The following is a 55,248-nucleotide window of genomic DNA, read 5'->3' as shown; positions in this document are numbered from 1 at the left end:
CTTGAAAGCCCGACATGGCGCGCCAATCGCGACTGGGGGGCCAGGATCGGCTATGACGAGGATGACCTGGCCGATATCAACCGCAAGGCCATTGGCCTGATGGCGGAGCTTCGCGATCGTTATCATTCTGATGCAACACCGTGCCTGATCAGTGGCAATATCGGACCGCGTGGCGATGGGTATGTGCTATCGGACCGGATGACGATCAATCAGGCGCGCGCCTATCACGCCCCGCAGATTGTGACTTTTGCCAAGGCGGGGGTCGACATGGTTTCAGTCGTCACCATCAACTATCCAGAGGAAGCCATCGGCATCGCCCTTGCGTGCCGGGATGTTGATATTCCTTGCGTCATTTCGTTCACTGTTGAAACCGATGGCAACCTTCCCAGCGGCGAGACGATCCGTGATGCGATTGCCATGGTTGATACCGAAACCGGGACCTATCCGGCCTATTACATGATCAACTGTGCCCACCCGGATCATTTCCGCGACCGATTGCACGAAAACGGCAACTGGAAAACGCGCATTTGTGGTCTGCGGGCCAATGCATCGCGCCAAAGCCACGCCGAACTTGATGCCAGCACGCATCTTGATGATGGCGATCCGGAAGAACTGGGCCAGCTTTATCACGATCTGGCTGATCTGCTGCCAAATCTGGCGGTGATTGGCGGCTGTTGCGGCACAGACCATCGCCATGTTGCGGCCATGACCAAACATGCCCTGCCGCGCCTTTTGGCCACGGGCGCATAAGAACCAAACACGAAAACCCAAAAAGAACAGGATACGAGCAATGATTGCAGACCCCGTACTGGAACGGGCGGCACATAATGGTGCCGCCCGTCCGCGCCACCCGCGCCATCCGCACCCGGTCACGAGCTTTGTCAGGGCGACAAAATCGGATGCCGATGCGATGGCCCAGCTGATCAATATCGCCGGTGAAGGTTTGCCGGTCTATTTGTGGCAAGACATGGCAGAAGGCAGCGAGACGGCCTTTGATGTCGGTCGCAGACGAGCACAACGTGAAGAAGGCGGTTTTTCATATCGCAACACCACCCTTGCGGTCCATCATGGTGAAACCGTTGCGGCACTTGTCGATTATGCCCAGCCCGATCAGCCAGAGCCCTTTGACCCGGCGGTTATCCCGGCGATATTCGTACCAATCCTTGAACTTGAAAATCTTGCACCGGGCAGCTGGTACATCAATGTTCTTGCCGTCTTTCCGCCCCACCGCGATCAGGGGATTGGATCGGCATTGCTTGCACGGGCAGAAGCCAATGCCCGACATGCCGGTAAAAAGACCGTCAGCCTGATTGCATCGGATGGCAATCCCGACGCAATTCGCCTTTACCAACGCCAAGGCTTTGTGGCCTGTGCCCAATGCCCGATGGTCAAGGAGGGTTGGGAAAATCGTGGTCAGAACTGGGTGTTATTGATCAAGGAAATCTGAAAAGAACCGTGAAACAACAAAGGCCGGAAGCGATCAGCTTTCGGCCTTTTTCTCCCACGCACCTTGCGGGGATTGCTGCCAGTAGGACAGCTTGTGACCGGCGTCTTTCCAGTCTTTCCAGCGCGTGCGGGCCTCGGCCACCGCATCATGGTCGCGATCATCAAACAGCATGATGACGCGTTCGTAATCCGCGACCTTGTCGCTCATCGCACGGTCGGTCAGAAACAGGAATTGTGCGCCATTGGGGTTTTCATCCTCGGATGTCAGCCAGACGGGCTGCATTTCCGGATCACCATCAGCGGCAGAACCATGGGGCAACCAGCTTGCCGGATCATAGGTCCAGAGAAGCGTGTTGATCGCATCAATGCGCTGATCATTACCGGTCATCACCACAGCACGTTTTTCCCGCTCCAGCGTTTTGGAGAGCAGGGTGGGAAGTGCGCGTTCCAGCGGCAAGCTGGTGAGATGATAGAACCAGATGTCAGCCATACAGCGTTTCTAGCCCGAACATGAAAACGGGGCAAGGTGATCCACACCCTGCCCCGCAAATTACGGCCGATGAAAACCGAAATCAGTTTTCGTAGTTGTCGGCAACAAAGCGATCAAGCAGACGCACGCCAAAGCCCGTACCGCCTTTTGGCACGACTTCCTTATCGGCGGTCGACCATGCCATGGCCGCGATATCAAGATGCGCCCAGGGGCGATCCTTGGTGATAAAGCGTTTGAGGAACTGGGCCGCGGTGATCGAACCGGCCGGACGACCGCCAACGTTTTTCATATCGGCAATGTCGGATTTAAGCTGCTTGTCATAGGCAGGCGACAGCGGCAAGCGCCAGACACCTTCGTCAACCGCAAGACCGGCTGTTGAAATCTGGGCAGCCAGATCGTCATTATTGGAAAACAGACCGGCATTTTCATGACCAAGGGCAATGATGACCGCACCGGTCAGGGTTGCCAGATCAACGATCAGACGTGGATCGTATTTTTCCTGCACATAAGTCAGGGCATCACACAGAACCAGACGGCCTTCGGCATCGGTATTGATGACTTCAATCGTCTGGCCCGACATCGAGGTCACAACGTCACCCGGACGTTGGGCTGTCGAAGACGGCATGTTTTCAACAAGGCCAAGAACTGCAACCACGTTGCATTTCGCCTTGCGGCCCGCCAGTGCCTTCATCAGACCGGAAACAACACCGGCACCGCCCATGTCCCATTTCATGTCTTCCATGCCAGCGGCCGGTTTGATCGAAATACCGCCGGTGTCAAAGGTCACGCCCTTGCCGACAAAGGCAATCGGGGCGTCTTTTTTCTTGCCACCATTCCAGCGCATGACAACCATGGCCGGTTTCTTGGCCGAGCCCATGGCAACGCCCAGAAGCGCGCCCATGCCGAGCTTTTTCATTTCCTTTTCATCAAGGACGTCAATCTCGACACCGAGCTTTTCAAGCGCCATGACTTCCTTGGTGAAGGTTTCCGGATACAGGACATTGGCCGGTTCGGAGACAAGATCACGGGTGAAGAACACACCTTCGACGACCTTTTTGGCGGTATCGAACTGTTTCTTGGCTTCCTTGTGATCGCGGGTCGCGACATCAAGGGATTTCAGAACCGGCTTGTCTTCCTTGGTTTCGGTGGTGCGGTATTTATCAAAACGATAGTCGCGCAGCATCGCACCGGTTGCGAAATCACAGGCAAGGTTTTCCATATCAAACAGGACAGAGACCTCTTTCTCGCCGGTTGACAGCGCGCGTACGGTCACAGAACCGCCAAGCTTCTGGGCGGCGATCACGTCAAATTCGGCTTCCTTGCCAATCCCGAAAATGATCACGCGCGACAGATCAACATTGGCCGGCGCCAGAACCTGAAGGCTTTGCCCTGCCTTGCCCTTGAAGGTCGAGGATTTGATCGCCCTGGTGATCGATCCACCGGTTGCTTCGTCCAGTGCGACGGCACTTGGCATCAGATCGGCACCCTCGGTCGCAAAGGCAATAACGGCACCGCTGGACGGAATGGCGAGATCGGAAAACGTGATCTTCATGGTGAACAGGACTCCTGTCATGTTTCGGGGCGCACAGCTTGAACACTGTGTCTGAACAATACTGCCCCTAATCTAGCGCGATAAATGCGCTTGAAAAGGCTTATCATCGAAAAAACTCCGGGATTTCACTTAACAGCAATGTGTTAGCGTTGCGAATTGGCTTCGATCCAAATTGCCCAATATCAAGTCCGGATGGTCAAAACCCGCTATGATGGCCCATTCCCCTATGCAGGAGCCCCGTCATGTGCGCCAAGCCGGCACCGATTACCATTACCGAGCCGCCAAAATCTCCCCATCCATTCTGGAGTGGTGCATTCCGCCCGCTTTTCCTGCTTGCCGGTCTTTTGGCGATTGTGGCTGTGGTCTGGTGGGTTGCGGGATTTGCCCACGGAATTGTCGTGCCAAGCCTTGGCACGCCGTCATACTGGCATGCCCATGAAATGATATTCGGTTTTGGCGGGGCGGCGATTGGCGGGTTTCTGTTAACGGCAATTGCCAACTGGACCGGACGACCGGCCATTGCCGGGCCGATGTTAATGGGCCTTACATCAACGTGGCTTTTGGGGCGGATTTCAGTCGGTTTTGCCGACAGCCTGCCACCGGTTCTGGTGATCCTTGGCGATCTTGCCTATTTCGCCTTTCTGATTGCGCTGGGCGCACGCGAACTGATTGCGGCGCGCAATTTCAAGAATATGCGGGTTCTGGCCGTGATTGGCGTCATCGCGCTGTTTGACGGGCTGTTTATTGCATCCTGCCTGAATGTCATCGCCCTTGATCCGGCCATTCTTTATCAAACCGCGATCCTGACGATCATTTTGCTGATCAGCCTCATTGGCGGGCGGGTGATCCCGGCCTTTACGCGCAACTGGATGCAGCGCGAACAGATCAATGCGCCGATGCCCGCCATGTTTGGCCGGTTTGACATGGCCTGTATGGCCAGCATTGTTGTCGCCATCCTGAGTACGATTACCGCACTTGGCACGCCATTGTCTGGCGGTGTGCTTCTGGTTGCAGCCGTGCTGCATGCCGTGCGCCTGATCCGCTGGCGCGGGATTTACAGCTGGCGCGAGCCGATTGTTGCCATGCTTCATCTTGGCTATTTCTGGGTGCCGGTGGGGCTTGCTCTTTTGGGGGCATCACATATCTGGCCCGATACGATTGGCAGTCGCGATGCGCTGCATGCGCTGACCGGCGGGGCGATGGCCTGTATGATCATTGCGATTTCCGGGCGGGCGGCCCTTGGCCATACCGGGCGCGAATTGCGCGCAAGCGGGATGCTTAATGCTGCCTTTGGCCTGATCTGGCTTTCAACCGCCTTTCGGATCATCGCCGGGCAAAGCAATGAACACTATGTCACGATCCTTGCGATTGCGACCCTGATGTGGCTGGGCGGCTGGCTGGCATTTCTGATTGGCTATGGCCCGGTTCTGTTGGGCCCGTCGCAAAAGAAAACACGCGGCATTCCGGTGCGCTAGGTCCTTCGTGCTCTAGAAATCAAACAGCGAAAGCGACGGGTTGGATTTGATATATTCGACATCGTCGTTTTCGACATCTCCGGTGCTGTGCCAGCCATGCATTTCGTAAAAGCCATGGGCACGGTTTTTCGGATCTGCACCGGTGGTGAGCGAAATGTCATTACATCCTTGGGCAAACAGCCATTCCTCGGCCGTGCGCAGCAAGGCCGCACCGACACCGCGCCCTTCAAAATCGGGATCGACAAACAGCGCCCAAAGGGTGGCTTCACTCGGGATGGCGATGGCAAAGCCCGCCGCCGATCCGTCCAGATCGGCAAGCCAGATGCCATATCCCTGTTCCAGCCATTTACCAAAGGCCGCCTTGGTGATGCCGCGTTCGGCCAGTTCGGAGGCGGAAAGGTGGTTTTCACGCACGCGGCTTCGAATGGCAAAAATTGCCCCGACATCGCCCAAACGGGCTTTGCGAATTTTCATCCCGGCCACTGCGTGTGCTTTCTTTCCTACCGCGTCAAACTGTGCGGCAATTTAGCGATATGACGCGAGAGTGCCAGCGAAATCGTCAGGTGTTAAGTAATGCCTCCACCGCCGTCATCCCCGCGAAGGCGGGGATCCAGTCGGGCACCACCATGACCTCAGAGCGATGGATTCCGGGTCTGCGCTTTGCTCCGCCCGGAATGACGGCGTGGGCCGGATTGTCAGACCAGCGGTTTATTTACCGAGATAATCCGCATCCGTCACGGGCTCCAACCAATCGACTGGCGAGCCATTGAGTTTTTCCTGAATGGCAATATGGGTCATGGCAGTTTCGGGACCGGCCCCGTGCCAGTGTTTTTCGCCCGGTTCGAACCAGACGATATCGCCCGGACGGATTTCCTCGACCGGGCCGCCTTCGCGCTGAGCACGCCCCACCCCGGCGGTGACAATAATCGTCTGGCCCAGCGGATGGGTGTGCCATGTGGTGCGTGCGCCCGGCTCAAAGGTCACATTGGCTGCGGCAACCCGTGCCGGGTCGGCGGCACTGATGATCGGATCGATCCGCACCCGTCCGGTGAAATATTCCGGTGACCCGATGGTTGAGGCTTGCGATCCGGCGCGTTTGATATCCATGACGTCCCTGCCTTCCTGTAATTATGTTTTTGAAATCAGTTTCACCGGCTGGCGCTTTGGCCCCCATGTTCCGGGGTTTGCCTGAAACACCCCGCCACAATGAGTGCCGCAATTCTTGCAGGCCCCATGGGCATCAAGGTTCCAGTCCGATAGCTGATACCAGTCCCGCCCGATCAGGATACCGCCACAGCCATGGCAATAGGTGCTTGATCCCGCCTTGTCATGGACATTGCCGACATAGGCATAGCGAATGCCGTTTTTGATCGCGATGTCCCGCGCCCGCATCAGGGTCGCGGGCGGTGTTGGCGGCGTATCCATCATTTTCCAGTCCGGGTGAAAGGCACTGAAATGCATCGGCACATCCGGACCAAGTTCGGACTGCACCCAGCCGGTCATTTCATCAAATTCCCCGTCCCCGTCATTCTCGCCGGGAATGACCAGATTGGTCAGTTCAAACCACACCCCGGTTTCGTGTTTGAGGTATCTAAGCGTTTCAAGCACATCCTCAAGATGGGCCGAACAAAGCTGATGATAAAAGCGGTCGGTGAAGCCTTTTAAATCCACATTGGCCGCATCCATATGGCGGAAAAATTCCTCGCGCGCGGCCTCCCCGATATAGCCCGCCGTAACCGCCACCGTGCGCAATCCCAACTCACGACAGGCCTGTGCCACATCCACCGCATATTCAAGGAAAATCACCGGATCGTTATAGGTAAAGGCCACCGAGGAACAGCCATGCGCCTTGGCGGTCTGGGCGATCATTTCCGGTGTGGCCAGCGATGAAAGCTTGTCCATCTGGCGCGCCTTGGAAATCTCGTAATTCTGGCAGAACTTGCAGGTCAGATTACAGCCCGCTGTGCCAAATGACAGGACCGGCGTTCCGGGCAGGAAATGATTGAGCGGCTTTTTCTCGATCGGATCAATGCAAAAGCCCGATGACCGCCCCCAGGTGGTCAGAACCATCTGATCGCCTTCGCGAGCCCGGACAAAACAAAGCCCCCGCTGCCCGTCATTGAGCTTGCAAAAGCGCGGGCAGACATCGCACTGAATGCGCCCATCATCCAGATGGTGCCAGTAACGGGCGGGGACCGTATCGACCTGCGGGGTGGTCATATTCATGGCGCGGGCTTTCTTTTGGCAAAGCTTCCTCTTTGAAAATCTAGTCCTGATCGCTATCTTTTTCAAAGGAAGTCATGCGATTGGAACATGAATGAGCATTATCCGCCCCCCTGCCGTTGCCGGAACCTTCTATCCTGCTGATGCTGATATCCTGCGCAGCGAGATTGACGGGTTGATTGATGCTGCCTTGCATGCCGATGTCACGCAAAACAAAGCCATCCCCAAGGCAATCATTGTTCCCCATGCCGGTTTGATGTTTTCAGGAAGCCTTGCCGCCCTTGGCTTTGCCACGGTGCGCGCCCTTAAGGGGCAGATAAAGCGCATCCTGATCATTGGCCCGGCGCACCGCATGGCATTTCAGGGCATTGCATTGGCCAAGGCCGATGGATTTGCAACCCCACTTGGCTCCATGCGCTGTGACCTTCCGGCACTTCAAGCTGCGTTAGCCCTGCCGCAGGTTCAAATTCTTGATGATGCGCACAGGCTTGAACACGGGCTTGAGATCGAGTTGCCATTTATTCAGCGCCTGTTTGGCGAAACGGCCGATATCGGCATTGTGCCGCTTCTGGTCAGTCGATGCAGCCCGCGTCAGGTCAGTGAGGTCATTGAAAAGCTGTGGGGTGGTCCGGAAACCCTGATTGTCATTTCATCAGACCTGTCGCACTTCCATGATTATGACACCGCCAAACGCATGGATGCCAATACCCGCAAAATGATCGAGAATTTCGATGCGGAAAATATCGGAAGTGATGACGCCTGTGGCGCGCTTCCGGTGGCGGGCATGTTGCTGTCGGCACGAAGCCGCAATATGCGGATCGAAACATTGGGCATGCGTAATTCCGGTGATGTCACCGGCGACAAGTCGCGTGTGGTCGGCTATGGCGCATGGGCGCTTTATCAAAGTGACGAGTTGCCCGATACGAGACCGGACGCCACAGAAGACAATTTCGCCAAGGCGACCGAGGATTTGATCAAGGCTTATGGCCCGGCCATGCTTGATCTGTGCCGCAAATCAATCCTGCACGGGCTTGATACCGGTGCGCCATTGCATGTCTCCACCAGCGAAGTCCCCCCGACCCTTGCCGCACCGGGGGCCTGCTTTGTGACGCTTAAAAAATCCGGGCAATTGCGCGGTTGCATCGGATCAATCATTGCGCACGCCGATCTTGCCACCGATCTTTGTGAGAACGCGTTCAAGGCCGCATTCCGCGATCCGCGCTTTGCCGGGCTTTCACGTGATGAAATCAGTGATGATCTTGAACTGTCGATCTCGGTCCTGTCGCCGCCCCATCCGTTCCCGTTTAAAGACGAGGCTGATCTGATTGCCAGACTGACGCCGTTTGAAGACGGCATCATCCTGTCGGATGGCAACCGGCGGGGCTTGTTCCTGCCACAGGTTTGGGATCAGTTGCCCGATCCCAAGGATTTTGTAGCTCACCTGAAACGCAAGGCCGGATTGCCGATGGATTACTGGTCGGGCAGCCTGCAAGCCCAGCGGTTCATCACCCGTGGCGTTTCAAGCATCAGCGTCTCAGCCAACGGGTTCTGGCAGGCCCGTTGATAGCTGTTCTGTTCTGATCGAAAACCGGACCTTTGATTTGCCCAATGCCCCCTGCCGTTCATAGAACCGGATGGCGTCATTGTTCCAATCAGGTGTTTGCCATTCCATCCAGCCAAGCTTATTTGCATTGGCATATTGCGCCGCAGCTGCCATCAACAAGCGCCCGGTACCACGACCACGACAGGCAGCGGTCAGGTAAAGGCAATCCATATGCAGATATTCACATGCATTCCATGTTGAGAATTCGGCACTGGCCGACAAATAACCAACGATTGCGTCGCCGCAAAGCGCAACGAAAACAATCGCACGCGGCGCGTCACCAAAAATGAATGTCGGGAGGCGATCCGATAGCATTTCGCGATCAAGACGCGCCTTTTCAAACGATACATGATCGGACACTAGCGAAATCAGCGCATTCAGATCACCCGGCTGCACGCGCCGGATAAGGATCGGTTCACTCATGGGTACCGCCTGCATTTCATGGCATCGAAGATACCCCACCGATGTCGCGACCGGTGGGGAAATGATCCTTATTCCTTGCCGGTCACAAGCGTAAAACCTTCGTCCAGCCAGCCGGTGATTCCGCCAATCATAAGCTTGACCGGAAGCCCCAGCGCCGAAAGCCGGCAGGCGGCCTTGTTTGCACCGTTGCAGTGCGGGCCCGCACAGTAAACGACAAAAGTTTTGCCGGTCGGATATTCCGCCATTCGGCGTTCCGTCATTTTGCCATGCGGCAGGTTCAATGCGCCTTCGATATGGCCTTCTTCATAAAGGGCTGACGAACGCACATCGAGAAGGATGAAATCGTCCGCCCCCGATTGCAGGGACGCATGCGTATCCCAACAATCGGTTTCAAATGCCAGCAGCGCATCAAAATGCGCACGGGCAATATGCGATGGGGCTGGCGGGACTTCGTTGATCAGGCTGGTCATGTTCGATGCTCCGTTAAATTGATGAGCCGGATTTTAGACCTTGCCAGCTTTTGCAACAGTGACCAAAATGACATTGTTCAGTAATTTTGCGCCAAAGTAATCACAGATGACACAAAGCCCCCAACATCCAGACAATCCCGCCCCGGATGACCGCCATCATGTTGTGGTTCTGGCCTATGACGGGCTTTGCACATTCGAGTTCGGCATCGCGTTGGAGGCATTTGCCCTGCCCCGTCCGGAATTTGACTTTCCCTGGTATCGCTGTTCCATTGCCGGGATTGATCCGCATATCCGGGCAATGGGCGGATTTTCAGTCGCGGTCGATGCCGGGATCGAGCTTCTGGAGAAGGCCGACACCATCATCATTCCCGGTTGGCGCGGTGCGGATGCGATACCCGACCCGGTTCTGATTTCAGCCATTCAAAGGGCACATGCCCGCGGTTGCAGGATCGTGACGATCTGTTCGGGCGTTTTTGTTCTGGCCCATGCCGGGATATTGCAAAACGGACGCGCGACGACGCATTGGCGCTATGTCGATAAATTCCGGGCGATGTTCGCCGATACTGAAATTGTCGATGATGTGCTGTATGTCGATCATGATCGTATTGTCACGTCGGCAGGCAGCAGTGCGGGTATTGATGCCTGCCTGCATGTCATCCGATCAGATCACGGCGCACAGGTCGCCAATACGGTGGCAAGACGCCTTGTCATGCCACCCCACCGCGATGGCGGCCAGGCACAATACATCGAAGCCCCGATACAGGAACGCCCGGGAAAATCGATTGCCGTTGTGCTGGACTGGGCACGCGAAAACCTTGCAGAGCCGATTGAAATCGGCGACCTTGCCCGTCAATCGGGATTGAGCCAGCGAACGTTCCTGCGCCGTTTTCGCGACGGCACCGGGCTGTCACCGCTTAAATGGCTTCGTCGTGAACGCATTAACCGGTCAATGAAGCTGCTGGAGGAAACCGACCTCGCGCTGGTCGATATTGCCGAACAGTGCGGGTTCCAATCGCTTGAAACATTCAGGATTGCCTTTCGCGATATTACCGGAACCCCGCCTGCCAGCTATCGCAACCGGTTCAAGCTTCGCCAATCAGCCTAGATGCAAAATCCAATCATCGCCCCATCCAGACAAGGGATAAAAGTCATCACCGTGCGAGATCAGCAAACCGATACCCGATATCAGGATTTCATCACTGCCGTTGGTGAATGGGAAGGTGTCTGGGGGCTTTATCATAACGGATGGCTTCTGCATCGATGTGATGAGAGCAAACTGTTTTGCCCGCTTTTCGCCACCCGCGATGCCGCGCAACGCTGGGGGGCCAGCATTCGGACCAACCATGTTGCCGGTGCGATCACACTGGTTGATGTGATTGAGCATCTGATACCTGACTGGCAGTCCCAAAACATCATGGCGGGCATTTGCCCGACACCGGCACTGGGGCCGGTTTTGATCTGGCCCGATAAATTGAGTGCCGATTTGCTTGGCGCACTTAAGGCCGCGATGACGGTTCAGTTCGGCAGGAAATCCTGAAACCGGAATTATTTGCATGTGCAGGCTGGACCTTGGGTCGAAAATTCCCTATCCCCATCAATCAACATATTCACGCAAACGCACGAGACCGCGATGACCATTGCCCTGCCAGCCAAAGCCGACGCCCTTGAAAACGGACTGATCGAAATTGCCCGCAAGGCCGGTGCGGCCATGATGGAAATCTACAAAACCGATTTTGAAGTCCGTTCCAAGGATGATGCAAGTCCGGTCACCGAGGCCGACGAAGCCGCCGAGGCCGTGATCCTTCCGGGTCTGCGCGCGCTGACCCCGGATGTCAAAATCGTGTCCGAGGAATCAGCAGCCAAGGGTGATGTGCCAGATGTGAATGGTGAAACGGAATTTTTCTGGCTGGTTGATCCGCTGGACGGCACCAAGGAATTCATCAAGCGCAATGGCGAATTCACCGTCAACATTGCCCTGATTGCCAAGGGTCAGCCGATTCTGGGCGTGGTCTATGCCCCGGCCATTGAAAAGCTTTACTACGGCGGCCCGGATGGCGCGAAACTGATCGAGGACGATGTTAACCCGACCATCACCAACATCACCGTGCGCGATATGCCAGAAGACGGCGTTGTTGTTGTCGGGTCGCGTTCGCATGGCGATCCCGAAGCCATGAAGGCCTTTCTTGGTGATCTTCCGGTCAAGGAACTGCGCCCGGCGGGCAGCTCGCTTAAGCTTTGCCTTGTCGCCGCAGGCGAAGCCGATCTTTACCCGCGTCTGGGTCCGACCATGGAATGGGATATCGGGGCTGGTCATGCCGTTCTGGCAGCCGCAGGCGGTGTTGTTGAAAATATGGACGGATCGCGATTCCTTTATGGAAAAGACGATTTTCGCAATCCGTTCTTCATCGCGCGCAGCCCGTCCGTACCGGTGAAATATCAAGCCTGATTTACCGCTACGCAAAGACCTGGACGAATTCATCAGCATCATCAGCGGCTTGTCCCTTGTGCATCGCACATATGACAGGCCGCTTTTGTATTGGCGCAGAAAAACCACCGTAAAAACCGCAGTTTCATTGACTTTTCGCGTGTTTTGAAATATACAGAATGTATCGCCACACTGAGTGTAGGTGACGTAAATAGCCGCCGGAATAACGGCGACGCGGTCCAGTTTCACCACCGCGGGGCGAAATCGGGCTAGAGCGTAAATTGGAGCCGCCATTTTATGGCGGCTCTGCGCTGTTCGGGCCCAAACTCCTTCCAGATATGTCATTCTTTTTTGGCTGCCATCACGTAACCGTGCGGCGTTCTTCCTTGTCATGGGCGCGCATCGTCGCTAGGTATCTGAGTAGCTTGTCTTTTCACGGATACTTGCATGTCACCCGCACTGACCATTCGACCCTATTCCGAAGGTGCCCTTAGCCAGGCCGCAGCAAAACTGCGCGCCGGTGAACTTGTGGCCTTTCCGACCGAGACGGTCTATGGACTGGGTGCGGATGCCACCAATGCCGATGCGGTTGCCGGTATCTATGCCGCAAAGCAGCGGCCAAGCTTCAACCCGCTGATCAGCCATTTTCCCGACCGCGACGCGGCGGCAAAGCATGCGGTCTTTGATGCCCGCGCCGACAAACTGGCCGGGGCATTCTGGCCCGGTGCGCTGACACTGGTTCTGCCCCGTCAAAAAGACAGTAATGTCTGCGAACTGGTCACCGCAGGTCTTCCAAGCATTGCCGTACGTGTTCCGGCCCATCCGATGGCGCGTGAATTGTTGCGCGCGGTCGGTCGGCCGATTGCTGCCCCGTCTGCGAACCGTTCCGGGCGCATCAGCCCGACCACAGCAGGCCATGTTGCCCATTCCCTTGGCGATGCGATCAGCATGATCCTTGATGGTGGTCCTTGTGGTGTCGGGCTTGAAAGTACGGTCATTGACCTGACCACGGATCGGGTGGTGATGCTGCGTCCCGGCGGGATTACCATGGAACAGGTTGCAGAGGTTCTTGGCTGTGCGGTCATCATGGCCGAAACCGACGATACCGCACCCAAAAGCCCCGGCATGCTGACCAGCCATTATGCGCCGGGTCTGCCGGTGCGCCTTGATGCAAAAACCGCTGATAGTGCCAAATATGGTAATGAAATCCTTCTGGCCTTTGGCGATTGCAACACCAGGGGATTTGACGCGGTTCTTTGGTTATCCAGAACCGGCGATGACCGCGAAGCGGCTGCCAATCTGTTTGCCAAACTTCATGAAGCCGACCAGAAACGTTTTGACGGCATTGCGATTGCGCCAATCCCCGATAGCGGACTTGGACTTGCGATCAATGACCGCATGAAACGTGCCGCAGCCCCGCGCGCACCGCATCCATCGCCCTGACACGGATATCGCCATGCCCTTTTTGCCAGACGGCGCGATCAATGATCTCAAAGACCTGCTTGGCCCCAAGGGCTGGAGCACCGATCTTGACGTTCTGGCACCGCATAATGCCGAGGCCCGTGGCAAGTTCAAAGGTCAGGCGGAAATCGTCCTGTTTCCGGCCAGTACCGAAGAAGTCGCCAAGGCGGTTGCGATCTGTGCCGCCCATGACATTGCCATTGTTCCGCAAGGCGGCAATACCGGACGATGCGGCGGGGCAGTTGCCGGTTCCAAACAGGTTCTTTTGAACCTGAAGCGCATGAACGCGATTATTGAAATTGACGAGCGCGATTTTACCGCGACCGTCGAAGCCGGTGCGATCCTGCAAACCATTCAGGAAGCCTGTGCCAGGCATGATCTTCTTTTCCCGTTATCACTCGGGGCCGAGGGCAGCTGTCAGATCGGTGGCAATCTTGCGACCAATGCCGGTGGCTTGAACGTCATTCGTTATGGCAATGCGCGGGATTTGTGCCTTGGCCTTGAGGTCGTCCTGCCTGATGGCAGCATCTGGAACGGGCTTTCCAAACTGCGCAAGGACAATAGCGGGTATGATCTTCGCGATCTGTTTATCGGCGCCGAAGGTACACTTGGCATCATCACCAAGGCGACGCTTAAACTGTTTGCCCGTCCCCAGCATGTCGCCACCGCATGGCTTGCCGTGCCATCGCCGGAATGCGCGATTGATCTGCTGGCCCTTGCCCGCCGCCATACCGGCGATGCGATTGCGGCGTTTGAGTTGATCAGCAGCTTTGCCCATGATCTGTCGGTGACCTATCTTAAGGGCCTGACGCGGCCGCTTGCGACCAAGACGAACTGGCATGTCTTGATCGAGCTGACATCGTCGCGCCCGAAGGATGATCTGGAAACACTTCTGGTCGATCTGTTGGCGCAGGCGGTGGAGATCGGGCTTGCGACGGATGCGACCCTTGCGCAGTCCGAAGCACAGCGCAAAAACCTGTGGGCGATCCGCGAAGGCATCCCCGAGGCGCAAGGCTATGAAGGCGGATCAATCAAGCATGACGTATCGGTGCCGGTTTCAAAGGTTGCCGAGCTTTTGAAACGCGGCATGGCGAGCGCGGATGCGCTGATACCCGGCATTCGCCCCTGCCCGTTTGGCCATGTGGGTGACGGCAATATCCATTTCAACTTTACCCAGCCCGCCACCATGGACAAGCAAGCCTATCTTGCGCAGTGGGAAAGCCTGAACAGTGTCATTCACGATATTGTCACCGAGCTTGGCGGATCGATCAGTGCCGAACACGGCATCGGACAGCTTAAGCGCGAAGAGCTTGCGCATTATGCCAGTGTGGAAAAACTGAAATTGCTGCACGCGATCAAGGCGGCAATTGATCCAGATGGCAGGCTTAATCCGGGCAAGATATTGTAATTACCTAACAAAACCTGCCTCATTTCGACACAACTCGTCCATCTATTCGAGCTCTTGCAGGGTCACTTAATTCTCTTCAGTTATGTCGCGACAGACTATTGCAACTTTTGCTTGATTTTATCAGATAAATACACTCAAAATAAATTCTCAAACTCAACGCGACGGAGCCAAATCAATGTCGGCAGATGCTTTCAAAGAATTTCTATTCAAAATGGATGGAATAAATAACAATGCTCCACGTTTCAAATGTATCGTAGCATACGAATCAAAACATGGATTTGAAACTGACAATACGTACGGATGGATGTCTGTCACCACAATGGAGCACGGGAACATTTCATTGGTTGAAACAAAAAAAATCACAAGCGACAATTACCATCTAGACTTCACACCCACATACCAAAATTATTCATTTAAAGGAAAAACTCTAACTATTAAAGGACAGTCAGATAAAATGGGAAATTACAAAGTAACCATCACACCAACTGAATCTTATTAAATGCCATACAGAGCAAAATCGGAAAAATTAAATAAGCGAAGTTGATATAAATTTGGCATTTATTAATCAGAGAATACAATACACTCATCTAAGTTTTTCCTTTGCGCGCCTATTGATATGTAAGCATTGCACCTTAAACTGAAAGTTTCTCTGTGTTCAATGTCGATCCCTATGCGCCCCTTGATACGCCCAAACAGATTGCACCGGGCGTCTGGATTGTTGATGGCCCGGTGATCAGGTTTCAATATGCCGGGCTTAAACTGCCCTTCCCGACCCGGATGACAATCATTCGACTTCAAAGCGGGAAACTGTTTGCCCATTCGCCAATCCGGCTCAATGAAACGCTTCGGGCCGAGGTCGATGCGCTGGGTGAGGTTGCCTATCTGATTGCGCCCAACACCATCCATTATGCCGGTCTGCCTGACTGGCAAAAGGCCTATCCGGATGCACTGGCATTTTGTGCGCCCGGCGTGATCAAGCGTGCCAAATCGGTTGGCATATCAGTACGCTTTGACGGTGAACTGGCTAACAGTGCCGAGCCCGACTGGGCCGATGACATCAAACAGGTGCTGGTTCGGGGCGGCTATCTGAACGAAGCAGTCTTTTTCCACAGCGCTTCCGAAACCCTGATCCTGACCGATCTGATCGAGAATTTCGAACCGCAAAAGGTCAAAAGCCCGTTCTGGCGGTTCATGCTGCGTCTGTTCGGAACCATGGATCCGGATGGATCCGCCCCGCGTGACATGCGGGCAACCTTTATCGGCCATCGTGGTCATGTGCGCAAATGCGTTGAAACCATGATCGGCTGGAACCCGAAGCGCGTCATTCTTGCCCATGGGCGCTGGTACGACACCAATGCAGTTGCAGAGCTTAACCGTGCCTTCCGCTGGGTCCTGAAATAAATCGAATGCAAAAAGGGCGCCCCGCGGGACGCCCTTTTCAGTTTCATGGTCAAAGTCGCAGGCTTATTCGCCCGGACCGGCCCATGGATCCATGGCATTGAGCTTGTCCTGACGACGGACCTCAGACGACTTTTTCCAATCGCCACCAAATGCAGCTTCTTCCCACGAGCCGTAGCTCGGGTTTGGCAGCATGAACCAGCGCTCGCCCCAATAGGTCGCGTATTTGTCCATGACTTCAAGGCGTTCTGCGATCGAACCATCAATCTCGTCGGTGAAGTCGCCGAAATTGTCACCAAATTGCATGATCACACGGTAATCATCCGCAACCGCCTTGCGACGCGGCGTTTTGTTCGATCCCCATGCTTCGACTTCACCACGCAACATGACGTGTTTTTCGTCAGCATAGGGGAAACCGTATTTTTTCAGGTTTTCGATGGTCGGTGTTTCTTCCGGTGCCTTGCGGTTTGACACATAGAAGACTTCCACACCCTTGGCCGCAGCAGCCTTGGTGAATTCAAGCGCGCCCGGGGTCGGGGTCGACACCATGTCATGAACGAATTTCGCCCAGGTTTTGGAGCTGTAATGCGTGCTCTCGGTTACAACCCATGCCTGATATTTCGAGTTGTCCAGAACCGTCTCATCAACGTCCAGAATAACTGCCGGCGGCTTGGACATATAGTTGCCGTCCTGCTCAAGTGCTGCGGTCCAGCTGTGATCGCCAATGGCCGCATCAAGCAGACGGGTCGCACCGGCATAGACCGAAATGGCGGTCGTTTTATATTCGACCGAGGTCTGAAGCCAAAGGGTGCCGTTCAAACCGTCATTCTGTGCAGGTTCCTGCGCCTGTGCACCAAAAGCACAAAGGGCGCTGGTCGCCACAATGGCGGCCACACCAAATGATTTTGCGATAAAGGTCATTTTATATTCTCCCTGTTGATTTCCCGACCCGATGGATGCTGACCATGCAGACAGGATTTCAACAGCATGCCACTGCACTGCGACAAATAAAAAGCCTTTTTCCAGTTCTTGCCGGAAAAAGGCTTTTGCCAGCGGTTTGAAAATAACGCCAAACCGGTGATTATATTTGGAATTCACTCAGGCCGTGGGACGCTTTTCAAATATGTCAAAGCCGTCTTCCAGTGCGGGTTCTTCGTGAATTTTGTCGACGCGCGCATGGGGAGGCCCGTCGTAACAGGCCGTAATCATCGATTGCACCACATCGACCGGACCGCAAAACACCGCCTCTACCGTGCCATCGGTGCGATTGCGCACCCAGCCGGTGAGATCGCGCTTGCGGGCTTCCTCGACGGTCCATGCGCGATACCATACACCCTGTACCCTGCCCTCGATCCGGGCATGAACAGATATGTTGCCAGATCCGGTCTGTGGATCGGGGCGTGTGTCGGTCATGAAAACCTCCCTCGCCTTGGCGTTTCCGGGTTACTTGGCGCCCGGAATTTTTGCATGCAGATGGGCAGTATCAACGAATTTCTGTTTCTGCTCTTCCGATGCCGGGGCCTGATGGTTGTCCTTCCATGCGTCATAGGTCATGCCATAGACAACTTCGCGCGCCCCGTCATAATCCATCGCAACGCCATGGTCGCGTGCAGCAGCCAGATACCATTTGGCAAGGCAGTTGCGGCAGAAACCGGCAAGGTTCATCAGATCAATATTCTGAACATCCTTGCGGTCCTGAAGATGCAGGACAAGACCGCGAAAGGCCGCAGCTTCGAGTTCCAGCTTGGTTTGCGGATCAAGGTCGGCGGCCGGACCATTGGCCAGAACGGCCTCGGTTGACATTTCAGAACCGGCGCAATCAGACATGCTCCATACTCCCAGCAGTGCGGTGTTGTTCAAGTTGTTCAATCATGGCCGGAACGTCAGCGATGCTTTCAGCGGTCACGACATTCTGGTTTTCAATCTCGGTCTGGTCGACCATTTCATGAACCCAGGTTATTTCATAGGGAATGTGGATCGCAGTCCCGCCGCACGCAAGGACCGGCAGGATATCGGATTTCATCGAATTGCCGATCATGATCGCGTCTTCGGGCTCGACACCATAGCGCCCAAAGATGTTGCGATAGGTCAGCGGATCCTTTTCCGAGACAATCTCGATCCCGTCAAACAGGTCTTCGAACCCGGAACGGTCGATTTTAAGCTGCTGTGCGATCAGATCACCCTTGGTGATCAGAACGACCTTGTAGCGTGGATTTTCCGCATAACGGCGCAGAACTTCGACCGCACCATCAATGATACGGGTCGGGGCGCGCAGCATGGATTTGCCGATCTCGGCCAGTTTGTGAATATCTTCTGCACTGATCTTGCGATCAGAAAGCTCGATCGCGGTTTCAATCATCGACAGGGTAAAGCCGGTGATCCCGTAGCCATAGATCGACAGGTTTGCCAGTTCGGCCTGATACAGGCGGTCATCGACCTGTTCGGGGGCAACATAATGGCCCAGCATTTCACGCAACTGAATGTGCGCTTCGCGGAAAAGTGGCTCGTTGTGCCACAGGGTATCATCGCCATCAAAAGCAATCAGTTTATACATTCTTTCGCCTCGTTTCTTGTTATTGGATGGCCGTGTTCATCGGGAATTACAGCCTCGATTTGCGACCATATGGCAGTGCAAACCCGCAGTAAAGCCCCGTTATCTGTATTTAATATTCGCAAATGCACAGTGAAAGGGGTTGAAAACGGAAGTGTTTGCACAGGCTAAAAGAAAAGCCGCCTGAGATTGCTCTCGGACGGCTATTTTGAGAAACGATTGTGAACTCTCACTACCTAACATTTACATGCGTGCTAGGAGCTCGATGTTCTAAGTCTGTTACCGGGGAGTGCAGATAATAGTCGGTCATCAGATAAACAAACTCTTTAACTTGATTAGTATCCTCGTGATCGACATTGAACTGAAAATCATCATCGTTTTGAGCATACGCTATGGGTAAACTCAGTGCTTCAATTCTCTCGACCATTCGCGCGCTAGACAAACGAACAAGAACTCCTTTAGCACTCGCAGAGGCCAAACGACGATAAAGTAGAGGCTTCCCTTTGATAACTCCCAACAAATCTTCATTTGCTGGAATTACTATATTCAGTTCATCAGTAATATAGTTAAACGCATCAACAGACTTCTGGATCGTTGCCGCCCTCAATCCTGTCATCATTTCAAACTTTGAACGGTTGAAGATGTAAACAGAATTCCTCCACACGATTACACAAGGTTGAATGATAAAGTGGAAGACATCCCCCTGGAATTCTTCCAGTCGATTGTCTGCATTCCAAGCAACCGACAAACCCTTTTTCCTCACGATTGTAGAGGACAAAGATCGTGTGACAAAATAAACTGTCTCACCAGCAAGATTGACATTAATTGTGAACATATCAAGATTTTCAGAATACGCATGATCCCTTGGATCAAGCACCCCCGCATCTTCAGAGTTCACAATTCCATCAATGAACGCTGCAACTTCATCAGAATCTTCTGCACTCCAGAATCCGATCTGTCCTTCAACCATGTTGTCGAACGTGTATTCTTCAATTTGGTCCAACACATCATCGCCCCGAAGCACTTCTATAGCCTCATCCCGGAACTTTTCGGAGAGCTCGTCTTCCAGCACAGCCCTCCTCCACCCATCGTGGAGATCACCTTTAATCCGTGAGTGCGTGCATACTAGCGGGACAACATCACCGGCAATTTCTTCAATCAAGTTTTGCAGGTCACGAAAGTGAGTTTTTCCTACTTGCAAGTCGGGCATTCAATTCACCTTAGATGTTGTGCGCGCTAACTACCGTAATAGTATACCCCAACTGCACTAACCTCTTTCAACCTTAAATTTCTATTTCCACTAATATTCTTAGATGCCGAAATAAGGACAACAGGTCGTTTGTTCTGACCTCTTGTCTCAAAGGCTCGATAAAGATGAAAGTCAACGGCCAGAAAAAGAGGATTTACGTAGACTTTATCCATCAGAATGTAGATTGAAAACACGACAATGTAAGTTGCCAAAACTGAGAAAACCTGATCCGCTTGATCCAATCCAGCTGTGACTATTATTGGCAGGTAACCAAGCACATAAATTAAAACTTCGCTATCAGCCGCCTCAATGTCCTCCAACTGAACATAGCGTTCTTTTGGTTTCGATGCGTATAGCAGCAGTCCACCACCAACAATAAATCCAAGCCCTCCTAGCCCTAACAAAGCAGTTCCCCAAATGGGATCAATTCCCTTTGTAAAGAGGCACTTCCCCCCAGCTATAAGAAACAAGGGCGCATAAGATGAGAAAACGAACACTAACTTATAATATGATCGCATAATTATCTCGAACAAAACAAGAACAAATCATAGCGTAACATGATTTATCCATAATGCAAAACACCTCAAGCAGCATAGGCTGCTTGAGGTGTTAGAGTCACACATTGGAGTTAACTTTTATTCGTCTTTTTCGAACTCGATGATAATTGCATCGACCGACAGGTTTGCACCCTGCTCGGCATGGATCTTTTTGACCACGCCCTTGCTTTCGGCCTTCAGCACGTTTTCCATCTTCATGGCTTCGAGGATACAAAGTTCCTGTCCTGGCTGAACCGTCTGGCCTTCGGTCACGGATACCTTGACCAAAAGACCCGGCATCGGCGATTGCAGGAAGTTAGACATGTCTGGCGGCGCCTTGAACGGCATCAGTTTCTGAAGCTCTGCCACGCGGGGCAGAAGTACCTTGAAGCTGCGCTGAACACCGTTTGACGACAGGCGGAAGCCAATACCTTCGATATCGATCTGAACGCAGACCAATTCACCATCGATTTCACCGACAAACATCGGATCACCGATTTTCCAGTCCGACACCACGCCATAGCTGCGATCACCGATGGCCACAATGTAATCGCCGTTAACACCATCAAACTCGATATCAAACGGGGTATGCTCATCGCCGCTGACCGCAACCCAGCTTTCGGAAACCTTGATCGGGTGGTCGCTGACCTGCCCGGTGATACCGGAATTGCGTTCGGCATAACGCTGATTAAGGTAGGCGGCGACAACAATCAGGGTCGAAGGATCTTCATCGGGAAGATCATCAGACGAGAAACCGTCGGGATATTCTTCGGCAATGAAGTTGGTGGTGATATTGCCATCCTGGAACCGTTTATTGGCCATGACAGCGGCCAGGAACGGGATGTTGTGGGAAATCCCACGGATGTAATAGGCATCAAGGGCGCTACGCATTTCGGCAATCGCCTGATCACGGGTTTCCCCATAGGTGATCAGTTTTGCGACCATCGGATCGTAATACATCGAAATCTCGCCGCCTTCATAGACGCCGGTATCAACGCGCACCGTCGCACTTTCTGCGGGCGGTTGATATTTCACCAGACGCCCGGTAGATGGCAGGAATTCGCGGAACGGGTCTTCGGCATAGACGCGGGTTTCCATCGCCCAGCCGGTCATGGTTACGTCATCCTGTTTAAGGGTCAGTTCCTGCCCGTCGGCGATCCTGATCATCCATTCGACAAGGTCCTGCCCGGTGACAAGTTCGGTCACCGGATGTTCGACCTGAAGACGGGTGTTCATTTCAAGGAAGTAGAAATTCTTGTCCTTGTCGACGATGAATTCCACGGTCCCGGCCGAGCAGTAATCCACCGCACGCGCCAGTGCCACGGCCTGTTCGCCCATGGCCTTGCGGGTTGCCGGATCGATAAAGGGTGACGGGGCTTCTTCAACGACCTTTTGGTGGCGGCGCTGAATGGAACATTCACGCTCGCCGAGATAGATCGCATTGCCGTGCTTGTCGGCCAGCACCTGAATTTCAATATGGCGCGGTTCTTCAACGAATTTTTCGACAAAGACACGGTCATCACCAAACGAGCTTGCCGCTTCCGACGTCGCACGTTCGAACCCTTCGCGGCATTCGGCGTCATTGCGCGCGATACGCATACCCTTGCCACCACCGCCCGCGGATGCTTTCAGCATCACCGGATAGCCGATTTCGTTGGCGATCTTGATGGCCTCGTCGGTATCCTTGATCACGCCCATATAGCCCGGAACCGTGGAAACCCCGGCATCCGCGGCGATTTTCTTGGATGTAATCTTGTCACCCATGGCGGCAATCGCACCATTCGGCGGGCCGATAAAGGCGATATTGGCGGCATCAAGGGCCTTGGCGAAGGCCTGATTTTCCGACAGGAAACCATAGCCCGGATGCACGGCCTCGGCACCGGTTGCCTTACAGGCTTCGATGATCTTGTCGATGATCAGATAGGACTGGTTGGTCGGGGCCGGACCGATATGGACGGCCTCGTCAGCCATCTGCACATGCAGGGCAGCTTTATCCGCATCGGAATAAACCGCGACGGTTTTGATGCCCATCTTGCGGGCTGATTTGATCACACGGCAGGCAATTTCACCGCGGTTGGCAATCAGGATTTTCGAAAACATGGATGTCTCCCAATATGTCTTGGCGGATTACAACGGAATGTTGCCGTGTTTCTTTTCCGGGTTCTTGATGTCTTTGTTGCGCAGCATGCCAAGCGCCTTGCAAATGCGGCGGCGTGTACCGTGCGGCATAATGACATCATCGATAAAGCCCTTGCGGCCCGCGACAAACGGGTTGGCGAATTTTTCGCGATATTCCTCGGTGCGGGCTTCGATCTTGGCCGGATCATTCATGTCAGACCGGAAGATAATTTCCACAGCCCCCTTTGGCCCCATCACCGCAATTTCCGCGGTCGGCCAGGCATAGTTGACATCACCGCGCAGATGTTTGGACGCCATAACGTCATAGGCGCCGCCATAGGCCTTGCGCGTGATTACGGTGACTTTTGGCACCGTTGCCTCGGCATAGGCATAAAGAAGCTTGGCACCATGTTTGATGATCCCGCCATATTCCTGTGCGGTGCCCGGCATGAAGCCCGGCACATCAACAAGAGTGACAATCGGAATGTTATAGGCATCGCAGAACCGCACAAAACGCGCGGCCTTTTTGGAACTGTCGATATCAAGGCAACCGGCCAGAACCATCGGCTGGTTGGCGACAACACCGACGGTACGGCCATCCATACGCGCCATGCCAATGATGATGTTTTTGGCGTAGTCAGGCTGAATTTCAAAGAAATCGCCCTCATCGACGATCTTTGCAATCAGCTCCTTCATGTCATAGGGCATGTTGGGGTTTTCAGGCACCAGCGTATCAAGCGAGAAGTCATCACGCGTGATCGGGTCTTCGCACAGATGGGCGGGTGGGTCTTCCTTGTTACACAGCGGCAGGAAGTCCATGAAACGACGGGTCTGCAGCAACAGATCAACGTCATTGTCAAAGGCCAGATCGGCAACGCCCGAAACCGATGTATGCGTTGACGCACCACCAAGCTGTTCGTGGGTGACTTCCTCGTGGGTCACGGTCTTGACCACATCGGGACCCGTCACGAACATATAGGAGCTGTCCTTGACCATGAAGATGAAGTCGGTCATGGCCGGGCTGTAAACAGCGCCACCGGCACAGGGCCCCATGATCAGGGAAATCTGCGGAATAACGCCCGATGCCTCGACATTGCGCTGGAACACATCGGCATAACCGGCAAGACTTTCGACACCTTCCTGAATACGGGCACCGCCCGAATCATTCAGACCGATGACCGGAGCACCGACCTTCATCGCCTGATCCATGATCTTTCCGATCTTGCGCGCGTGCGCCCCGGAAAGTGCACCGCCAAACACGGTGAAGTCCTGCGAAAACACAAAAACAAGCCGACCATTGATCGTACCGTGACCGGTGACAACACCATCGCCCGGGATGCGGTTTTCGGTCATGCCGAAATCCACACAATCATGTTCGACAAACATATCCCATTCTTCGAAGGAACCCTCATCAAGCAACACATCAAGACGTTCACGTGCAGTGAGCTTGCCTTTGGCGTGCTGATTATCAATGCGTCGCTGGCCACCACCCATGGCGGCTTCGGCGCGTTTCGCTTCGAGCTTGGCGATGATTTCTTGCATCTTGCGTTTTCCTTGCTGTGAACGGGCGTTTTGCACATTTCGCCCAATGTGCGCGTCCTGAGAATGAAATAGCATTATTCGGTACTGGAATGCCAATTATTTTTGACAGTTTGGTCTCATGCCAAAATCGACCGCAAAGGCCTGATTTCCCTAACGTCATTGTGATATGTGAGAAGAAGCTGGACTAAAGTCTAGAGGTGGGCGCAAGCAAGCTTCATCAGAAACCGCGATTTACCCGTTCAGCAGCGCCAAAAGCAACCGCCCCTCATCAACAATCCGGGGCAGCACAACTTCTTCAGCCCCGATCAATATGCTTCGCGCTTTGCCGCCATCTCATGAATGAGTGATGACAAACTGTCGCCGCACAAGAGCTTATCACATTCTTCGCAGCTTTCCGCGACGCCCGTCTTGTGGAAGCAATATTTATTCCGCCCGCATTCCTTGGCACGATAAAGCGCCCGATCAGCATCGTTGTAAATCAACTCCGGATTGCTTTCGCCATCATGACAGGTTGTTATGCCGATGCTTGCGCCCACATGGATTGTCTGACCGTCAATGATATGGGGCTTTGAAATTTCCTCGATGATCCGGCTGGCCGGTATTGCGGCATCGGTCACTTTTTCAATCAGCGGCAGGATAATCGCGAATTCATCCCCGCCAAGCCGGGCGACAACATCCGCGCCACGCGAATGGGTCTTGATGATTTCGCCAACCCTGATCAGAAGCTTGTCGCCCATCGGATGACCGTATGTGTCATTAACGGCCTTGAAGTAATCAAGATCGAGCAACATCAAAACCACGTTCTTTTTATAACGGCGGTTTAGCTGCACAATCTGCGAAAGCATTGTATTGAACTGATAGCGGTTGGCCAGACCGGTCAACTGATCGGTTTGGGCAAGACGTCTGATTTCTTCCTCAACCGCTTTGGACGGCGTGATGTCGGTATGCGTGCCCGACATACGAAGCGGCTTGCCCGCATCATCCCATTCCACAACCTTGCCACGGTCAAGAACCCAGACCCAGTGTCCGTCCTTGTGGCGCATCCGGCATTCACATTCGTAATACTCGTCCTGTCTGGCAAAAACCCGTTCAAGCCGCGTATTGGACTGTTCAAGATCGTCCGGATGACAATAGGTAATCCATGTTTCGATGCTGGTATTGCCAAGCTCTTCAAGACGATAGCCAATGATATCGGCCCATCTTTCGTTAAAACGAACATCCCCGGTCTGGACGTGCCATTCCCAGGTCCCGACATTGGTCCCCCAAATGATTTCATCAAGGCGTTGACGTTCGCTTGACAGGGCATGGTTCACATCAACCAGCTGTTGCTCATAGTTTTTACGATCAGTCACATCGAAATTTGTTGAATGGATAAACTGGCGCTCGTCAAGTTCGATCAGGCCGGCATGGATCTGGATGTCACGCAAGGATCCGTTGGCCAGCCGATGCTGCACATCAAAACTTGCCGCTCCCTTTTCCAGAACATCGATAATATGTTTTCTGACTTCACCGCTACCATTCACATTAAGATCAAGAATGGTACGTCCGATCAGACCGTCATCCTCAAACCCGTAGAATGCCTTGGCCGCATTACTGGCATCAACAATACGCCCGTCAGCGGGATCAATCAGCAAATTGACCGCTGTCGTATTCTTGAACATCTGGCGATAGAGCCGTTCGCGTTCCTGAATGGCCACTTCGGCCTTTTTCACCGCGTTGATATCGGCAAAGGATACGATGACGCCATCAAAGCTTTTGTTGTCTTCGCTAAATAACGGTTCGGCATTGATCCGTATCCAGGAAAACGAGCCATCTGGCTGATTAACCCCCATCACGATATCGGCCTGACTTTTGTGGGTCGCCATAACCTTTGCCGCCGGATGATCTTCGCCCGGAAAAGGAGATCCGTCGACATGCACACAATTCCATCGCGGATCAATCGGCGTGACCCCGGTTAACTCGTCCGCCGTGAGGCCAAGGATCGAAAGGGCCGCATGGTTAAATTCGACAATTGCGCCCGAAGCATCATGAACAACCACACCTTCGGCCAATGCTTCAAGAAGGCGCTTGTAGCGTCGCTCGGCATCGCGCGATGAATCTTCACCGCGTAACTGGCTCTGTTGTGCTTTCATATTTGCAGCAGGCGTCATTCGGATCGTTGCCTTCAAATCAGTCCAGACCAGCTTTGATCGGCCTGTTTTCATTCCTCACCCACGTTCCACCACACATGCGACAGAACAAAGAAACTAATACTACGGTATATAATACACTTCCATCACTTATACCATTGGAGAGTGCACACCAATTGATTTCCAGCATAACCACGCGTGTAAAAAAGCGCCGAAACACCAAAACAAGAAAAGGGGCAGTTTCCTGCCCCTTTTCTTGTGAAATCTCTGAAATGTTTCGGCCGGTGTCAGCTGCCAGACAGCAACTCCAGATATCGGCCGGTTGCCAGCAATTCTGCCTTGTGGCGCTCACATCGTGCCACGGCCTCGGCATCATCGCCCCACTGCTCTATCGCGTATTCTTCGTCAAGCATCGCGCATTCAAAGGCGTGCTGCGCATCGATCTCGCGCTTCATCACGGCAAGACCAATGACCACGGAACCCGATACCGTGGTCAGACTGTGCAAGGCGGTCAGATGATAGTCATCAAAGCTTTTTACATGGTCCTGCAAACGCAAAAGCGATTGATCATCCTGACTGATCGGCATTACGCCTTCAGTCACGGCAAGCGCAACATCAAGATCGGACTTTGCCCAGTCAAGAAGCGGTTGCCATGCCCTGGCCTGACGTTCGATCAGGTCCTTGGGAAATGATGCCCGATAGCATAACAGGTCAGACCGGCCATAGCCGGTAAGTTCAGCGATAACCGCATCGCGGTGCGGACGCACCCGGTCAATGGCGGTTGCAGCCAGTTGCATGATCGGCATGGTCGCCGGTTGAACTTTTTCCCCCTGCGCATCCCATTCAGCAGCAATTTCGCGCGCCAGAATTTCAGAAGGCAGCAGGAATTCTGCCTTTGCAGGTGACTTTACCGCGCGACCATCAAGATGCACGCGCCATCCCGAACCGCTGTCATCGGCAGCAGCTTCGGCTTTTTTATAGAAGCGATTGATCGTTTTTGTAAGCATGATCGCCATATGCCTAAAAGCAGCGCGCTGTGCAAGGGCTTTTCACCGCATCAGATTGCAGTTTGGGCGATTATCAATAATTTCTGTATAATTTTTGATCAATTTACCCCATTGACCAAATAATAAACAACTCTACTCTGCTTGATGAAGATTACAAATCCGCAACAAAGCGGGCGCATTCGCGACATGGCATACGAATTGCTGTGTCATCAGGGGATTATTCGGTTGCAGGGTCGGCATAATCGACCCAAAACAGGAGGCTTCTTAACAAATGACGACTTTTACAAACCGGCTCTTGGGTGCAGCACTCGGTGCTGCGGTTGCACTTGGCGCACATTCAGCCATGGCTGAAATGGCGATCAAATTCTCGCTCGACTGGAAATTCGAAGGTCCGGCAGCACCGTATCTTCTGGCCAAGAAAAATGGCTATTTCGATGAAGAAGGTCTGGATGTGACCATTGACTCGGGCAACGGCTCGGTCGGTGCGATCACCCGTGTTGCCAGCGGTGCCTATGATGTGTCGCTTGCTGATATCAACTCGCTGGTTGAATTCAATGCATCGAACCCGGATCGTGCCATGAAGTCGATCTTCATGGTCTATGACCGCCCGCCCTTCTCGCTGTTCATGCTCAAGAAATCGGGCATCACCAAGCCGGAAGACCTGATTGGTAAAAAACTCGGCGCCCCGGTCTTTGATGCATCGCGCAAGCTTTATCCTGCATTTGCTTCGGCAACCGGCCTTGAACTTGATGCCGTAACCTGGGAAAGCATGGATCCGCCGCTGCGTGAACCGATGCTGGTACGTGGCGATGTCGATGCGATTTCCGGCCACTATTTCACCTCGATCCTCAACCTTCAGGCACAGGGCGTTACCAAGGATGACCTGACCGTTTTCCAATACAAGGATTTCGGTATGGACTTCTATGGCAATGGCCTTCTTGCATCGCCTGACATGATGGAAAACCATGCCGAAGAACTGCGCGGTTTCCTGCGCGGTGTTGTCAAAGGCTGGCGTGCGGCAATTGCCGACCCGGCATCGGCAATCGAGGCCCTTAAGGAAGTCGATCCGCTGATCGACCCGGCCCTGGAGCTGCAACGCCTTCAGATGGCGATTGATGAAAACGTCGTCACCCCGGACACCCTTGAAAATGGCATGGGCATGGTCAAAACCGACCGTATGGCCAAGGCAATCGATCAGGTCGCACTCGCATTCGGCTTTGAAAACAAGCCGACCGTTGGTGACGTCTTCACCGACGTTTTCATGCCGGGCGCAGAAGACCGTAAAATCAAGTAAGTCACGTGACATTCCGGGGCGGTCGATCATCCGCCCCGGTTTTCTATTGATGACCACCAATCCATAATAAGAACGACCGAGACAAGCAGGGGGAATGACTGCAGTGTCGAAGAGCTTTGTCGAACTCAACAATGTCAGGCTGCGCTATAGTGAAGGCGACGAGCTGGCGCTTGAAACCACCAATATGAAAATTGACAAGGGGGAATTTATTGCTGTTGTCGGCCCGTCAGGCTGCGGCAAGTCTTCCTTGCTTAAACTTGTTTCCGGTCTGATGCCCCCATCCGAGGGCAATGTCATTGTCGACAACAAGGAAGTCAGTGGCCCGCTCAAGATCGTTGGCATGGCTTTCCAGAACCCGACCCTTTTGCCCTGGCGGACCACGCTCGATAACGTGCTGTTGCCAATGGAAATCGTTAAACCGCATCGTAACCGACTGCGCAAGCATCGCGCCGAATATGAAGAACGCGCGCGCAAACTTCTGGCCAGTGTCGGCCTTCAGGGACATGAAGACAAATATCCGTGGGAACTGTCGGGCGGAATGCAGCAACGTGCATCACTTTGCCGCTCACTGATCCATGAACCTGATCTTTTGATGCTTGATGAACCGTTCGGGGCACTTGATGCCTTCACCCGCGAAGAATTGTGGGACATCTTGCAGAACCTTTGGATGGTGCGTCCCTTCACCGTCATTCTGGTGACCCATGATCTGCGCGAGGCAGCCTATCTGGCTGATACCATTTATGTAATGTCCAAGCGTCCGGGCAAAATTCTGGTGGCACGTGAAAACACCCTGCCCCGCCCGCGCGATCAGGAAACCACCTTTACCCAGCCATTCACCGACCTTGTCCATGAACTGCGCAGTCACATCCGTGACGTGCGAGAATCCTGAGGGGGCGGGCAGATATCATGAAAAAGAAACTCAACCTTTCCAAAGCAGCCCCGTGGCTTAGCGCAATTGGTCTTTTTGTTCTGTGGGAACTGATTGTCCGTATCTTCAACATTCCGCCCTATGTCCTGCCAACCCCGTCCGAAAGCATCATTGTCGGCTGGCAGTTCCATGAAGCGATCTGGATGCATGCAGTTCACACGCTTTATACGACGCTTGCCGGCTTTGCCATTGCGGTTGTGTTTGGCGTTGTGCTTGGGGCGCTGGTCGGCTCAAGCCGGGCGATATATGATGCGGCAAACCCGCTTCTGGTCGGCTTTAACTCGGTCCCGAAGGTTGCCCTTGTCCCGGTTTTGGTCATGTGGTTTGGCATCGGGACAGTTCCGGCAATCATCACCGCATTTCTGATCTCGTTCTTCCCGATTGTGGTCAACGTGGCGACGGGTCTGGCGACCCTTGAGCCGGAATTGCGCGATGTGTTGCGTTCGCTTGGCGCGACCCGTCGCGATATTCTGGTCAAGGTCGGCTTCCCGCGTGCCATGCCCTATTTCTTTGCATCGCTTAAGGTTGCGATCACGCTGGCCTTTGTCGGATCGGTAATTTCTGAAACCGTGGCATCGAATGTCGGGGTCGGGTATCTGATGCTTTCGGCGTCATCGAAATTCAACATGCCGCTGGTCTTTGCCGGTCTTCTGGTGATCGCGGTGATGGGGATTGCGATGTACGAGATATTCAACGTGATCGAGCGCCGTTCGACCAAATGGGCCAATCGCGGCAATCAGAACATCTGATCGCATTCATCAGACAAATAAAAAGGCCGGGATTTTCCCGGCCTTTTTTGGTCATACAATAGCAAGTCGTGGCTTTGGGCTAGGCCAGATGATCACCAAAGAATGCCATGGTGCGCTCCCAGGCCAGCATCGCATCTTCGCTGTCATAGCGGGCACCACTTGGATTGGCAAAGGCATGGTCGGCTTCGTACCAGTAGAACTGATAATCCGATTTACCCGCGATTCGAAGGGACTGTTCGAACCCGTCGACCATTGCCTTGTTGATGCTTTTATCAAGGGTTCCGAAATGCCCCAGAAGCGGCGCATTGAGGGTTGCGACCTGTTCCGGGGTCTTTTTGACATTGCCGTAATAGATCACAGCCGCATCAATATCGGTGGCAAGCGCCGTATTGAGCGACCAGCCACCCCCAAAGCACCAGCCAACAGAGCCAACCTTGCCCGTTGAATCCTTGTGATTGCGCAGGAATTCGACCGATGACTGCAATTTGCGGGTCGCCACAACCGGATCAAGCCCCGCCATCAGCGCCTTTGCACCATCGGGCGTGGTTGCTGGCGGCTTGCCATAGAGATCAACCGCAAGCGCAATATAGCCCTGTTTGGCATATTCGGCAGCAACGGCACGGATCTGATCATTAAGCCCCCACCATTCGTGGATCAGGATCACAGTCGGCGCAGGCAATGTTGCGGGCATGGCAATCTCGGCTGCCATCTGATCGCCTTCGGGGGTCGTGATCGTCACTTTTTCAAGCATCGACCCGGCGGCATGGGCCAGCATCGGGTCGGCAAGAATAACAGCAAGCGGCAGCGCAATAGCGCCCTTCAGAAACAGTCGACGGTCCTCATCTGTCGCCTTGGGTGGCGGACCAAGATCTTCGTGGGAACCACATCCATCAAGGGTACACATGTTCAAGCCTCCTCTGATTCTTGTTTTGTGGAATTTCCATCTTTTGCGAAAAGGCGGGGTCTTGGCAAATGACAATCATGTCATCGCCCTGGCCACGCCATAACCCCGAACATCAGATTATTCTGCCCGGTGCCTTTAATACGGTCGCATCACTGCACAAGATCATGTCGGCACGCCAAACTTTGGCAAACTGCAGCTTGCGATTGCACCTCACAGCTGGTTTAACCATCCCGTTACACGCCATTGCCGCAGGGAGACATCATGCGCGATATCGAAACCGTCCTGTTTGATCTTGGTGGGGTTCTTGTCGACTGGGATCCGCGCCATCTGTATCGCAAGATTTTTACCGACCCTGCGGAAATGGAAAAGTTCCTGTCCGAAGTCTGCCATCCGCACTGGAATTTTTTGCATGACAAGGGTGCGCTCAGCTTTGCCAATTCCATCCCGGATTTGCAGCATCGCTATCCGCATTACCACGATCAGATCGCGGCATGGAATGATCGCTGGCCGGAAATGATGAAAGGCCCGATTGAACGCACAGTCGGCATCCTCGAAGACCTGAAGGCCAGAAACAAGGTCCGTCTGTTTGCCCTTACCAACTGGTCGGCAGAAACCTGGCCCCATGCGCTTGAACGGTTCGAGTTCCTCAATCACTTCGAAGGCATTCTGGTTTCTGGTCAGGAAAAACTCGCCAAGCCAGATCCGCAGATTTTTGATCTTGTCTGCGCGCGCTTCAAGCTCAATCCGCGCGAAACACTGTTTATCGATGATAGCGAAAAGAACATCCAGCAGGCACGCGAAATGGGCTTCATGACGCACTGGTTCCGCGATCCGGTCAAGTTGCAGCGCGAAATGATCGAAGATCGCCTGTTTTAACAATGGTCCGCCACAAATGACAAAGGGCACCCGAACGGTGCCCTTTATTTTGATCCGGTCAGATATCGGGATTATCGGCGACCATTGCGCAGATAATTGCCAAAGCATTCCCCGAAGACATATTCCCAGCCCGACAGATATCCTTCACGCAGGGCCGGAGCGATATCACCGACATTTTCCCACGCCTTGTGTTCAAGGCGGATCACACAGCGCCCGAAATCATTCAGATCAAACCTGACATCAATCAGGGTAAAGTCCCCGACATCCCACCCCGGGTGCCAGGTAAAGGACAGGGCTTCACCCGGTTGCCAGTTTTCAATCCGGCCCCAGACGATGTCTTTCTTGCCTTTTACCCGCTCGATAATCTTGCCGCCCGCAACGGGATCAAGCTCAACCGCAAGACAATCCTTTTTGGAAATCGAATGGCTGTCGGTTGGCCACCAGCTGCCAAAGCCCTTGGTAAAGGCATCAAAGGCGTCTTGCGGGTCAATCGCCACCACCAGCTCGAAGCTGATCGGGGCCAGTTCCGGGTTTTTAAGCGGCGTCACGATCGTCTTCCCAGATCTTGTCGAGTATATCAGGCAGATCGTCAAAATGGCTGATCACGGCATGTGCGCCGGACGCGTGAAGCGTTTCGACATCGTGATAGCCCCAGTCAACGCCAATCGCAATCATTCCGGCAGCACGGCCCATCTCGATATCATAGCTGGTATCCCCGACAATAACAGCATTGGGCGCATCGACACCGGTTTCATCAAGAGCTGCCATGAGCATCGCCGGATTGGGTTTTGACGGATGGTTGTCGCAGGTCTGCAAAGTCACAAACCGGCCTTCAAGTTCATTGCGCGCAAGTACCGCGTCAAGACCTCGGCGCGCCTTGCCGGTTGCGACACCGCTCAGCCACTGACGACGATCAAGCTCGGCCAGAAGTTCACGCACACCGGGGAAAAGCGGCTCGTAGAAATCAGGCGTCTGGCGCAGGGTAAAGAAAGCCGTTTTATAAGCCGCAGTCACCGCTTCAATCAGGGCATTGTCAATGCGATTGGGGGCAGCCAGCTTCGTGATGGCTTCGGGCAGGCTCAGACCGATGATCGTACGGGTATTTTCAAGCCCCGGGCAATCCAGACCATGTTGTGCAAACGCATGATCCATGCAGTGCGCAATCGCGTGCTGGCTGTCAACAAGGGTGCCGTCACAATCAAATACAACAAGTCTGAGCGGGTCGGTGGTCATGCGTGGTCTTTCATCCTGAATTTCAGAAAGCCAGAACCTAATGCAAACGGAACCAAAGATCGAGTCCCTGACCAACGCAATGCAGAACCATTTTTAGTCACCCGCGAAGCATTGGAAACCACAGGTAAAATTTGATCTTCTTTTGATCACCTCAAAGACGCGATATTATGATCTTCTGACCTTGTAACGGCGGAGGCAACCCGTGCTCACGCTACGTGACTGCATCGATTTCAGTGATCTGAAGGAGGAAGAAATACTCGCGATTGCCGAGTGTGAGCATATCCCGCTTGTATCGGCCTTGGAGGAAGGCGAAAGCATGGTACACACTGCACATGGTCGCAAACGTATTGCGTGCATGATCAAGGGTCAGGCCGAAATGTGTGAACGCATGGGAAATACGGTTCATGCCCAATATCTGAACCGGGTGCATGATGCCTTCATCAAACGTTTCGGAAAACACTAACTTACCGCTGATAAAGCTCGAATGTCATTCAACGCCTTTTGGTTTTGACCTCTGACAGGGACGAAAAAGCCGACGCACTGCGTCGGCTTTTCGCGGTTTCAGGCCAGATCAAAAGACCGGCGTTATTTCTTGCGCGACCGGGACGGTTTCGCCTTGGGTTTTGGTTTTTCTTCCTTTTCGCGGTGAATTTCCGGCGTCAGGAATTTGGTCGGCGTTTTCGGATCAAAGTTGAGCGCCTTCAAGGTCTCGGCAAAGTGCGGCGGCACTGGTGCCTCGATGATCACGCGATGCCCGGTCACAGGATGCGGGAAATCAATCGCACGTGCATGCAGATGCATCTGGTTGGACAAACCATCAAGGAATGCTTTGGCCCCGCCATATTTACCATCCCCAAGGATCGGGCATTCAATGGCCTCGCAATGAACGCGCAGCTGGTGCGTCCGCCCGGTCAGTGGCGACAGCGCAAGCCAAGCGGCCTTGCGTCCGGCGCGATGAAGCTGACGGAACACGCTTTGTGCCGATTTGCCAAGCTTTTCGTCGATGACCATCTTTTCCCCGCCCTTGCCTGCGAGTTTGGCAAGCGGCGCATCAATCAGACCTTCGCGTTCGGCCGGTGCACCAGCAACAATCGCCCAATACAGCTTGCGGGTTGATTTGTCCTTGAATGCCTTGGTCAGGGCATGGGCTGCTGATGCCGAACGGGCCAGCAGCAAAACGCCGCTGGTGTCCTTATCAAGACGGTGAACCAGCTTCGGACGTTCCTTGCTATCGAGTTTGAGGGCATCAAGCATGCCGTCAACATGAAGCGACGTGTTGGTTCCGCCCTGTACGGCAAGACCGGCAGGCTTGTTGATCGCGAGAACCACTTCGTCATAGAAAATCACGGAATCGCGCAGGGCCTGAAGATCTGCCTCGCTGGCATCGGACTTGGACGGTCCGGCCTGTTTGCGCTGCTGGACTTCGGCGGGGTTATAGGCCCCGTCCTGCGCCCATGGTTCAGCCCCGCCACCGGACATGACCGGTACGGGCGGGACACGGATTTCCTGTCCCGGCTCGACGCGCTGATTGGCCTTGGCACGTTTGCCGTCGACGCGGATCTGACCGCCACGCAGAAACTTTTGAACCTGACCGAATGTAAATTCCGGGCAATTGCGCTTGAACCAGCGATCAAGCCGCAAATCGGCTTCGTCAGCTTTGACCTTGCGCAGAGTGACACCACTCATTGCAGAATACCCCTTACCAGCGCCATCGCGCCAAACAGTGCGGAAATACCAACCACGACAGAAACAATCACATACAGGGCCGACAGGCCAAGATTGCTTCGTTCATATAGGGTCGCCACATCCAGCGAAAAAGTCGAAAAGGTTGTAAATGCCCCAAGAAAACCGGTCACAAGCAGTGCGCGCATTTCCGGCCCCATCGAAAGTTTAAGGGCCGAAAGTTCGATCAGCACGCCCATCAGAAACGAACCGACGATATTGACCGTAAGCGTTCCCCAGGGAAATCCATTACCCAGAAGCGAGCCCATCATCACAGAAACACTGTGACGTGCGATCGCACCAACGGCGCCACCCAAGGCAATGGAAGCGATAAACAACGGTGAAAATTGCATGGCGCGGAACCTATTCTTTCAAACACCAAAAGTCACGCGTGAAAACCGCATGGGCCCAAGGCAATATCAGAACCCCGGCACGCTTACGACCAGATCGCAGATCAGGTCTGCTATCTGACCTCAGTGTACTTTTAATTTCAATGATCTAAGTTTGGATTAACCCGCCGGTCCCATTCTTGTGACTATATCGGCAATCCAGGCCCGGGTGCGTTTTTCGTTTTGCTGGATATCGTCAAGGCCATAGACCGACTGGGCAAACAGGCAAAACGAAATATCACCGCCCTTTTCGGGCAGGACAAGCTCGACCTCGACCCAGTCGGGAAAATGGAAAATCGGGCTGCGTGCAAGGAAGTACAGGCGTCCGGGCTCCGCTCCGCTGACACCGGTTTTGGCTGTCATGCCGTGTGCGGGAGCCGTTTCGATCATGACATCGGCCAGTGTCGATGCCGCCGCATTAAAATGCGGGCTTTGCATTGACCGGTCTGTTTTGGGCAGCAGATCATCCGGGCAGGCAACGAAGAAGTTGCGTGTTTGCGGCACCGGCGTATCAGGTGCGAAGGTGAATTTGGGCGGTTCTCCTGCCGGTAACATATGGTCGATCAACCCGGTAAAGCGAACGACCACAAATATCCCTGCGAGTACTACCAAGCCCCATATTGCAAACATTACCAGTCGTCTCAATCGCACCACCTGTCTGTTTGCACGCAAGCCAGCCCATCTGGCACACGCCGACACGGCGATTACAATAATACGAATTGGGCCGGAATCAAAATGCCCGACTGGGGAACAGTCGGGCACCGGGAGATGCGAAATACAGCAATCAACGAACGGGGGGGGAAATTGGTTTCGTTGATCAGCAAATTCGCACTGCATTCGCAGTCAAGGTTGTTCGATCAGGCGACAGAAGGCAATGCAACTGCTTCGACATTGGCGATGGCGCGCTGCATGGCTTCTTCGGCATTTACCGCAAAGCCGGATGCGTCAATGATTTCAACTTCCGAAATCCCGACGAAACCAAGCACCTGTTTCAAATACGGGGTCGCAAAATCCGCAGGGCTGTTGACCGGCACGCCGCCAGTCGCAACAACAACATAGGCTTTTTTGCCGCCGAGCAGGCCAACCGCGCCGTTTTCGGTGTATTTGAAGGTCACACCAACACGGGCAATCAGGTCAACCCAGGCTTTGAGGGTCGAAGGAACGCTGAAGTTATACATCGGCGCACCAATGACAAGGACATCAGCCGCCTGAAGTTCGGCAACCATCTTGTCCGAGACAGCAATTACTTCTTTCTGTGCGTCGGTACGGGATTCTTCCGGGGTGTAGAAGGCTCCAACAGTTTCACCGGTCAGTGCGGAAATTGCTTTATCATTGGCATCACGCTCAACGACTTTGGCGGACGGATCGGCAGCAACGATGCGCTCGATCAGTTTGGAAGCGATCTGACGGGAGTTGGAATTCTCACCGTTCACAGATGCGTTCACATGCAGAATATTGGTCATTTGAGGTCTCCAGAAACGTGTTCGTTTGTTGACCTGAAACTACTCTTCTCTGCCGTTCCTGTTTATCCCAAGACTGTTCACCAGATTGTTTCCAAAATGATAACTAACCAACCGTCAGTTAATCTTTAGGCCGCTTTTGTTGCTGATCCTGACGCAGACGGTCGAAATATTCGACCCGCTTTTTCAGATCGCGTTCAAATCCGCGCTCGACCGGCTCATAGAAATTCTGCCGACGCATGCCATCGGGGAAGTAATTCTGACCGGAAAAACCATCTTCCTGATCATGGTCATAGGCATAACCGGTACCATAACCGATATCTTTCATCAGCTTGGTCGGCGCATTAAGGATGTGGGCCGGTGGCATCAGGGAGCCGGTTTCACGCGCGATTTTGAGCGACTTCTTATAAGCCGAATAACCGGCATTCGATTTGGGCGCCAGGGCGAGGTAAATCACAGCCTGGGCCAGGGCAAGCTCGCCCTCGGGGCTGCCAAGCCGCTCATAGGATTCCCAGGCACCAATGCAGAATTGCTGGGCTTGCGGATCGGCCAGCCCAATATCCTCAACCGCCATACGGGTCAGACGGCGCGCAACGAATTTGGGATCCTCTCCCCCGGCCAGCATGCGGTTAAACCAGTAAAGGGCCGCATCCGGGTCAGAGCCACGAATGGATTTATGTAGCGCACTGATCAGGTTGTAATGGCTGTCATCACCCTTGTCATAGATCGGCATCCGCTTTTGCACTGTACGCGCAAGCTCGGCAACGCCAAGCGGGCCATCGTCACTGGGCGGCATTGAAAACAGTTCTTCGGCAAGATTGAGCAAATAACGCCCGTCGCCGTCAGCCATCGCACGCAGGGTTTCACGCGCTTCGGAAGTCAGCGGAAGCTCAAAGCCCATTTCCTTTTCCGCACGAACCAGAAGTTCTTCAAGTCCCTGATCATCCAGACGCTTGAGAACAAGCACCTGACAGCGCGACAAAAGGGCTGCATTCAGCTCAAAAGACGGGTTTTCGGTTGTCGCACCAATAAGCGTAATCGTCCCGTCTTCGACATAGGGCAGGAAGCTGTCCTGCTGGGCCTTGTTGAAACGATGGATTTCATCGATGAACAGCAAGGTCGCCCCGCCGGTGGCGCGGCGCCCGCGGGCGCGTTCGAACACCTTGCGCAGATCAGCAACTCCGGAAAAGATCGCCGAAAGCGGTTCAAAAGCCATATCGGCCACATCGGCCATCAGACGTGCCAATGTGGTTTTGCCACAACCGGGCGGCCCCCAGAGGATGACCGAGGGCACGCGCCCGGTTTTGATCATGCGGGTGATCGGACCGTCATCGCCAAACAGATGCCCCTGCCCCACCACCTCGTCGAGTTTGGCGGGGCGAAGTCTGTCGGCCAAAGGCCGGGATACCTGACTTTCAAACAGGGATGACATAAGCGGTCTTCTCGTTACGGGTGGCCGTTACAGGGTAAACTCGCCTGTCAAAACCTTGCCATCACGTTTTACCGCAATTTTCCAGTCCCGGCTGCGTTCGCCTGATTTGACAACTTCCTTCAGGCGCGCGACCGAGTCAATCTTCTGACCATTGATTTCAACAATATAGTCACCGGCCTGAAGACGTGCGCGACGCGCAAGACTGTCGCGTGCGACCCCAAGGATGACCACACCTTCGGTCAGGGTATCAACCCCGAGCTCGTCAGCCAGTGCCGGGTTCATGTTTGAAACCTTGGTGCCGCTAAACGGGTTATTGCCATCAATCACGCTTTCATCGCGAGCCGGTTTTTCCGGTGCGACTTCAAGCGGCATCGACAGCACGGTTTCCTTGCCACGGCGTAGAACCAGAAGTTCTGCATCGTGGTTCAGTTCAAGGGTCGCGATCCGGAATTTCAGTTCATTGGGGTTATCAACCGGAAGGCCGTTTACCGCCACGACAACATCGCCGGCCCGAAGTCCCCCGCGGTCGGCCGGGCTGCCTTCGCGAATAGCACTGATCAGAACACCATGCGGACGATCAAGTTCAAGCGAGGCCGCCAGATCAGCCGTCACCGCCTGACCACTTGCCCCGACCCATGGACGGCGTAAATCGCCACTGATCAGACCGCGCATCACGACCTTGACCATATTGACCGGAACAGCAAAGCCGATGCCGTTCGATCCACCAGACTTTGTAAAGATCGCCGAGTTGACACCAATCAGCTTGCCATCAATATCAATCAGTGCCCCGCCCGAGTTCCCCGGGTTGATCGCCGCATCGGTCTGGATGAAGGATTGATAATCCTGCCCGGTAACACCGGCACGTGCCAGAGCCGACACAATCCCGCTCGTGACGGTTTGCCCTACGCCAAACGGGTTACCGATGGCCAGAACAAGATCACCGACCTCGACCGCATCGGAATCGCCAAACGAGATGGCGGGCAAGGCACTTTCGACACCGCGCAACTTGAGAACGGCCAGATCGGTACGTTCGTCCGATCCGACAAGCTCGGCATCAAATTCCCGGTTGTCATGCAGGACCACACGGATCTCGCTTGCGCCATCAATCACATGGTGGTTGGTCACAACTGTACCGTCGCCAGAAACGATAACACCCGAGCCAAGAGACCGTTCCACCCGTTGGCGCGGCGCGCCAAATGCACCTCCAAACCGCTCCCCAAAGAATTGCTTGAAGAACGGATCATTGAAGAACGGTGTGCGCTGACGCTCGGCGACGACCTTCTTGGTATAGATATTGACCACAGCCGGTGCGGTCTGTTTGACCAGCGGCGAGAAAGACATTTTGACTTCGGCCTGACTGGTTGGCAGTCGGCGATCATCAGTATGATTTGTCCGGGTTTGGGCCTGTGCTTCCCCGACTGGCGCAACGCCAACAAGGGCGGCCATGGAAATCGTTGCGATTGTCAGAATGGCTGGAATCCATCTTACCTGCACGTCGTTCTCTCTCACTGCTGTCAAACCATGTGATGTGTCTGAATAAAGGATCGTGTTGCCGGCAATCCACAGACATATGAATTAGGAAAACAAGATTTGCCGCGCAACATTGGCGGAAATATGAACAAAATTCCTGACAGGCACCTTAAGTGACGTCAGGGTAAAAGGACCAGAATAAAAGAAAACGGGCGACACCATATGGCATCGCCCGTTTCTGTTTCTTAAAGGCCGAAGCGATGCTTATTCAGCAGCTGCTTCTTCGCCTTCGCCCTCTGCTTCGAGGCGAGCGCGGTCAGCCGCGCCTTTTGCATCGACGTTGCGATCAACAAGTTCGATCACAGCCACCGGTGCCGCATCGCCGTAACGGAAGCCAGCCTTGAGAACGCGGGTGTAACCACCAGCACGCTCTTTGTAGCGATCAGCGATTTCGCCGAACAGCTTGGCAACGACTTTATCGTCACGCAGGATCGAAATAGCCTGACGGCGTGCATGCAGGTCGCCCCGCTTGCCCAGCGTAATCAGTTTTTCGACATACGGGCGAAGATCCTTGGCCTTCGGAAGAGTGGTTTTGATCTGCTCGTGGGTGAGCAGCGAAACTGCCATGTTGGCAAACATCGCCTTACGATGGGACGAAGTACGATTAAGCTTACGGCCTTGCATACCGTGACGCATGGTAACTCTCCTAAATAGCCTGGCTTCGCTCACGAAACCGATTGTAAAACCGCGCCGCCACCCTGAGCAAAGTCAGGTCATGCACGTGCGGTGTGGGCAACTAGCCCGCCGGAAATGCCAAACAGTTCGGTCTTTCCGGTTTGGAGCAACAATTGCTCCGAAAACGGCCCGAAGGCCGAAGACCCGTTCTTAGAACGGATCTTCGAACTTGCGAGCAAGTTCTTCGATGTTTTCCGGCGGCCAACCGCCGACTTCCATACCGAGATGCAGGCCCATCTGAGCCAGTACGTCTTTGATTTCGTTCAGCGACTTACGGCCGAAGTTCGGCGTACGGAGCATTTCTGCTTCGGTCTTCTGAACAAGATCACCGATATAGATGATGTTGTCGTTCTTCAGGCAGTTTGCCGAGCGTACCGACAGTTCAAGCTCGTCAACCTTACGAAGAAGGTTACGGTTGAACGGAAGTTCGTCTTCTTTCTTCTCTTCGACAACCGCTTCCGGCTCTTCGAAGTTGACGAACAGGGACAGCTGGTCCTGAAGGATACGGGCAGCAAGTGCAACCGAATCTTCCGGGGTCAGTGCGCCGTTGGTTTCAACAGTCAGCGACAGCTTGTCAAAATCGGTATCCTGACCAACACGGGTGTTTTCCACCTTGTAGGCCACTTTACGGATCGGGCTGAAGATCGCATCAATCGGAATAAGACCGATCGGTGCATCCGAAGAGCTGTGCGAGCTTGCTGCGACATAGCCTTTACCGTTATCAACGGTAAATTCGATGTTCAGCGTTGCACCATCGTCAAGATGGCACAGCTCGAGATCCGGGTTGAGGATTTCGATATCCGCGCCGGTTTCGATCTGACCTGCGGTGACGGCACCGGGGCCGGTCGCCTTCAGAACCATTTTCTTCGGACCTTCAGCATGCATACGCACGCCCATGGTCTTGATGTTCAGGATGATGTCGGTAACATCTTCACGCACACCCGGAATCGACGAAAATTCGTGCAACACACCGTCGATCTGGATCGCAGTCACCGCCGAACCCTGGAGCGACGACAGCAGAATGCGACGCAGCGCGTTACCCAGAGTCTGACCAAAACCGCGCTCCAGCGGTTCCGCCACGATCGTACCGATGCGGCTGGCATCTGTACCCGGAGTAACATCAAGCTTCGTCGGCTTAATCAGTTCCTGCCAGTTCTTTTGAATCACGAGACCCACCTTCGCAACTGGAGCCTATGGTAAGGAGGACAAAAATTTGCCCTCGCGAGAAACGCGAAGGGGCCCGGCGTATCCGGGCCCAAACGCGGGGTCGTCCGCAAAGATCGACGCGATTAGACGCGACGACGTTTACGCGGACGGCAACCGTTGTGCGGAATCGGCGTTACGTCTTTGATCGACGTAATGGTGAAACCGACAGCCTGAAGCGCACGCAGTGCAGATTCACGTCCCGAACCCGGGCCTTTAACCTGTACTTCAAGAGTTTTCATGCCGTGTTCAGCAGCTTTTTTACCTGCGTCTTCGGCAGCCATCTGTGCAGCATACGGAGTCGATTTACGCGAACCGCGGAAACCCATACCACCAGCGGTCGACCAGGAAATGGTGTTACCCTGAACGTCGGTGATGGTGATCATGGTGTTGTTGAAGGTCGCGTTTACGTGCGCGATACCATTCGTAATATTCTTACGCTCGCGGCGACGGACGCGAGTCTGAGGAGCTTTCGCCATTGTCGTTCCCCTACCTTACTTCTTCTTGCCAGCAATCGGCTTAGCCGGGCCCTTACGGGTGCGAGCGTTGGTGTGAGTACGCTGACCGCGTACCGGGAGACCGCGACGGTGACGGAGACCGCGATAGCAGCCCAGATCCATCAGACGTTTAATGTTCATTGCGGTTTCACGACGAAGGTCGCCTTCAACGGTGTAATCAGCGTCGATGACTTCACGAATCTTCAGAACCTGGTCATCAGAAAGCTGATGAACGCGGGTCGCTGCTTCGATTCCGACCTTTTCGCAAATTTCTTTCGATTTCGCCGGGCCAATGCCGGTGATGTAGGTAAGCGCAATCACGACGCGCTTCGCGGTCGGGATGTTTACGCCAGCAATACGAGCCACTATGTGAACTCCTGTTTCCTGTTAACAAACCCAAGGGCAGATCCGGTAGGGTAGAACGCTGCAAAAGCGGGCCAGCATCGCTGCTAACCCGCAAGCAAAAAACGCCCTGCCCGGGAAATTACCCCAGGATGGCTTCAATCTCGCGCGTAACTTCGTCGATTTCAGCCATCCCGTCAACTGTTTTCAGCTTACCGACCTTTTCATAGTAAGGAATGATCGGTGCTGTCTGCTTGTGATAAGCGTCCAGTCGCGAGGTGACCGTCTCGGCGTTGTCATCCGCACGGCGTTTGAATTCAGTGCCGCCACATACGTCGCAGACACCTTCTTCAGCGGGTTTCTGGAACTCGTCATGATATCCCTGCCCGCATTTGGCACAGGTATAGCGGCCCACAATGCGGGCAACCAACGCTGCGTCATCGACACGCAGTTCAATCACATAATCAAGTGCCAGACCTTTGGTTTCCAGCATGACGTCAAGGGCTTCTGCCTGTGCCGTCGTGCGCGGGAACCCGTCCAGAATGAAACCACCCTTGGCATCATCCTGGTCAAGTCGTTCGGAAATCAGACCGATCATCAGATCGTCGGATACAAGCTGCCCTGCATCCATGACTTCCTTTGCCTTCATCCCCAACTCAGTCCCGGCAGCAACCGCTGCACGAAGCATGTCACCAGTCGAAAGCTGGATCATGCCGCGCCCCGTTTCGAGACGCTTGGCCTGAGTGCCTTTCCCTGCACCGGGAGGGCCAAGAAGGATAATATTCATCGTCTTCCCCCTGAATTCCGCAGTCGTTTTTATCGGCGGCGACCACGCAGTTTGGATTTCTTGATCAGGCCTTCATACTGATGAGCCAGCATATGAGACTGGATCTGCGCAACGGTATCCATGGTTACCGTGACTACGATCAGGAGGCTAGTCCCACCAAAGTAGAAGGGCACAGACCATTCCGCGATCAGCAGTTCCGGCAGGATACAGACGAATGCGAGATAAGCTGCACCGATAACCGTCAGGCGGGTCAGAATGAAATCCAGATGATTCGCGGTATTTTTGCCCGGACGGATGCCCGGAATAAAGCCACCGTGTTTCTTCAGGTTGTCTGCCGTGTCTTCCGGGTTGAAAACAACCGCAGTGTAGAAGAAGGCAAAGAAGACGATCAGGCCGATATAAAGCGCGATGTAAAGCGGCTGGCCACGACCAAGCAGTGCGGTCGCCGTTGTCAGCCATTCCGGCGCATTGCCACCCGCAGTGAACTGAGCAACCGAAAGCGGCATCAGCAGAAGCGAGCTTGCAAAGATCGGCGGAATAACACCGGCAGTGTTGATCTTGAGCGGCAGGTGCGAGCTCTGACCTTCCATGACCTTCATGCCGACCTGGCGTTTCGGGTACTGGATCAGAACGCGGCGCTGTGCACGCTCAACAAAGACGATGAATGCGATAACCGCAATCGCCAGAACGATGATCGCGACGATAACCAGTGCAGAAATCGCACCGGTACGGCCAAGTTCCAGAGTACCGGCAATCGCGCTCGGAAGACCGGCAACAATACCGGTGAAGATGATCAGCGAAATGCCGTTACCGATGCCACGCTGGGTGATCTGTTCACCAAGCCACATCAGGAACATGGTACCACCAACAAGCGTCACAACAGCGGTAAAGCGGAAGAACATGCCCGGGTCATGAACAGCAGCACCGGTCGAACCGGTCATGCTTTCCAGACCAACAGCAATGCCCCACGCCTGAACCGTCGCAATCAGCACCGTCAGGTAGCGGGTATATTGATTAATTTTCTTACGACCCTGTTCACCTTCTTTCTTGAGAGCCTCAAGAGACGGTGAAACAGTTGTCATCAGCTGAATGATAATGGAGGCCGAGATATACGGCATGATATTCAGCGCAAAGATCGTCATACGACCCAGCGCACCACCGGCGAACATGTCGAACATGCCCAGAACGCCGCCCGCATTCTGACGGAAAATGTCAGCAAGAATGGACGGGTCAACACCAGGAACCGGAATATAGGTCCCCAGACGGTATACAATAAGCGCTCCCAAAGTGAACCAGATACGCTTTTTAAGCTCGGTCGACTTAGAAAAAGACGACCAATTCAGGTTCGCGGCAAGCTGCTCGGCGGCCGATGCCATGCACTCATCTCCCAATACACATAAACTGGAGGGTCCGGTCCCGCAAATTACTGGAACCGGACCCTCACGAAGTCATTCTAGGCTTATTCTGCTTTTTCTGCAGCGACCGGAGCAAGAACCTTGACCGAACCACCAACTTTCTCGACAGCTTCAACAGCTGCTTTGGAAGCACCGGAGATTTCGATGTTCAGTTTCGCTTTCAGTTCGCCTTTAGCCAGAAGGCGCAGACCGTCTTTCTGCGGACGGGCAAGACCTTTTTCCGCCAGAACAGCGATGGTGACATTTGCACCTTCTTCAAGAACACCGTTATCAACGGCGGTCTGAAGGGTACCAAGGTTCACAACACCGAACTGTTTCTTGAACGGGTTTTTGAAGCCGCGTTTCGGAAGACGGCGATAGACCGGCATCTGCCCGCCTTCGAAGCCATTAATGGCTACACCTGAACGGGACTTCTGACCCTTCTGACCTGCGCCAGAAGTTTTGCCTTTGCCCGAACCGATGCCGCGACCGACGCGGGTGCGCGCCTTGCGGGCACCCGGGTTATCGGCAAGTTCGTTGAGTTTCATCGTTCAACACCTTTTCGATCTGGGGTCAATCAAGCCTCGTCCACACGGACGAGGTGTTTGACCTTTGCGATCATACCGCGAACAGCTGGGGTATCTTCCAGCTCACGAGTCCGGTGCAGTTTGTTCAGGCCAAGACCCACAAGGGTCTGGCGCTGATCAGCCGGACGTCCGATCGGCGAACCCGTCTGGGTAACGCGTACGGTCGCTTTTTTCTTAGCAGCCATATCGAATTACTCCTTTTCGAGAACGGCGGCAGCAGCCGAACCGCTATCGCGACGGGCAACGACGTCACCGACTTTCAGGCCACGCTTAGCAGCGACCTGACGCGGGGATGCACCGTTGACCAGAGCGTCAAGGGTTGCGCGGATCACGTTGTGCGGGTTGTTCGAACCGGTGCATTTGGACACAACGTCCTGAACGCCCATAGTTTCGAAAACCGCACGCATCGCACCGCCGGCGATGATACCGGTACCAGCCGGAGCCGAGCGAAGGATAACCTTGCCTGCACCGAAATGGCCCTGCGTATCATGGTGAAGGGTACGACCTTCACGAAGCGGAACGCGGATCATGTTGCGTTTAGCAGCTTCGGTAGCCTTACGGATCGCTTCCGGAACTTCACGGGCTTTACCCGTGCCGTATCCGACGCGACCACGCTGGTCACCGACAACTACCATTGCGGAGAAAGCAAAGCGACGGCCGCCCTTAACGACTTTCGCGACGCGGTTGATACCAACCAGCTTGTCGACGAGTTCGTTTTCTTCACGGGCTTTCGGTGCCTGCTGCTGTTGATTCTGGTTACGTGCCATGGTCGTGCTCCTTAGAAGTCCAGACCGCCCTCACGGGCGGCATCGGCCAGAGCTTTCACCCGGCCATGGAACAGATACCCGCCACGATCGAATACGACCGTTTTCACACCAGCTTTGACTGCGCGCTCGGCAATAGCTTTGCCAACCAGAGCAGCGGCTTCGGCATTGCTGCCTTTGCCTGCCAGATCTTTCTCCGCGGTCGAAGCAGCCACCAGGGTGGTGCCAGCGACATCGTCGATGATCTGAGCATAGATGTGAGCGTTCGAACGGTGCACGCTGAGGCGCGGGCGACCGGCCGCTTTCTGGCGGATCGCAAAACGAACGCGACGCTTGCGGCGTTCGAAGAGGCTTCTCACGTTTTTCATCGTGCCTGTCCTTACTTCTTCTTGCCTTCTTTGCGCAAGATATACTCGCCTTCGTAACGGACACCCTTGCCTTTGTAAGGCTCCGGACCGCGCCAGCCGCGTGCATTTGCAGCGAACTGACCAACGAGCTGTTTATCTGCGCCAGAGATGGCGATAAGGGTCGGCTTTTCAGCAACAACGTTCAGACCCGCAGGGATCTCCATTTCAACGTCGTGTGAGAAGCCAAGCTGCAGAACCAGGTTTTTGCCCTGTACCTGCGCACGGTAACCAACACCGGTGATTTCCAGTTTCTTGGTAAAACCTTCCGAGACCCCGGTGACGAGGTTCGCGATGTTCGCACGGGTGGTACCCCAAAGGGCACGAGCGCGCTTGCTATCGTTGTTCGGTTTCACCCAGAGCTGGTTGTCTTCCTGGGTAACGGTTACGTCCGAGGTCAAGGTAAGGTTAAGCTCACCGAGCTTGCCTTTTGCACTGATCTGCTCTTCGGTCAAGGTGATGGTAACGCCGTTAGGCACAACCACCGGATTTTTTCCTACTCGCGACATCGTGGCCCTCCTTAGAATACTTTACAGAGGATTTCGCCGCCGACATTCTGCTCGCGAGCCTCCTGATCCGATAGAACCCCTTTCGGAGTGGACAGGACTGCGATGCCGAGTCCGTTATATACCTTCGGAAGATCCTTGATCTTCGAATATACACGACGGCCCGGGGTCGAGACGCGGTCGATCTGCTTAATCACGGCATCGCCCTCAAAATATTTGAGTTCGATGGTGATTTCGCTGACGCCCTTGCGAATTTCACTAACATTATAACCGCGGATATAACCTTCGCGCTGGAGAACATCCAGCACACCGGTACGCAGTTTCGAAGCCGGCGAGACAACGCTGGATTTACCAACGCGCTGACCGTTACGGATACGCGTGAGCATATCACCGACTGGATCAGTCATCGACATGTGATGTCCTCCTTACCAGCTCGACTTCACCATGCCCGGAATCTGACCACGCGAAGCAAGTTCACGAAGGGCGATACGGGACAGGCGGAATTTGCGATAGACACCGCGCGGACGACCGGATACCTGGCAGCGAATACGCTGACGGATACGAGCCGAGTTACGCGGCAGCTGGGCGAGTTTCATCACAGCCACGATACGGTCCTCAGGGGACGTCTCGCGGTTTGCGATAACCGCTTTAAGAGCGGCACGCTTGGCAGCAAACTGCTTTGCCAGGCGTTCACGTTTGAGTTCACGCTCTACTGAGCTTTTCTTGGCCATGGGCCAACCTCCGTTAGTTTCCGAACGGAAGATCAAAACCCTTAAGAAGGGCAAGAGCTTCGGCGTCGGACTTAGCCGTGGTACAAATGATGATATCCATCCCGCGAACAGAGTCGACTTTGTCGTACTCTACCTCAGGAAAGACGAACTGTTCCTTCAAGCCCATGGCAAAGTTGCCACGGCCATCGAAGGATTTTTTGTTCAGGCCGCGGAAGTCACGAACGCGCGGAAGCGCGATGGTGACCAGGCGGTCCAGGAACTCAAACATACGGTCGCGACGCAGGGTCACTTTACAACCGATGTTCATACCTTCACGAAGTTTGAAAGCCGCTACCGACTTTTTCGCTTTGGTGAAGATAGGCTTCTGACCGGTGATTGCAGCGAGATCCGCAGCAGCACCTTCCAGCTTTTTGCGATCCTGGGTGGCGTCGCCGACACCCATGTTGATCACGATCTTTTCGAGGCGCGGAATCTCCATGGTGTTCTCGTAGGAGAACTCCTTCTGGAGTGCGTCACGCACCACTTCTTTGTAATGTTCGCGCAGGCGCGTCATTTTTCCGTCCCTCAGTTGTCGATGACTTCGCCGCTGAGCTTCGCGAAGCGAACCTTGCGACCGTCATCAAGGGTCTTGAAACCGACGCGGGTCGGCTTGTTTTCTTTCGGATCGACAATCGCGATGTTGGAAACAGCAATTTTTGCTTCCTTCTCGACGATGCCGCCAGCATCAGCACCGGTCGGGCGCTGGTGACGTTTCACCAGGTTGATGCCCGAAACCAGAACTTTATTCTCGGACGGGAAAGCGGCGAGAACCTCGCCGGTCTTCCCTTTGTCTTTACCCGTCAGAACAATGACGCGGTCGCCCTTTTTAATCTTGGCAGCCATTACAGCACCTCCGGAGCGAGCGAAATGATCTTCATGTAACCTTTAGAACGAAGTTCACGGGTTACCGGGCCAAAAATACGCGTGCCGATCGGCTCGCCGTTCGCATTAATGAGAACGGCAGCGTTACGGTCAAAGCGGATCGCCGAGCCATCGGCACGACGAATTTCCTTTGCGGTGCGAACGATGACAGCTTTGTGAACTGCACCCTTCTTTACGCGACCGCGCGGAATGGCTTCCTTGACGGAAACCACGATAACATCACCAACATGAGCGGTTTTGCGCTTCGAGCCGCCCAGCACCTTGATGCACTGGACGCGGCGAGCGCCGCTGTTGTCGGCAACGTCCAGATTGGACTGCATCTGGATCATGGGTTTACCCCTTGACTATGATTGGGCTGAGGACTCACTCCTCGACCACTACTTCCCAAGACTTCAACTTCGAGATCGGTTTGCATTCGCGAATGCGAACAACGTCACCCGTTTTGAAGCGGTTCTCTTCATCGTGCGCGTGGAATTTCTTCGACTTACGCACGTACTTTTTATACAGCGGGTGCATGACCTGGCGTTCCACACGGACCACCACGGTCTTGTCGTTTTTGGTCGAAACGACTGTCCCCTGCAATACACGCCTCGGCATGTGTGTTTACTCCTCTGCGTGTCCAGTTTAGGCCGCGGTCGCACCCTTCTCGTTACCGAGAAGGGTTTTGATGCGGGCAATATCACGACGGACCTGACGGACCCGCGCAGTGTTCTCAAACTGACCGGAAGCCTGCTGGAATCGCATGTTGAACGATTCTTTACGCAGGTCCAGCAGCAGCTGTTTCAGTTCGTCAGCGCTTTTAGCGCGGAGATCAGCAACTTTCATCACTAATTACTCCCCTTCACCAAGACGAGTGACAAACTTGGTCTTGATCGGCAATTTTGCCGCTGCCAGCTCGAAAGCACGGCGTGCAAGATCCAACGGAACACCGTCGAGTTCAAACATGATCCGACCCGGTTTAACGCGTGCCGACCAGTATTCAATCGAGCCTTTACCTTTACCCTGACGGACTTCGGCAGGCTTCTGCGAGACCGGGAGATCCGGGAAAACGCGAATCCACACACGACCCTGACGGCGGATGTGGCGGGTGATCGCGCGGCGAGCCGCTTCGATCTGACGCGCCGTTATACGCTCAGGCTCCAAGGCTTTCAAGCCATAAGCACCGAAATTAAGATCCGTACCACCTTTGGCCTCACCTTTAAGGCGGCCTTTGAAGGCTTTACGGAACTTTGTACGTTTCGGAGAAAGCATATCTGTATCTCCTTACTTACGGTTGGTACCAGCCGACTCGAGAGCTTTACGCTCTGAAGCCAACGGATCGTGTGCCATGATTTCGCCCTTGAAGATCCAGACCTTCAGACCGCAAACACCATAGGTGGTGTGTGCTTCCGAAGTGCCGTAATCAACGTCCGCACGCAGAGTGTGCAGCGGAACGCGACCTTCACGGTACCATTCGGTACGGGCGATTTCAGCGCCACCAAGACGACCAGCAGCATTGATACGAATGCCACCAGCACCGAGACGCATTGCGTTCTGAACCGAGCGCTTCATAGCGCGACGGAACGAAACACGGCGCTCAAGCTGCTGGGCGATGTTATCAGCGACCAGCTTGGCATCGATTTCCGGCTTGCGGATTTCGATGATGTTAACCTGCACTTCGGCATTCGCCAGTTTCTGCAGATCGTTCTTGAGCTTCTCGATGTCCTGGCCTTTTTTCCCGATCACAACGCCCGGACGAGCGGTGTGGATCGAGATGCGGGCTTTTTTCGCCGGACGTTCGATAATCACCTTCGCTACACCAGCCTGCTTGAGGCGGTCGAAGATGTATTTACGGATCGCAAGGTCTTCATGAAGAAGACCAGCGAAATCGGCCTTGTTGGCGTACCAGCGGGAATCCCAGGTACGGTTAATCCCAACGCGCAGACCGATCGGATTTACTTTCTGACCCATTACTCGGTCTCCTCACGTTCGCAAACGACGATGCGCATGTTGGAGAACGGCTTAATGATCTTGCCGACGCGACCGCGTGCACGGGCGCGCCAACGTTTCATCACGAAGGCCTTACCAACAGATGCCTCTTTAACGTAGAGACGGTCGACATCGAGCTGATGGTTGTTCTCGGCATTAGCAATTGCCGATTCCAGCAGCTTTTTGACGTCCTGCGAAATACGTTTATTGGAGAAGGTCAGTTCTGCCAAAGCAGCTTCTGCCTTCAAACCACGGATCGACTCGGCGACGAGGTTGAGCTTACGCGGGGAAATGCGTACTGCCCGGAGCGAAGCCGCAGCCTCGTTATCCGCCAGCCGACGGATGTCAGCTTTCTTACCCATCGTTACTTCCTCTTCGCCTTTTTGTCGGCCGCGTGACCATAATAGGTACGGGTCGGCGAGAATTCACCGAACTTGTGACCAATCATGTCTTCGGTCACCAGCACCGGCAAGAATTTCTGGCCATTGTAAACCCCAAAGGTGAGGCCTACGAATTGCGGCAGAATCGTCGAACGCCGCGACCAGGTCTTAATTACCTCATTCCGGCCTGAGGCACGGACAGTATCGGCTTTCTTAAGAAGGTATCCGTCAACAAACGGACCCTTCCAAACGGAACGCGCCATAGTCTAGCCTCCTCCGTTAGCTCTTGTGACGACGGCGCATGATGAGCGCGTCGGTCTTTTTGTTCGAGCGGGTACGTTTGCCCTTGGTAGGCTTGCCCCACGGCGTAACCGGGTGACGACCACCCGAAGTACGACCTTCACCACCACCATGCGGGTGATCGATCGGGTTCATGGCAACACCACGAACCGAAGGACGCTTGCCGAGCCAGCGATTACGGCCGGCTTTACCAAGGTTAGTGTTCTGATGGTCCGGGTTGGACACGGCACCGATGGTAGCCATGCATTCACCACGAACCAAACGTACCTCACCGGAGGACAGCTTAAGCTGGGCGTAACCCTGGTCCTTACCAACGAGCTGCACGTATGCGCCTGCTGAACGTGCGATCTGACCACCTTTACCGGCTTTCAGTTCGACGTTATGGACAATGGTACCGACCGGAATGTTCTTCAGCGGTGCGGCGTTACCCGGCTTGATGTCTACGCGTTCAGCGGCAACAACGTTGTCGCCGACAGCGAGACGCTGCGGTGCGAGGATGTAGGCCAGCTCGTCGTCGGAATAGCGAACCAGTGCGATAAACGCGGTACGGTTCGGATCATATTCCAAACGCTCGACGGTACCGACGACGTCAAACTTGGTACGTTTGAAGTCGATGAGACGGTAACGACGTTTGTGACCACCACCAATACGACGGGCGGTGATACGACCAGTGTTGTTACGGCCACCTTTCTTGCGAAGACCTTCGGTCAACGCTTTGATCGGCTTGCCCTTGTGGAGATCGGAACGATCCACGAGAACCAGCTGACGGCGACCAGGAGAGGTTGGTTTAAACTTCTTCAAAGCCATTGTCTTAGATTCCCGTAGTCACGTCGATGGACTGACCCTCTTCGAGGGTAACCATCGCTTTCTTGAAATCACTCCGACGACCGGAAACACCGCGAAAACGCTTGGTTTTTCCTTTTACCACAGAGGTATTGACCGCCTTGACCTTCACCCCGAACAGACCTTCCACAGCAGCCTTGATTTCCGGCTTGGTGGCGTCGATCGCAACTTTGAACGCAACTGCGTTGTGTTCAGAAATCAGCGTCGACTTTTCAGTGATATGCGGGGCGCGGATGACTTCGTACATCCGCTCTTTGCTGATGATCGTCATTTGAGACGTGCCTCCAACGCTTCGACCGCACCCTTGGTCAGCACCAGGGTGTCACGGCGCAGGATGTCATAGACGTTAGCACCGATCTCCGGGAGCACGTCAATCTGCGGGATGTTGCGCGCTGCGCGTGCAAAACCTTCGTTGACCTGCGCACCATCGATGATCAGTGCAGATTTCCAGCCGAGTTTACCGAAAACTGCGACCAGATTCTTGGTTTTGGCGTCCGAGAATTCCGCGTTATCAAGAACGATAAGCTTACCGTCCTTTGCTTTAGCCGACAGAGCGGTTTTAAGCGCGAGTTTACGGAACTTCTTGGTCAGATCGTGTGCGTGGTCGCGAACGCGCGGACCGTGCACGGTACCACCACCACGGAACTGTGCAGCCTTACGGGAACCGTGACGAGCACCGCCACTACCTTTCTGACGCACGAATTTTTTCGTGGTTGCGGAAACTTCCGACTTTTCCTTCACCTTGTGGGTCCCGGCGCGACGTTTTGCCAGCTGCCAGTTCACCATGCGGTGCAGGATGTCACGACGTACTTCCAGACCAAAGATCTCTTCTGCAAGATCGATGTTACCTGCCTTGGAAGCGTCAAGTTTAAGAATGTCGAGCTTCATGATGCTTATTCCTTATCCTCGGCGACAGCTTCTTCAGCAGCCGGGGCAGCACCCTTAAGCGCGGCCGGGAACGGAAGACCTTCCGGTGCAGCACGCTTCACAGCATCCTTAACAAGGACGTAGGCGCCCTTGTGACCCGGAACTGCACCGTGGATCAGGATCAGGCCTTTGTCGGCGTCAGAAGCGACAACCTTAAGGGACTGAACAGTCACACGAGCGGCACCGAGGTGACCAGCCATCTTCTTACCTTTGAAGACGCGGCCCGGATCCTGGCACTGACCGGTGGAACCATGCGAACGGTGCGAAACAGACACACCGTGCGACGCACGCAGACCACCGAAGTTATGACGCTTCATCGCACCGGCAAAACCTTTACCGATGGAAGTGCCGATAACGTCAACGTACTGGCCTTCTACGAAGTGAGCGGCAGAAAGTTCTGCACCAACTTCGATCAGGCCGTCTTCGCTAACGCGGAATTCAGCAAGTTTGGCTTTCGGCTCAACCTTGGCTTTGGCGAAGTGGCCACGCATCGGCTTGGATACGTTTTTCACTTTCGCTTTGCCATAACCAAGCTGAACAGCGACGTAGCCGTCGGTGTCGTTGGTACGGTTGGCGACAACCTGAAGATCTTCGACCTTCAGTACGGTTACAGGAAGGTGGGAACCATCGTCTTTGAAGACGCGGGTCATGCCTACCTTCTGGGTAATAAGTCCACTACGCATTGCGGCTTACTCCCGATTAAAGTTTGATCTCGACGTCGACGCCGGCAGCCAGATCGAGCTTCATAAGAGCATCGACGGTCTGTGGGGTCGGGTCGACAATGTCGAGAAGACGCTTGTGCGTACGGATTTCGAACTGCTCACGCGATTTCTTATCGATGTGCGGAGACCGCAGAACAGTGTATTTCTCAATGCGGGTCGGCAGCGGAATCGGGCCGCGGACCTCTGCGCCAGTGCGCTTCGCCGTATTGACGATCTCGCGCGTGGACTGATCCAGCACGCGATGGTCAAACGCCTTAAGGCGAATGCGAATGTTCTGACTATCCATGTAATTATGTACCGGAGCCCTCAAAAGGACACCGGCCCCTCAACTGGAGTTGACGATTGCCGCAAAAGTGTTGCGGGCGGCTTACATAGCCGCCCGCTTCACAAAGATCAAGAGAAAAAATTACTCGATGATCTTGGCAACAACGCCCGCGCCGACGGTACGACCGCCTTCACGGATTGCGAAACGCAGACCTTCGTCCATTGCGATCGGTGCAATGAGGGTCGCGGTCATCTGGACGTTGTCGCCCGGCATAACCATTTCGGTGCCAGCCGGCAGCTCGATCGAACCGGTAACGTCAGTCGTACGGAAGTAGAACTGCGGACGGTAGTTCGAGAAGAACGGCGTATGGCGACCACCTTCATCCTTCGTCAGGATGTAAGCTTCTGCGGTGAACTTGGTGTGCGGCTTGATCGAGCCGACATGCGCCAGAACCTGGCCACGCTCGACGTCTTCACGCTTGGTACCACGAAGCAGTGCGCCGATGTTGTCGCCAGCTTCACCCTGATCGAGCAGCTTGCGGAACATTTCAACGCCGGTGACGATCGTCTTGACGGTGTCTTTGATACCGACGATTTCGACTTCTTCACCAACTTTCACGATACCGGTTTCTACACGACCGGTAACAACCGTACCACGACCCGAGATCGAGAACACGTCTTCGATCGGCATCAGGAACGGACGATCTTTCGGACGATCCGGTGCCGGGATGTAGTCATCAACTGCTGCCATCAGTTCGAGGATAGCATTCTTGCCGATTTCATCATCGCGACCTTCCAGAGCAGCAAGAGCCGAGCCCTTGATGATCGGAATATCGTCGCCCGGGAAGTCGTAGGACGACAGAAGTTCACGGATTTCCATTTCGACGAGCTCGAGGAGCTCTTCGTCATCAACCTGGTCAACCTTGTTCATGAACACGACCAGTGCCGGAACGCCAACCTGACGTGCAAGCAGAATGTGCTCGCGGGTCTGTGGCATCGGGCCATCTGCT

70 protein-coding genes (1 of these 70 only partly in view) are annotated in these 55,248 nt (G+C 54.3%); 16 read left to right on the top strand and 54 right to left on the bottom strand.

All coding sequences use genetic code 11. The annotated features are described in order from the left end of the window. Positions 1-750, top strand: partial view of a homocysteine S-methyltransferase family protein gene (locus WA318_RS07575; RefSeq protein ID WP_336080472.1) — the 3' portion only. The gene continues 213 nt to the left of window position 1, outside the view; the window shows 750 of its 963 coding nt (coding positions 214-963); its start codon lies off the left edge, out of view; the stop codon is at positions 748-750. Between the two features lie 40 nt (positions 751-790). Further along, positions 791-1,447, top strand: coding sequence for a GNAT family N-acetyltransferase (locus WA318_RS07570; protein ID WP_336080471.1), 657 nt, complete (start codon positions 791-793; stop codon positions 1,445-1,447). 33 nt (positions 1,448-1,480) lie between these two features. Here WA318_RS07570 and WA318_RS07565 read toward each other — a convergent pair whose 3' ends face one another. After that, entirely contained in the window at positions 1,481-1,936 is a 456-nt protein-coding gene (locus WA318_RS07565) for a DNA polymerase III subunit chi (protein ID WP_336080470.1), read from the bottom strand. A gap of 82 nt (positions 1,937-2,018) precedes the next feature. Next, complete coding sequence (locus WA318_RS07560; protein WP_114098885.1) at positions 2,019-3,488, bottom strand: leucyl aminopeptidase; 1,470 nt, start codon at positions 3,486-3,488, stop codon at positions 2,019-2,021. A 242-nt stretch (positions 3,489-3,730) separates the two neighbouring features. Here WA318_RS07560 and WA318_RS07555 point away from each other — a divergent pair, with 242 nt between their 5' ends. Then, positions 3,731-4,963, top strand: a complete 1,233-nt coding sequence (locus WA318_RS07555; RefSeq protein WP_336080469.1) for an NnrS family protein — start codon at positions 3,731-3,733, stop codon at positions 4,961-4,963. Between the two features lie 12 nt (positions 4,964-4,975). On the opposite strand, the gene WA318_RS07550 is transcribed toward WA318_RS07555, so the two are convergent. From WA318_RS07550 to amrS, 3 genes are all read right to left on the bottom strand, one after another. Beyond that, positions 4,976-5,437 carry a GNAT family N-acetyltransferase gene (locus tag WA318_RS07550; RefSeq protein ID WP_336080468.1) on the bottom strand — a complete coding sequence of 154 codons (462 nt, stop codon included), beginning with the start codon at positions 5,435-5,437 and terminating at the stop codon, positions 4,976-4,978. Between the two features lie 234 nt (positions 5,438-5,671). Beyond that, positions 5,672-6,070, bottom strand: a complete 399-nt coding sequence (locus tag WA318_RS07545; protein WP_336080467.1) for a (R)-mandelonitrile lyase — start codon at positions 6,068-6,070, stop codon at positions 5,672-5,674. 21 nt (positions 6,071-6,091) lie between these two features. Continuing rightward, on the bottom strand, positions 6,092-7,189 hold the full coding sequence (amrS, locus tag WA318_RS07540) for an AmmeMemoRadiSam system radical SAM enzyme (RefSeq protein WP_336080466.1): 1,098 nt from the start codon (positions 7,187-7,189) through the stop codon (positions 6,092-6,094). A gap of 91 nt (positions 7,190-7,280) precedes the next feature. Between amrS and amrB the strand changes: the two genes are divergently transcribed. Then, complete coding sequence (gene amrB / locus WA318_RS07535; protein ID WP_336080465.1) at positions 7,281-8,750, top strand: AmmeMemoRadiSam system protein B; 1,470 nt, start codon at positions 7,281-7,283, stop codon at positions 8,748-8,750. Here the strand turns inward: amrB and WA318_RS07530 are convergent. Then, a complete protein-coding gene (locus WA318_RS07530) occupies positions 8,721-9,212 on the bottom strand; it encodes a GNAT family N-acetyltransferase (RefSeq protein ID WP_336080464.1) in 492 nt (163 codons plus the stop codon). The genes amrB and WA318_RS07530 overlap by 30 nt on opposite strands. A 68-nt stretch (positions 9,213-9,280) precedes the next feature. Then, positions 9,281-9,682: a rhodanese-like domain-containing protein gene (locus WA318_RS07525; RefSeq protein ID WP_336080463.1), complete on the bottom strand. Its 402-nt coding sequence runs from the start codon at positions 9,680-9,682 to the stop codon at positions 9,281-9,283. Positions 9,683-9,788: 106 nt separating this feature from the next. On the opposite strand from WA318_RS07525, the gene ftrA reads away from it, so the two are divergent. The 7 genes from ftrA to WA318_RS07490 all read left to right on the top strand — a co-directional run bounded on the left by ftrA (position 9,789) and on the right by WA318_RS07490 (position 16,377). Then, positions 9,789-10,787, top strand: a complete 999-nt coding sequence (gene ftrA / locus WA318_RS07520; protein ID WP_336080462.1) for a transcriptional regulator FtrA — start codon at positions 9,789-9,791, stop codon at positions 10,785-10,787. Between the two features lie 51 nt (positions 10,788-10,838). Further along, positions 10,839-11,219 carry a DUF2750 domain-containing protein gene (locus WA318_RS07515; protein WP_336080461.1) on the top strand — a complete coding sequence of 127 codons (381 nt, stop codon included), beginning with the start codon at positions 10,839-10,841 and terminating at the stop codon, positions 11,217-11,219. Positions 11,220-11,312: 93 nt separating this feature from the next. Further along, on the top strand, positions 11,313-12,128 hold the full coding sequence (gene cysQ / locus WA318_RS07510; RefSeq protein WP_336080460.1) for a 3'(2'),5'-bisphosphate nucleotidase CysQ: 816 nt from the start codon (positions 11,313-11,315) through the stop codon (positions 12,126-12,128). Positions 12,129-12,554: 426 nt separating this feature from the next. After that, positions 12,555-13,550, top strand: a complete 996-nt coding sequence (locus WA318_RS07505) for an L-threonylcarbamoyladenylate synthase (RefSeq protein WP_336080459.1) — start codon at positions 12,555-12,557, stop codon at positions 13,548-13,550. A 13-nt stretch (positions 13,551-13,563) separates the two neighbouring features. Continuing rightward, the gene (locus WA318_RS07500; RefSeq protein WP_336080458.1) at positions 13,564-14,976 is read left to right on the top strand and encodes an FAD-binding oxidoreductase; all 1,413 of its coding nucleotides are present in this window, start codon (positions 13,564-13,566) and stop codon (positions 14,974-14,976) included. Positions 14,977-15,151: 175 nt separating this feature from the next. Next, positions 15,152-15,475, top strand: coding sequence for a hypothetical protein (locus tag WA318_RS07495; RefSeq protein ID WP_336080457.1), 324 nt, complete (start codon positions 15,152-15,154; stop codon positions 15,473-15,475). A 152-nt stretch (positions 15,476-15,627) separates the two neighbouring features. Continuing rightward, the gene (locus tag WA318_RS07490) at positions 15,628-16,377 is read left to right on the top strand and encodes a DUF4336 domain-containing protein (protein WP_336080456.1); all 750 of its coding nucleotides are present in this window, start codon (positions 15,628-15,630) and stop codon (positions 16,375-16,377) included. A 63-nt stretch (positions 16,378-16,440) separates the two neighbouring features. Here the strand turns inward: WA318_RS07490 and WA318_RS07485 are convergent, their stop codons facing one another. From WA318_RS07485 to WA318_RS07440, 10 genes are all read right to left on the bottom strand, one after another. Continuing rightward, the gene (locus WA318_RS07485) at positions 16,441-17,295 is read right to left on the bottom strand and encodes a 5'-nucleotidase, lipoprotein e(P4) family (protein ID WP_114098886.1); all 855 of its coding nucleotides are present in this window, start codon (positions 17,293-17,295) and stop codon (positions 16,441-16,443) included. Between the two features lie 177 nt (positions 17,296-17,472). Further along, positions 17,473-17,787, bottom strand: a complete 315-nt coding sequence (locus tag WA318_RS07480) for an acylphosphatase (protein ID WP_114098838.1) — start codon at positions 17,785-17,787, stop codon at positions 17,473-17,475. A gap of 30 nt (positions 17,788-17,817) precedes the next feature. Further along, positions 17,818-18,201: a DUF1244 domain-containing protein gene (locus tag WA318_RS07475; RefSeq protein ID WP_336080455.1), complete on the bottom strand. Its 384-nt coding sequence runs from the start codon at positions 18,199-18,201 to the stop codon at positions 17,818-17,820. After that, positions 18,194-18,928, bottom strand: coding sequence for an HAD family hydrolase (locus WA318_RS07470; RefSeq protein WP_336080454.1), 735 nt, complete (start codon positions 18,926-18,928; stop codon positions 18,194-18,196). Before WA318_RS07470 ends, WA318_RS07475 begins: the two co-directional genes overlap by 8 nt. A gap of 229 nt (positions 18,929-19,157) precedes the next feature. After that, positions 19,158-20,135 (bottom strand): Kiwa anti-phage protein KwaB-like domain-containing protein, encoded by a 978-nt coding sequence (locus tag WA318_RS07465; RefSeq protein ID WP_336080453.1) that lies wholly within the window; start codon positions 20,133-20,135, stop codon positions 19,158-19,160. A gap of 26 nt (positions 20,136-20,161) precedes the next feature. Then, positions 20,162-20,692, bottom strand: coding sequence for a hypothetical protein (locus tag WA318_RS07460; RefSeq protein ID WP_336080452.1), 531 nt, complete (start codon positions 20,690-20,692; stop codon positions 20,162-20,164). A gap of 117 nt (positions 20,693-20,809) precedes the next feature. Next, positions 20,810-22,810: an acetyl-CoA carboxylase biotin carboxylase subunit gene (gene accC / locus WA318_RS07455; protein WP_336080451.1), complete on the bottom strand. Its 2,001-nt coding sequence runs from the start codon at positions 22,808-22,810 to the stop codon at positions 20,810-20,812. Positions 22,811-22,837: 27 nt separating this feature from the next. Beyond that, positions 22,838-24,370: an acyl-CoA carboxylase subunit beta gene (locus WA318_RS07450; protein WP_114098842.1), complete on the bottom strand. Its 1,533-nt coding sequence runs from the start codon at positions 24,368-24,370 to the stop codon at positions 22,838-22,840. 305 nt (positions 24,371-24,675) lie between these two features. Then, positions 24,676-26,520 (bottom strand): sensor domain-containing protein, encoded by a 1,845-nt coding sequence (locus WA318_RS07445; RefSeq protein WP_336080450.1) that lies wholly within the window; start codon positions 26,518-26,520, stop codon positions 24,676-24,678. Between the two features lie 266 nt (positions 26,521-26,786). Then, the gene (locus WA318_RS07440; RefSeq protein WP_336080449.1) at positions 26,787-27,506 is read right to left on the bottom strand and encodes an ATP12 family chaperone protein; all 720 of its coding nucleotides are present in this window, start codon (positions 27,504-27,506) and stop codon (positions 26,787-26,789) included. 271 nt (positions 27,507-27,777) lie between these two features. Here WA318_RS07440 and WA318_RS07435 point away from each other — a divergent pair, with 271 nt between their 5' ends. From WA318_RS07435 to WA318_RS07425, 3 genes are all read left to right on the top strand, one after another. Further along, the gene (locus WA318_RS07435) at positions 27,778-28,800 is read left to right on the top strand and encodes an ABC transporter substrate-binding protein (RefSeq protein WP_114098845.1); all 1,023 of its coding nucleotides are present in this window, start codon (positions 27,778-27,780) and stop codon (positions 28,798-28,800) included. Between the two features lie 94 nt (positions 28,801-28,894). Continuing rightward, on the top strand, positions 28,895-29,689 hold the full coding sequence (locus tag WA318_RS07430) for an ABC transporter ATP-binding protein (protein WP_220150327.1): 795 nt from the start codon (positions 28,895-28,897) through the stop codon (positions 29,687-29,689). Between the two features lie 17 nt (positions 29,690-29,706). After that, positions 29,707-30,477, top strand: a complete 771-nt coding sequence (locus WA318_RS07425) for an ABC transporter permease (protein ID WP_114098846.1) — start codon at positions 29,707-29,709, stop codon at positions 30,475-30,477. A 79-nt stretch (positions 30,478-30,556) separates the two neighbouring features. Here WA318_RS07425 and WA318_RS07420 read toward each other — a convergent pair whose 3' ends face one another. Further along, positions 30,557-31,381, bottom strand: a complete 825-nt coding sequence (locus WA318_RS07420) for a dienelactone hydrolase family protein (RefSeq protein ID WP_114098847.1) — start codon at positions 31,379-31,381, stop codon at positions 30,557-30,559. A 261-nt stretch (positions 31,382-31,642) separates the two neighbouring features. Here WA318_RS07420 and WA318_RS07415 point away from each other — a divergent pair, with 261 nt between their 5' ends. After that, complete coding sequence (locus WA318_RS07415; RefSeq protein ID WP_114098848.1) at positions 31,643-32,257, top strand: HAD family hydrolase; 615 nt, start codon at positions 31,643-31,645, stop codon at positions 32,255-32,257. A gap of 71 nt (positions 32,258-32,328) precedes the next feature. Here WA318_RS07415 and WA318_RS07410 read toward each other — a convergent pair whose 3' ends face one another. Further along, positions 32,329-32,805 (bottom strand): hypothetical protein, encoded by a 477-nt coding sequence (locus WA318_RS07410; RefSeq protein WP_336080448.1) that lies wholly within the window; start codon positions 32,803-32,805, stop codon positions 32,329-32,331. Beyond that, positions 32,792-33,490 (bottom strand): HAD-IA family hydrolase, encoded by a 699-nt coding sequence (locus WA318_RS07405; RefSeq protein ID WP_114098850.1) that lies wholly within the window; start codon positions 33,488-33,490, stop codon positions 32,792-32,794. Before WA318_RS07405 ends, WA318_RS07410 begins: the two co-directional genes overlap by 14 nt. A 202-nt stretch (positions 33,491-33,692) precedes the next feature. Here WA318_RS07405 and WA318_RS07400 point away from each other — a divergent pair, with 202 nt between their 5' ends. Beyond that, positions 33,693-33,953: a hypothetical protein gene (locus tag WA318_RS07400; protein ID WP_114098851.1), complete on the top strand. Its 261-nt coding sequence runs from the start codon at positions 33,693-33,695 to the stop codon at positions 33,951-33,953. A gap of 122 nt (positions 33,954-34,075) precedes the next feature. On the opposite strand, the gene WA318_RS07395 is transcribed toward WA318_RS07400, so the two are convergent. The 34 genes from WA318_RS07395 to WA318_RS07230 all read right to left on the bottom strand — a co-directional run. After that, the gene (locus WA318_RS07395) at positions 34,076-35,176 is read right to left on the bottom strand and encodes an RluA family pseudouridine synthase (protein WP_114098852.1); all 1,101 of its coding nucleotides are present in this window, start codon (positions 35,174-35,176) and stop codon (positions 34,076-34,078) included. Then, positions 35,173-35,565, bottom strand: coding sequence for a fluoride efflux transporter CrcB (gene crcB, locus WA318_RS07390; protein ID WP_114098853.1), 393 nt, complete (start codon positions 35,563-35,565; stop codon positions 35,173-35,175). Before crcB ends, WA318_RS07395 begins: the two co-directional genes overlap by 4 nt. Before the next feature lie 156 nt (positions 35,566-35,721). Beyond that, entirely contained in the window at positions 35,722-36,213 is a 492-nt protein-coding gene (locus WA318_RS07385) for a DUF1499 domain-containing protein (protein ID WP_336080447.1), read from the bottom strand. Positions 36,214-36,458: 245 nt separating this feature from the next. Beyond that, positions 36,459-37,064 carry an FMN-dependent NADH-azoreductase gene (locus tag WA318_RS07380; protein WP_336080446.1) on the bottom strand — a complete coding sequence of 202 codons (606 nt, stop codon included), beginning with the start codon at positions 37,062-37,064 and terminating at the stop codon, positions 36,459-36,461. 118 nt (positions 37,065-37,182) lie between these two features. Further along, entirely contained in the window at positions 37,183-38,493 is a 1,311-nt protein-coding gene (locus WA318_RS07375) for a replication-associated recombination protein A (RefSeq protein ID WP_336080445.1), read from the bottom strand. Between the two features lie 27 nt (positions 38,494-38,520). Next, entirely contained in the window at positions 38,521-39,987 is a 1,467-nt protein-coding gene (locus WA318_RS07370; protein WP_336080444.1) for a DegQ family serine endoprotease, read from the bottom strand. Positions 39,988-40,227: 240 nt separating this feature from the next. Then, on the bottom strand, positions 40,228-40,659 hold the full coding sequence (gene rplQ, locus WA318_RS07365; protein WP_114098859.1) for a 50S ribosomal protein L17: 432 nt from the start codon (positions 40,657-40,659) through the stop codon (positions 40,228-40,230). Between the two features lie 189 nt (positions 40,660-40,848). Continuing rightward, a complete protein-coding gene (locus WA318_RS07360; RefSeq protein WP_114098889.1) occupies positions 40,849-41,865 on the bottom strand; it encodes a DNA-directed RNA polymerase subunit alpha in 1,017 nt (338 codons plus the stop codon). A gap of 122 nt (positions 41,866-41,987) precedes the next feature. After that, positions 41,988-42,380, bottom strand: a complete 393-nt coding sequence (rpsK, locus tag WA318_RS07355; RefSeq protein ID WP_044828432.1) for a 30S ribosomal protein S11 — start codon at positions 42,378-42,380, stop codon at positions 41,988-41,990. Between the two features lie 15 nt (positions 42,381-42,395). Beyond that, positions 42,396-42,764, bottom strand: a complete 369-nt coding sequence (gene rpsM / locus WA318_RS07350; RefSeq protein ID WP_114098860.1) for a 30S ribosomal protein S13 — start codon at positions 42,762-42,764, stop codon at positions 42,396-42,398. 118 nt (positions 42,765-42,882) lie between these two features. Beyond that, positions 42,883-43,527, bottom strand: coding sequence for an adenylate kinase (locus WA318_RS07345; protein WP_114098861.1), 645 nt, complete (start codon positions 43,525-43,527; stop codon positions 42,883-42,885). A gap of 29 nt (positions 43,528-43,556) precedes the next feature. Further along, positions 43,557-44,903 carry a preprotein translocase subunit SecY gene (secY, locus tag WA318_RS07340; protein WP_114098862.1) on the bottom strand — a complete coding sequence of 449 codons (1,347 nt, stop codon included), beginning with the start codon at positions 44,901-44,903 and terminating at the stop codon, positions 43,557-43,559. Positions 44,904-44,986: 83 nt separating this feature from the next. Further along, complete coding sequence (gene rplO / locus WA318_RS07335; RefSeq protein ID WP_114098863.1) at positions 44,987-45,469, bottom strand: 50S ribosomal protein L15; 483 nt, start codon at positions 45,467-45,469, stop codon at positions 44,987-44,989. Between the two features lie 29 nt (positions 45,470-45,498). Continuing rightward, positions 45,499-45,693 (bottom strand): 50S ribosomal protein L30, encoded by a 195-nt coding sequence (gene rpmD, locus WA318_RS07330; protein ID WP_007091489.1) that lies wholly within the window; start codon positions 45,691-45,693, stop codon positions 45,499-45,501. Positions 45,694-45,699: 6 nt separating this feature from the next. Then, a complete protein-coding gene (gene rpsE, locus WA318_RS07325) occupies positions 45,700-46,275 on the bottom strand; it encodes a 30S ribosomal protein S5 (protein WP_008892191.1) in 576 nt (191 codons plus the stop codon). Between the two features lie 11 nt (positions 46,276-46,286). Next, positions 46,287-46,640, bottom strand: a complete 354-nt coding sequence (gene rplR / locus WA318_RS07320) for a 50S ribosomal protein L18 (protein ID WP_114098864.1) — start codon at positions 46,638-46,640, stop codon at positions 46,287-46,289. 11 nt (positions 46,641-46,651) lie between these two features. Beyond that, positions 46,652-47,185 carry a 50S ribosomal protein L6 gene (gene rplF, locus WA318_RS07315; RefSeq protein ID WP_114098865.1) on the bottom strand — a complete coding sequence of 178 codons (534 nt, stop codon included), beginning with the start codon at positions 47,183-47,185 and terminating at the stop codon, positions 46,652-46,654. Between the two features lie 11 nt (positions 47,186-47,196). After that, positions 47,197-47,595 carry a 30S ribosomal protein S8 gene (rpsH, locus tag WA318_RS07310; RefSeq protein ID WP_114098866.1) on the bottom strand — a complete coding sequence of 133 codons (399 nt, stop codon included), beginning with the start codon at positions 47,593-47,595 and terminating at the stop codon, positions 47,197-47,199. Positions 47,596-47,607: 12 nt separating this feature from the next. Beyond that, positions 47,608-47,913 (bottom strand): 30S ribosomal protein S14, encoded by a 306-nt coding sequence (gene rpsN / locus WA318_RS07305; RefSeq protein WP_114098867.1) that lies wholly within the window; start codon positions 47,911-47,913, stop codon positions 47,608-47,610. Between the two features lie 13 nt (positions 47,914-47,926). After that, a complete protein-coding gene (gene rplE, locus WA318_RS07300; RefSeq protein ID WP_114098868.1) occupies positions 47,927-48,466 on the bottom strand; it encodes a 50S ribosomal protein L5 in 540 nt (179 codons plus the stop codon). Positions 48,467-48,477: 11 nt separating this feature from the next. Further along, positions 48,478-48,795: a 50S ribosomal protein L24 gene (gene rplX, locus WA318_RS07295; RefSeq protein WP_114098869.1), complete on the bottom strand. Its 318-nt coding sequence runs from the start codon at positions 48,793-48,795 to the stop codon at positions 48,478-48,480. Beyond that, positions 48,795-49,163, bottom strand: a complete 369-nt coding sequence (gene rplN, locus WA318_RS07290; protein WP_033067181.1) for a 50S ribosomal protein L14 — start codon at positions 49,161-49,163, stop codon at positions 48,795-48,797. The genes rplX and rplN overlap by 1 nt, the downstream gene beginning before the upstream one ends. A gap of 34 nt (positions 49,164-49,197) precedes the next feature. Beyond that, complete coding sequence (gene rpsQ / locus WA318_RS07285) at positions 49,198-49,431, bottom strand: 30S ribosomal protein S17 (RefSeq protein WP_008892183.1); 234 nt, start codon at positions 49,429-49,431, stop codon at positions 49,198-49,200. A gap of 27 nt (positions 49,432-49,458) precedes the next feature. Beyond that, entirely contained in the window at positions 49,459-49,659 is a 201-nt protein-coding gene (gene rpmC / locus WA318_RS07280) for a 50S ribosomal protein L29 (protein ID WP_114098870.1), read from the bottom strand. Between the two features lie 6 nt (positions 49,660-49,665). After that, positions 49,666-50,085 carry a 50S ribosomal protein L16 gene (gene rplP / locus WA318_RS07275; RefSeq protein ID WP_114098871.1) on the bottom strand — a complete coding sequence of 140 codons (420 nt, stop codon included), beginning with the start codon at positions 50,083-50,085 and terminating at the stop codon, positions 49,666-49,668. A gap of 12 nt (positions 50,086-50,097) precedes the next feature. Next, a complete protein-coding gene (gene rpsC, locus WA318_RS07270; protein WP_114098872.1) occupies positions 50,098-50,784 on the bottom strand; it encodes a 30S ribosomal protein S3 in 687 nt (228 codons plus the stop codon). Continuing rightward, positions 50,784-51,164 (bottom strand): 50S ribosomal protein L22, encoded by a 381-nt coding sequence (gene rplV / locus WA318_RS07265; RefSeq protein ID WP_114098873.1) that lies wholly within the window; start codon positions 51,162-51,164, stop codon positions 50,784-50,786. The genes rpsC and rplV overlap by 1 nt, the downstream gene beginning before the upstream one ends. A 2-nt stretch (positions 51,165-51,166) precedes the next feature. Further along, positions 51,167-51,445 (bottom strand): 30S ribosomal protein S19, encoded by a 279-nt coding sequence (rpsS, locus tag WA318_RS07260; protein ID WP_008892178.1) that lies wholly within the window; start codon positions 51,443-51,445, stop codon positions 51,167-51,169. A 16-nt stretch (positions 51,446-51,461) separates the two neighbouring features. Next, positions 51,462-52,289 (bottom strand): 50S ribosomal protein L2, encoded by an 828-nt coding sequence (gene rplB / locus WA318_RS07255; protein ID WP_068518269.1) that lies wholly within the window; start codon positions 52,287-52,289, stop codon positions 51,462-51,464. Positions 52,290-52,293: 4 nt separating this feature from the next. Beyond that, a complete protein-coding gene (locus WA318_RS07250; RefSeq protein ID WP_068518270.1) occupies positions 52,294-52,596 on the bottom strand; it encodes a 50S ribosomal protein L23 in 303 nt (100 codons plus the stop codon). Further along, on the bottom strand, positions 52,593-53,213 hold the full coding sequence (gene rplD / locus WA318_RS07245) for a 50S ribosomal protein L4 (protein ID WP_114098874.1): 621 nt from the start codon (positions 53,211-53,213) through the stop codon (positions 52,593-52,595). Before rplD ends, WA318_RS07250 begins: the two co-directional genes overlap by 4 nt. Before the next feature lie 5 nt (positions 53,214-53,218). Continuing rightward, entirely contained in the window at positions 53,219-53,935 is a 717-nt protein-coding gene (rplC, locus tag WA318_RS07240) for a 50S ribosomal protein L3 (RefSeq protein ID WP_114098875.1), read from the bottom strand. A gap of 16 nt (positions 53,936-53,951) precedes the next feature. Further along, positions 53,952-54,260, bottom strand: a complete 309-nt coding sequence (rpsJ, locus tag WA318_RS07235; protein WP_007091508.1) for a 30S ribosomal protein S10 — start codon at positions 54,258-54,260, stop codon at positions 53,952-53,954. 120 nt (positions 54,261-54,380) lie between these two features. Further along, positions 54,381-55,248: elongation factor Tu (locus WA318_RS07230; protein WP_336080443.1), on the bottom strand; the 868-nt coding region annotated here is incomplete at its 5' end.

Origin of the sequence: Thalassospira sp. CH_XMU1448-2 (assembly GCF_037027285.1) — a bacterium.
In the GTDB taxonomy this organism is placed as follows: domain Bacteria; phylum Pseudomonadota; class Alphaproteobacteria; order Rhodospirillales; family Thalassospiraceae; genus Thalassospira; species Thalassospira profundimaris_C.
Note: the sequence above shows the minus strand (reverse complement) of the source record. Positions and strands in the feature narration are given on the sequence as shown.

Coding starts and splice junctions, on each gene's coding strand:
- WA318_RS07445 (WP_336080450.1), bottom strand. CDS start 26,520: ATGACGCCTGCTGCAAATATGAAAGCACAACAGAGCCAGTTACGCGGT.
- rplC (WP_114098875.1), bottom strand. CDS start 53,935: ATGCGTAGTGGACTTATTACCCAGAAGGTAGGCATGACCCGCGTCTTC.
- WA318_RS07425 (WP_114098846.1), top strand. CDS start 29,707: ATGAAAAAGAAACTCAACCTTTCCAAAGCAGCCCCGTGGCTTAGCGCA.
- WA318_RS07565 (WP_336080470.1), bottom strand. CDS start 1,936: ATGGCTGACATCTGGTTCTATCATCTCACCAGCTTGCCGCTGGAACGC.
- rpsE (WP_008892191.1), bottom strand. CDS start 46,275: ATGGCACGTAACCAGAATCAACAGCAGCAGGCACCGAAAGCCCGTGAA.
- amrS (WP_336080466.1), bottom strand. CDS start 7,189: ATGAATATGACCACCCCGCAGGTCGATACGGTCCCCGCCCGTTACTGG.
- rpsN (WP_114098867.1), bottom strand. CDS start 47,913: ATGGCCAAGAAAAGCTCAGTAGAGCGTGAACTCAAACGTGAACGCCTG.
- WA318_RS07505 (WP_336080459.1), top strand. CDS start 12,555: ATGTCACCCGCACTGACCATTCGACCCTATTCCGAAGGTGCCCTTAGC.
- WA318_RS07250 (WP_068518270.1), bottom strand. CDS start 52,596: ATGACGATCATCAGCAAAGAGCGGATGTACGAAGTCATCCGCGCCCCG.
- rpsQ (WP_008892183.1), bottom strand. CDS start 49,431: ATGCCGAGGCGTGTATTGCAGGGGACAGTCGTTTCGACCAAAAACGAC.
- WA318_RS07485 (WP_114098886.1), bottom strand. CDS start 17,295: ATGACCTTTATCGCAAAATCATTTGGTGTGGCCGCCATTGTGGCGACC.
- ftrA (WP_336080462.1), top strand. CDS start 9,789: ATGACACAAAGCCCCCAACATCCAGACAATCCCGCCCCGGATGACCGC.
- secY (WP_114098862.1), bottom strand. CDS start 44,903: ATGGCATCGGCCGCCGAGCAGCTTGCCGCGAACCTGAATTGGTCGTCT.
- rplQ (WP_114098859.1), bottom strand. CDS start 40,659: ATGCGTCACGGTATGCAAGGCCGTAAGCTTAATCGTACTTCGTCCCAT.
- rpsH (WP_114098866.1), bottom strand. CDS start 47,595: ATGTCGATGACTGATCCAGTCGGTGATATGCTCACGCGTATCCGTAAC.
- rpsK (WP_044828432.1), bottom strand. CDS start 42,380: ATGGCGAAAGCTCCTCAGACTCGCGTCCGTCGCCGCGAGCGTAAGAAT.
- cysQ (WP_336080460.1), top strand. CDS start 11,313: ATGACCATTGCCCTGCCAGCCAAAGCCGACGCCCTTGAAAACGGACTG.
- WA318_RS07470 (WP_336080454.1), bottom strand. CDS start 18,928: ATGTATAAACTGATTGCTTTTGATGGCGATGATACCCTGTGGCACAAC.
- WA318_RS07415 (WP_114098848.1), top strand. CDS start 31,643: ATGCGCGATATCGAAACCGTCCTGTTTGATCTTGGTGGGGTTCTTGTC.
- WA318_RS07480 (WP_114098838.1), bottom strand. CDS start 17,787: ATGACCGACACACGCCCCGATCCACAGACCGGATCTGGCAACATATCT.
- WA318_RS07525 (WP_336080463.1), bottom strand. CDS start 9,682: ATGACCAGCCTGATCAACGAAGTCCCGCCAGCCCCATCGCATATTGCC.
- WA318_RS07530 (WP_336080464.1), bottom strand. CDS start 9,212: ATGAGTGAACCGATCCTTATCCGGCGCGTGCAGCCGGGTGATCTGAAT.
- WA318_RS07375 (WP_336080445.1), bottom strand. CDS start 38,493: ATGTCATCCCTGTTTGAAAGTCAGGTATCCCGGCCTTTGGCCGACAGA.
- WA318_RS07395 (WP_114098852.1), bottom strand. CDS start 35,176: ATGAGTGGTGTCACTCTGCGCAAGGTCAAAGCTGACGAAGCCGATTTG.
- WA318_RS07500 (WP_336080458.1), top strand. CDS start 13,564: ATGCCCTTTTTGCCAGACGGCGCGATCAATGATCTCAAAGACCTGCTT.
- WA318_RS07545 (WP_336080467.1), bottom strand. CDS start 6,070: ATGGATATCAAACGCGCCGGATCGCAAGCCTCAACCATCGGGTCACCG.
- rplP (WP_114098871.1), bottom strand. CDS start 50,085: ATGCTTTCTCCGAAACGTACAAAGTTCCGTAAAGCCTTCAAAGGCCGC.
- WA318_RS07475 (WP_336080455.1), bottom strand. CDS start 18,201: ATGTCTGATTGCGCCGGTTCTGAAATGTCAACCGAGGCCGTTCTGGCC.
- WA318_RS07450 (WP_114098842.1), bottom strand. CDS start 24,370: ATGCAAGAAATCATCGCCAAGCTCGAAGCGAAACGCGCCGAAGCCGCC.
- rplD (WP_114098874.1), bottom strand. CDS start 53,213: ATGAAGCTCGACATTCTTAAACTTGACGCTTCCAAGGCAGGTAACATC.
- WA318_RS07550 (WP_336080468.1), bottom strand. CDS start 5,437: ATGAAAATTCGCAAAGCCCGTTTGGGCGATGTCGGGGCAATTTTTGCC.
- WA318_RS07460 (WP_336080452.1), bottom strand. CDS start 20,692: ATGCGATCATATTATAAGTTAGTGTTCGTTTTCTCATCTTATGCGCCC.
- rplX (WP_114098869.1), bottom strand. CDS start 48,795: ATGGCTGCCAAGATTAAAAAGGGCGACCGCGTCATTGTTCTGACGGGT.
- rpsC (WP_114098872.1), bottom strand. CDS start 50,784: ATGGGTCAGAAAGTAAATCCGATCGGTCTGCGCGTTGGGATTAACCGT.
- amrB (WP_336080465.1), top strand. CDS start 7,281: ATGAGCATTATCCGCCCCCCTGCCGTTGCCGGAACCTTCTATCCTGCT.
- rplE (WP_114098868.1), bottom strand. CDS start 48,466: ATGACGCGCCTGCGCGAACATTACAAAGAAGTGGTGCGTGACGCACTC.
- WA318_RS07430 (WP_220150327.1), top strand. CDS start 28,895: ATGACTGCAGTGTCGAAGAGCTTTGTCGAACTCAACAATGTCAGGCTG.
- crcB (WP_114098853.1), bottom strand. CDS start 35,565: ATGCAATTTTCACCGTTGTTTATCGCTTCCATTGCCTTGGGTGGCGCC.
- WA318_RS07420 (WP_114098847.1), bottom strand. CDS start 31,381: ATGTGTACCCTTGATGGATGTGGTTCCCACGAAGATCTTGGTCCGCCA.
- rplV (WP_114098873.1), bottom strand. CDS start 51,164: ATGGGTAAGAAAGCTGACATCCGTCGGCTGGCGGATAACGAGGCTGCG.
- WA318_RS07560 (WP_114098885.1), bottom strand. CDS start 3,488: ATGAAGATCACGTTTTCCGATCTCGCCATTCCGTCCAGCGGTGCCGTT.
- WA318_RS07495 (WP_336080457.1), top strand. CDS start 15,152: ATGTCGGCAGATGCTTTCAAAGAATTTCTATTCAAAATGGATGGAATA.
- rpmC (WP_114098870.1), bottom strand. CDS start 49,659: ATGAAAGTTGCTGATCTCCGCGCTAAAAGCGCTGACGAACTGAAACAG.
- rplR (WP_114098864.1), bottom strand. CDS start 46,640: ATGAAAAACGTGAGAAGCCTCTTCGAACGCCGCAAGCGTCGCGTTCGT.
- rplF (WP_114098865.1), bottom strand. CDS start 47,185: ATGTCGCGAGTAGGAAAAAATCCGGTGGTTGTGCCTAACGGCGTTACC.
- WA318_RS07435 (WP_114098845.1), top strand. CDS start 27,778: ATGACGACTTTTACAAACCGGCTCTTGGGTGCAGCACTCGGTGCTGCG.
- WA318_RS07555 (WP_336080469.1), top strand. CDS start 3,731: ATGTGCGCCAAGCCGGCACCGATTACCATTACCGAGCCGCCAAAATCT.
- WA318_RS07570 (WP_336080471.1), top strand. CDS start 791: ATGATTGCAGACCCCGTACTGGAACGGGCGGCACATAATGGTGCCGCC.
- rpmD (WP_007091489.1), bottom strand. CDS start 45,693: ATGGCTGCTAAGAAAAAAGCGACCGTACGCGTTACCCAGACGGGTTCG.
- WA318_RS07380 (WP_336080446.1), bottom strand. CDS start 37,064: ATGACCAATATTCTGCATGTGAACGCATCTGTGAACGGTGAGAATTCC.
- WA318_RS07440 (WP_336080449.1), bottom strand. CDS start 27,506: ATGCTTACAAAAACGATCAATCGCTTCTATAAAAAAGCCGAAGCTGCT.
- rplO (WP_114098863.1), bottom strand. CDS start 45,469: ATGAAACTCAACGAACTTGCCGATAACCCGGGTGCCCGCAAGGCGCGC.
- accC (WP_336080451.1), bottom strand. CDS start 22,810: ATGTTTTCGAAAATCCTGATTGCCAACCGCGGTGAAATTGCCTGCCGT.
- rpsJ (WP_007091508.1), bottom strand. CDS start 54,260: ATGGATAGTCAGAACATTCGCATTCGCCTTAAGGCGTTTGACCATCGC.
- WA318_RS07405 (WP_114098850.1), bottom strand. CDS start 33,490: ATGACCACCGACCCGCTCAGACTTGTTGTATTTGATTGTGACGGCACC.
- rplB (WP_068518269.1), bottom strand. CDS start 52,289: ATGGCTTTGAAGAAGTTTAAACCAACCTCTCCTGGTCGCCGTCAGCTG.
- WA318_RS07345 (WP_114098861.1), bottom strand. CDS start 43,527: ATGAATATTATCCTTCTTGGCCCTCCCGGTGCAGGGAAAGGCACTCAG.
- rpsS (WP_008892178.1), bottom strand. CDS start 51,445: ATGGCGCGTTCCGTTTGGAAGGGTCCGTTTGTTGACGGATACCTTCTT.
- WA318_RS07465 (WP_336080453.1), bottom strand. CDS start 20,135: ATGCCCGACTTGCAAGTAGGAAAAACTCACTTTCGTGACCTGCAAAAC.
- rplN (WP_033067181.1), bottom strand. CDS start 49,163: ATGATCCAGATGCAGTCCAATCTGGACGTTGCCGACAACAGCGGCGCT.